This window comes from Hyalangium sp., from assembly GCF_045802625.1.
Classification (GTDB): domain Bacteria; phylum Myxococcota; class Myxococcia; order Myxococcales; family Myxococcaceae; genus Hyalangium.
Genome location: NZ_JBJMQP010000095.1, coordinates 57,672 through 105,658 on the forward strand (window position 1 = coordinate 57,672; position 47,987 = coordinate 105,658).

At 68.5% G+C, this 47,987-nt stretch carries 45 protein-coding genes (1 of these 45 only partly in view); 14 read left to right on the forward strand and 31 right to left on the reverse strand.

Going from position 1 to position 47,987, the window contains the following annotated elements:
* The 4 genes from ACJ8AT_RS17420 to ACJ8AT_RS17435 form a co-directional block, all read right to left on the reverse strand.
* Positions 1-29 carry the 5' portion of an ABC transporter permease gene (locus ACJ8AT_RS17420; RefSeq protein WP_407738871.1) on the reverse strand. 1,144 nt of this gene lie to the left of the window's left edge, so the window shows 29 of its 1,173 coding nt (coding positions 1-29); the start codon lies at positions 27-29; its stop codon lies off the left edge, out of view.
* Positions 26-760 carry an ATP-binding cassette domain-containing protein gene (locus ACJ8AT_RS17425; protein WP_407738872.1) on the reverse strand — a complete coding sequence of 245 codons (735 nt, stop codon included), beginning with the start codon at positions 758-760 and terminating at the stop codon, positions 26-28. The genes ACJ8AT_RS17420 and ACJ8AT_RS17425 overlap by 4 nt, the downstream gene beginning before the upstream one ends.
* On the reverse strand, positions 757-1,236 hold the full coding sequence (locus ACJ8AT_RS17430; protein ID WP_407738873.1) for an SMI1/KNR4 family protein: 480 nt from the start codon (positions 1,234-1,236) through the stop codon (positions 757-759). Before ACJ8AT_RS17430 ends, ACJ8AT_RS17425 begins: the two co-directional genes overlap by 4 nt.
* Positions 1,237-1,379: 143 nt before the next feature.
* On the reverse strand, positions 1,380-2,894 hold the full coding sequence (locus ACJ8AT_RS17435; RefSeq protein ID WP_407738874.1) for an alpha/beta hydrolase: 1,515 nt from the start codon (positions 2,892-2,894) through the stop codon (positions 1,380-1,382).
* A gap of 74 nt (positions 2,895-2,968) precedes the next feature.
* Here ACJ8AT_RS17435 and ACJ8AT_RS17440 point away from each other — a divergent pair, with 74 nt between their 5' ends.
* From ACJ8AT_RS17440 to ACJ8AT_RS17450, 3 genes are all read left to right on the forward strand, one after another.
* Positions 2,969-3,802 (forward strand): LEA type 2 family protein, encoded by an 834-nt coding sequence (locus tag ACJ8AT_RS17440; RefSeq protein ID WP_407738875.1) that lies wholly within the window; start codon positions 2,969-2,971, stop codon positions 3,800-3,802.
* A gap of 106 nt (positions 3,803-3,908) precedes the next feature.
* Entirely contained in the window at positions 3,909-4,349 is a 441-nt protein-coding gene (locus ACJ8AT_RS17445; RefSeq protein ID WP_407738877.1) for a hypothetical protein, read from the forward strand.
* A 6-nt stretch (positions 4,350-4,355) separates the two neighbouring features.
* The gene (locus ACJ8AT_RS17450) at positions 4,356-4,985 is read left to right on the forward strand and encodes an EcsC family protein (RefSeq protein WP_407738879.1); all 630 of its coding nucleotides are present in this window, start codon (positions 4,356-4,358) and stop codon (positions 4,983-4,985) included.
* Between the two features lie 43 nt (positions 4,986-5,028).
* Here ACJ8AT_RS17450 and epsF read toward each other — a convergent pair whose 3' ends face one another.
* The 7 genes from epsF to ACJ8AT_RS17485 form a co-directional block, all read right to left on the reverse strand.
* On the reverse strand, positions 5,029-6,639 hold the full coding sequence (gene epsF / locus ACJ8AT_RS17455) for a response regulator EpsF (RefSeq protein WP_407738880.1): 1,611 nt from the start codon (positions 6,637-6,639) through the stop codon (positions 5,029-5,031).
* A gap of 163 nt (positions 6,640-6,802) precedes the next feature.
* Complete coding sequence (locus ACJ8AT_RS17460; RefSeq protein WP_407738882.1) at positions 6,803-7,420, reverse strand: HAD family hydrolase; 618 nt, start codon at positions 7,418-7,420, stop codon at positions 6,803-6,805.
* Between the two features lie 7 nt (positions 7,421-7,427).
* Entirely contained in the window at positions 7,428-7,808 is a 381-nt protein-coding gene (gene trxA, locus ACJ8AT_RS17465) for a thioredoxin (RefSeq protein ID WP_407738884.1), read from the reverse strand.
* 47 nt (positions 7,809-7,855) lie between these two features.
* A complete protein-coding gene (locus ACJ8AT_RS17470; protein ID WP_407738885.1) occupies positions 7,856-8,179 on the reverse strand; it encodes an FKBP-type peptidyl-prolyl cis-trans isomerase in 324 nt (107 codons plus the stop codon).
* 141 nt (positions 8,180-8,320) lie between these two features.
* Positions 8,321-9,475 carry a hypothetical protein gene (locus tag ACJ8AT_RS17475; protein ID WP_407738886.1) on the reverse strand — a complete coding sequence of 385 codons (1,155 nt, stop codon included), beginning with the start codon at positions 9,473-9,475 and terminating at the stop codon, positions 8,321-8,323.
* 167 nt (positions 9,476-9,642) lie between these two features.
* Positions 9,643-11,541 carry an NAD(+) synthase gene (gene nadE / locus ACJ8AT_RS17480; protein WP_407738887.1) on the reverse strand — a complete coding sequence of 633 codons (1,899 nt, stop codon included), beginning with the start codon at positions 11,539-11,541 and terminating at the stop codon, positions 9,643-9,645.
* Between the two features lie 118 nt (positions 11,542-11,659).
* Positions 11,660-12,316 carry an LON peptidase substrate-binding domain-containing protein gene (locus ACJ8AT_RS17485; RefSeq protein ID WP_407738888.1) on the reverse strand — a complete coding sequence of 219 codons (657 nt, stop codon included), beginning with the start codon at positions 12,314-12,316 and terminating at the stop codon, positions 11,660-11,662.
* A 128-nt stretch (positions 12,317-12,444) separates the two neighbouring features.
* Between ACJ8AT_RS17485 and ACJ8AT_RS17490 the strand changes: the two genes are divergently transcribed.
* A complete protein-coding gene (locus ACJ8AT_RS17490) occupies positions 12,445-13,023 on the forward strand; it encodes a YqaA family protein (protein WP_407738889.1) in 579 nt (192 codons plus the stop codon).
* 21 nt (positions 13,024-13,044) lie between these two features.
* Here ACJ8AT_RS17490 and ACJ8AT_RS17495 read toward each other — a convergent pair whose 3' ends face one another.
* Entirely contained in the window at positions 13,045-15,474 is a 2,430-nt protein-coding gene (locus tag ACJ8AT_RS17495) for an MASE1 domain-containing protein (protein WP_407738890.1), read from the reverse strand.
* A 182-nt stretch (positions 15,475-15,656) separates the two neighbouring features.
* Here ACJ8AT_RS17495 and ACJ8AT_RS17500 point away from each other — a divergent pair, with 182 nt between their 5' ends.
* Positions 15,657-15,878 (forward strand): hypothetical protein, encoded by a 222-nt coding sequence (locus ACJ8AT_RS17500; RefSeq protein WP_407738891.1) that lies wholly within the window; start codon positions 15,657-15,659, stop codon positions 15,876-15,878.
* 1 nt (position 15,879) lies between these two features.
* On the opposite strand, the gene ACJ8AT_RS17505 is transcribed toward ACJ8AT_RS17500, so the two are convergent.
* The 4 genes from ACJ8AT_RS17505 to ACJ8AT_RS17520 all read right to left on the reverse strand — a co-directional run bounded on the left by ACJ8AT_RS17505 (position 15,880) and on the right by ACJ8AT_RS17520 (position 18,571).
* A complete protein-coding gene (locus tag ACJ8AT_RS17505) occupies positions 15,880-16,533 on the reverse strand; it encodes an HAD family hydrolase (RefSeq protein WP_407738892.1) in 654 nt (217 codons plus the stop codon).
* Between the two features lie 73 nt (positions 16,534-16,606).
* Positions 16,607-17,194, reverse strand: a complete 588-nt coding sequence (locus tag ACJ8AT_RS17510) for an ExbD/TolR family protein (protein WP_407738893.1) — start codon at positions 17,192-17,194, stop codon at positions 16,607-16,609.
* A gap of 33 nt (positions 17,195-17,227) precedes the next feature.
* Positions 17,228-17,710 carry an ExbD/TolR family protein gene (locus ACJ8AT_RS17515; protein WP_407738894.1) on the reverse strand — a complete coding sequence of 161 codons (483 nt, stop codon included), beginning with the start codon at positions 17,708-17,710 and terminating at the stop codon, positions 17,228-17,230.
* Between the two features lie 117 nt (positions 17,711-17,827).
* Positions 17,828-18,571, reverse strand: coding sequence for a MotA/TolQ/ExbB proton channel family protein (locus tag ACJ8AT_RS17520; protein ID WP_407738895.1), 744 nt, complete (start codon positions 18,569-18,571; stop codon positions 17,828-17,830).
* A 297-nt stretch (positions 18,572-18,868) separates the two neighbouring features.
* Between ACJ8AT_RS17520 and ACJ8AT_RS17525 the strand changes: the two genes are divergently transcribed.
* The 3 genes from ACJ8AT_RS17525 to ACJ8AT_RS17535 all read left to right on the forward strand — a co-directional run bounded on the left by ACJ8AT_RS17525 (position 18,869) and on the right by ACJ8AT_RS17535 (position 22,074).
* A complete protein-coding gene (locus ACJ8AT_RS17525; RefSeq protein WP_407738896.1) occupies positions 18,869-19,750 on the forward strand; it encodes a hypothetical protein in 882 nt (293 codons plus the stop codon).
* A gap of 9 nt (positions 19,751-19,759) precedes the next feature.
* The gene (locus ACJ8AT_RS17530; protein ID WP_407738897.1) at positions 19,760-20,473 is read left to right on the forward strand and encodes a hypothetical protein; all 714 of its coding nucleotides are present in this window, start codon (positions 19,760-19,762) and stop codon (positions 20,471-20,473) included.
* A gap of 149 nt (positions 20,474-20,622) precedes the next feature.
* A complete protein-coding gene (locus ACJ8AT_RS17535; RefSeq protein WP_407738898.1) occupies positions 20,623-22,074 on the forward strand; it encodes a serine/threonine-protein kinase in 1,452 nt (483 codons plus the stop codon).
* 69 nt (positions 22,075-22,143) lie between these two features.
* Here the strand turns inward: ACJ8AT_RS17535 and ACJ8AT_RS17540 are convergent, their stop codons facing one another.
* The 10 genes from ACJ8AT_RS17540 to ACJ8AT_RS17585 form a co-directional block, all read right to left on the reverse strand.
* Positions 22,144-22,878, reverse strand: coding sequence for a hypothetical protein (locus ACJ8AT_RS17540; RefSeq protein WP_407738899.1), 735 nt, complete (start codon positions 22,876-22,878; stop codon positions 22,144-22,146).
* A gap of 322 nt (positions 22,879-23,200) precedes the next feature.
* Positions 23,201-25,123, reverse strand: coding sequence for an ATP-binding protein (locus ACJ8AT_RS17545; protein WP_407738900.1), 1,923 nt, complete (start codon positions 25,121-25,123; stop codon positions 23,201-23,203).
* Complete coding sequence (locus ACJ8AT_RS17550) at positions 25,113-27,047, reverse strand: PAS domain S-box protein (RefSeq protein ID WP_407738920.1); 1,935 nt, start codon at positions 27,045-27,047, stop codon at positions 25,113-25,115. Before ACJ8AT_RS17550 ends, ACJ8AT_RS17545 begins: the two co-directional genes overlap by 11 nt.
* 89 nt (positions 27,048-27,136) lie before the next feature.
* The gene (locus ACJ8AT_RS17555; RefSeq protein WP_407738901.1) at positions 27,137-28,573 is read right to left on the reverse strand and encodes a right-handed parallel beta-helix repeat-containing protein; all 1,437 of its coding nucleotides are present in this window, start codon (positions 28,571-28,573) and stop codon (positions 27,137-27,139) included.
* A 601-nt stretch (positions 28,574-29,174) separates the two neighbouring features.
* Positions 29,175-29,954 (reverse strand): SDR family NAD(P)-dependent oxidoreductase, encoded by a 780-nt coding sequence (locus tag ACJ8AT_RS17560; protein ID WP_407738902.1) that lies wholly within the window; start codon positions 29,952-29,954, stop codon positions 29,175-29,177.
* Complete coding sequence (locus ACJ8AT_RS17565) at positions 29,951-30,781, reverse strand: dihydroneopterin aldolase (RefSeq protein WP_407738903.1); 831 nt, start codon at positions 30,779-30,781, stop codon at positions 29,951-29,953. The genes ACJ8AT_RS17560 and ACJ8AT_RS17565 overlap by 4 nt, the downstream gene beginning before the upstream one ends.
* A complete protein-coding gene (locus tag ACJ8AT_RS17570) occupies positions 30,778-31,503 on the reverse strand; it encodes an SDR family NAD(P)-dependent oxidoreductase (RefSeq protein WP_407738904.1) in 726 nt (241 codons plus the stop codon). The genes ACJ8AT_RS17565 and ACJ8AT_RS17570 overlap by 4 nt, the downstream gene beginning before the upstream one ends.
* 156 nt (positions 31,504-31,659) lie before the next feature.
* A complete protein-coding gene (locus ACJ8AT_RS17575) occupies positions 31,660-32,103 on the reverse strand; it encodes a hypothetical protein (RefSeq protein WP_407738905.1) in 444 nt (147 codons plus the stop codon).
* Positions 32,104-32,273: 170 nt separating this feature from the next.
* Positions 32,274-33,239: an MBL fold metallo-hydrolase gene (locus ACJ8AT_RS17580; protein ID WP_407738906.1), complete on the reverse strand. Its 966-nt coding sequence runs from the start codon at positions 33,237-33,239 to the stop codon at positions 32,274-32,276.
* A 160-nt stretch (positions 33,240-33,399) separates the two neighbouring features.
* Positions 33,400-34,035 carry an immunoglobulin-like domain-containing protein gene (locus tag ACJ8AT_RS17585; protein WP_407738907.1) on the reverse strand — a complete coding sequence of 212 codons (636 nt, stop codon included), beginning with the start codon at positions 34,033-34,035 and terminating at the stop codon, positions 33,400-33,402.
* Between the two features lie 332 nt (positions 34,036-34,367).
* On the opposite strand from ACJ8AT_RS17585, the gene ACJ8AT_RS17590 reads away from it, so the two are divergent.
* A complete protein-coding gene (locus tag ACJ8AT_RS17590; RefSeq protein ID WP_407738908.1) occupies positions 34,368-34,610 on the forward strand; it encodes a hypothetical protein in 243 nt (80 codons plus the stop codon).
* Between the two features lie 185 nt (positions 34,611-34,795).
* Positions 34,796-40,087, forward strand: a complete 5,292-nt coding sequence (locus ACJ8AT_RS17595; protein WP_407738909.1) for a hypothetical protein — start codon at positions 34,796-34,798, stop codon at positions 40,085-40,087.
* A gap of 339 nt (positions 40,088-40,426) precedes the next feature.
* Here ACJ8AT_RS17595 and ACJ8AT_RS17600 read toward each other — a convergent pair whose 3' ends face one another.
* From ACJ8AT_RS17600 to ACJ8AT_RS17610, 3 genes are all read right to left on the reverse strand, one after another.
* Positions 40,427-40,936: a hypothetical protein gene (locus ACJ8AT_RS17600; protein ID WP_407738910.1), complete on the reverse strand. Its 510-nt coding sequence runs from the start codon at positions 40,934-40,936 to the stop codon at positions 40,427-40,429.
* A gap of 83 nt (positions 40,937-41,019) precedes the next feature.
* Positions 41,020-42,459 carry an adenylate/guanylate cyclase domain-containing protein gene (locus ACJ8AT_RS17605; protein ID WP_407738911.1) on the reverse strand — a complete coding sequence of 480 codons (1,440 nt, stop codon included), beginning with the start codon at positions 42,457-42,459 and terminating at the stop codon, positions 41,020-41,022.
* A 66-nt stretch (positions 42,460-42,525) separates the two neighbouring features.
* Positions 42,526-43,038: a GreA/GreB family elongation factor gene (locus ACJ8AT_RS17610; RefSeq protein WP_407738912.1), complete on the reverse strand. Its 513-nt coding sequence runs from the start codon at positions 43,036-43,038 to the stop codon at positions 42,526-42,528.
* Between the two features lie 115 nt (positions 43,039-43,153).
* On the opposite strand from ACJ8AT_RS17610, the gene ACJ8AT_RS17615 reads away from it, so the two are divergent.
* Positions 43,154-43,828, forward strand: a complete 675-nt coding sequence (locus tag ACJ8AT_RS17615) for a dienelactone hydrolase family protein (protein ID WP_407738913.1) — start codon at positions 43,154-43,156, stop codon at positions 43,826-43,828.
* A gap of 58 nt (positions 43,829-43,886) precedes the next feature.
* Here ACJ8AT_RS17615 and ACJ8AT_RS17620 read toward each other — a convergent pair whose 3' ends face one another.
* A complete protein-coding gene (locus tag ACJ8AT_RS17620) occupies positions 43,887-44,393 on the reverse strand; it encodes a hypothetical protein (protein ID WP_407738914.1) in 507 nt (168 codons plus the stop codon).
* A gap of 225 nt (positions 44,394-44,618) precedes the next feature.
* On the opposite strand from ACJ8AT_RS17620, the gene ACJ8AT_RS17625 reads away from it, so the two are divergent.
* From ACJ8AT_RS17625 to ACJ8AT_RS17635, 3 genes are all read left to right on the forward strand, one after another.
* On the forward strand, positions 44,619-45,092 hold the full coding sequence (locus ACJ8AT_RS17625; protein WP_407738915.1) for a hypothetical protein: 474 nt from the start codon (positions 44,619-44,621) through the stop codon (positions 45,090-45,092).
* Positions 45,093-45,177: 85 nt separating this feature from the next.
* Positions 45,178-45,588: a hemerythrin domain-containing protein gene (locus tag ACJ8AT_RS17630; RefSeq protein WP_407738916.1), complete on the forward strand. Its 411-nt coding sequence runs from the start codon at positions 45,178-45,180 to the stop codon at positions 45,586-45,588.
* Complete coding sequence (locus tag ACJ8AT_RS17635) at positions 45,585-46,274, forward strand: GAF domain-containing protein (RefSeq protein WP_407738917.1); 690 nt, start codon at positions 45,585-45,587, stop codon at positions 46,272-46,274. The genes ACJ8AT_RS17630 and ACJ8AT_RS17635 overlap by 4 nt, the downstream gene beginning before the upstream one ends.
* Positions 46,275-46,286: 12 nt before the next feature.
* Here ACJ8AT_RS17635 and ACJ8AT_RS17640 read toward each other — a convergent pair whose 3' ends face one another.
* Positions 46,287-47,843 (reverse strand): hypothetical protein, encoded by a 1,557-nt coding sequence (locus ACJ8AT_RS17640; RefSeq protein ID WP_407738918.1) that lies wholly within the window; start codon positions 47,841-47,843, stop codon positions 46,287-46,289.
* Positions 47,844-47,987 lie beyond the last annotated feature (144 nt).

Below are 47,987 nucleotides of genomic sequence, written 5' to 3' on the forward strand. Positions count from 1 at the left end.
CGGAAGACGGTGGCGATGAGCTTCCTCATTGCATCAACCCCTGATCACTGCCGATGATGGACACGAAGGCTTCCTCCAGGCTCTCCTTGCCGGTGCGGGTGCGCAGCTCGTCCGGAGAGCCCTCGGCCACCACGCGGCCCCGGGCGATGACGACGATGCGGTCGCACAGCGCGGCCACCTCCTGCATGACGTGGCTGGAGAAGAGCACGCAGTGGCCCTGCTCCCGGAGGCGGCGGATGAGGGTGCGCACGGCGCGGGTGCTCATGACGTCCAAGCCGTTGGTGGGCTCGTCGAGCAGCACGTTGCGAGGGCCGTGCACGAGGGCCCGCGCCAGGGCTACCTTCATGCGCTCGCCCTGGCTGAAGCCCTCGGCGCGGCGGTTGGCGATGTCCTTCATGTCCAACAGTTGGATCAATTCGTCCACGCGCTTGTCGAGCGCCGCGCCGGACAGGCCGTGGAGCTCTCCGGCGTAGCGGGCGTGCTCGCGGGCGGTGAGGCGCGGGTAGAGGCCGCGGGCATCCGGCAGCACGCCGATGGCGCGGCGCACGTCCATGGGGCGCTCGGCCACGTCGAGGCCATCCACGCGGGCCGTGCCCTGGTCGGGGCGGATGAGGGTGTAGAGCATCCGGAGCGTGGTCGTCTTGCCGGCGCCGTTGGGGCCCAGCAGGCCCGTGACGACGCCATCGGCGGCGGAGAAGGACACATCCTCCACCGCCGTCACCGCGCCGAAGCGCTTGTGCAGGTTGCGCACTTCAATCATCGCGGGCTCTCTCCCTCATCCTTCAACCAGTAGAGCGAACCACCTCTGTGGAGCGCTTGCTCGAGGAACTCCGAGAAGGAGCCCGCGAGCTGCTTGCAGTGCTGGGGCTTCGGAAAGCCCTCATGCCACCCATCCAGCAACGGGTAGCGTCCGTTGTTCTGCGTGCTCACATCCACCATGACGTAGTTGCCATCCTGCACGTTGCAGACGACGTACCAGGAAGATGGCCCGCTCGCGTCGGTGTCTTCTCCGAGAATTGCCACCCGGGCACGGATGACCTTCGACAGCGGCAGGATCCAGTAGCTCGTCTCGGGCCGCCGTTCGAACAGGTCGGCGCCATTGCAGTGCTGGTAGAAGGCTCGAAGTTCCGGGTCCAAGCGCCACCCGACCCTCTGCTCGAACGAGGAGATCTCCTCCTGCGCCGCGGGGGGATTCGGGAAGTGATGGTGGGAGATCTCGGCGAGCATGCGTTGCATGGGCATCTTTCAGTCCGTGTAGGGCAGATCTGGCCCGACAACTCCACCAGTCGTCACCGACGTCATCCCGCACGCCACCGTGAAGCCCAGCGCCAGCATCGGGAGGGAACCTCCGCACGCGCTCAGACACTCCCGTACGTTCATCACGGGACCGGGCCAGCAAACGAAGTGAAGAAGGGTGGGCGCGTCAGGTCCGAGCCGCACGCTGACTTCAGCCCTTCCACAGTGCCCCTCGTCACGAAGTCCGCCATCAACGCCTGCACGCAGCCCAGCACCATCGTGTTGTGGCCTACCCCCGGCACCACCACGTGCATGCTGTGGGACAGCGTCTTCTTCGCCTCCTCGCCCCACGAGGGCGGCGTCACCGGATCCAGCTCGCCCGACAGAATCAGCGTCGGTGCCGCGGACACCACCGGATCCCGGTAGCCCTCCGGCACCGTGCCCCGCGGCCATACCTTGCACGGCTCGAGCATGTTGCGCACCATTCGTGGGCCGAACCACGTGCCCTTCGCTTCTCGCTCGATCGCCTCGTCGGTGATGAAGGGTGCGTCCTCCGCGCAGACGATCGAGAAGAACATGCCCCGGCTGATCGTGCTGCTCATCCCTCCCGAGACGCCCTCGCTCAGCGCGACGAACGGGGACCAGTCGCCCTTCGTCGCCCGATCCAGCATCAGCGGCGTCAACATCGCGATCTCGGGCATGTAGAGCTGACCGAACAGCATCTGCAGGAAGACGTCCCTTGAGAGTAAAATCTCCTCGGGCGCCCCCGTGAGCGGGTGCTGCACCATCACCTTCACCGGCGTCTGCTCCATCCGCTCGATCATCGCCTGCACCCGGGACTTCAGGTCCGGGAACGCCTTGGCGCAGTTCGGATCCTTCTCACAGTGCTCGAAGAGCAGATCCAGCGCCCGCTGCCCGTCCCGAGGCATGTACAGCGGCAGGTACAGCCCCATGGGCGCCACGCCATCGAGCACCACCGTGCGCACGTGCTCCGGGTGCTGCCGCATGTACACCAGCGCCGCACGCGTGCCATACGAGATGCCCCACAGGTCCAGCTTCTCGTAGCCCAACGCCTCGCGCACCTCGTCCAGATCGTCCATGGCGATGGGCGTGGTGTACAGCCGAGGATCCGCGTCGTAGCCCGCCAGGCACTTCTTGTAGTCCTGCTCCCGGTAGGCATCGTCGAACTTCGCCGCCAGCCCCGCGCCCGGCGGATCCGGATCGCACTTCAGGGGCCGAGACTCGCCCGTGCCCCGCTGATCCACCAGCACCACATCCCGGTTGCGGTGCAGCCGCTCCACCATCTTCAGGACCTTGGCCTGCGTGGCCGCCTGCCCAGGCCCACCCGCCAGCATCACCAGCGGATCTGGCTCCGCGGTGGCCGCCAGCGCTGGCACCACCACCACGTGCAGCGGCACCTTCCGCCCCTGCTTCGCCACCCGGTCCTCGAACACCTCGTAGGTGCCGCACAGAGTCTGGTACTCGATGCCCTCGACCCGGCAGGAGCTCAGGCTCACCCGGCGCCCCGAGGGCTGCCCCCCGCCCCGGCTGCACGCCCCCGTGAGCACCACCGCCGCCACCACGAGCACGGCAAAGGGCCAGCGCCTCGGTCCCCCAGGCAGCAGTCCAGGATCAACGTTGGAAGTAGCTCCCGCCACGCGCATCCTCCATCATTCTCGAGCCGCCCTGGACTTACCACCCCGAGCCCGTGGACGCACCTCGTGCTAAGCCCTTGCCCACCATGAAACGATCGACCCTCGTCCTCCTGGCCCTGTCGCTCGCCACCCTCACCGGCTGCGCCACGCTCAAGAACCTCTTCAAGAAGCCGCGCGTCACCTTCAAGACCGCGCGCCTGCAGAACGCCTCGCTCTCCGATGCCACCGTGGATGTCATCTACGAGGTGGACAACCCCAACCCCTTCGGCCTCTCGCTCGCCAAGGTGGACTACGCCTTCTTCGTCGAGGGCAAGCAGGTGGTCGCCGGCGCCCCCAAGCAGGGCCTCGCGCTCAAGGCCAACGGCACCAATGATCTCGTCTTCCCCGCCAACGTGAAGTTCGCGGACATTGTCCCCGTCGTGGAGACGTTCCTCACCAAGGACGCGGCCAACTACAAGGTGCAGGGCAGCCTGGGCATCGACACGCACACCCCGATCGGCATCATCACCTTCCCCCTGCAGCAGGAAGGCACCTTCGAGATCCCCAAGCTGCCCAACGTCCAGTTCGAGGCCCCGCGCATCACCAACATCTCCCTCAGCGGCGCCACGGTGGAGTTCCCCCTCAACATCACCAACCGCAACAGCTTCCCCCTGCCCATCGCCGGCCTCGCGGGCGATCTCAAGGTGGCCGGCGCCAGCGTGGGCACCCTCTCCACGGGCAACCTGGGCATGCTCGATGGCAAAGGCGCCAAGCAGGTGACGCTCCCGTTGCAGATCAACTTCCTGAAGGCCGCCTCGGCCGCCTCGGCGCTGCGCTCGGGCAACGCCCAGGTGAGCTGGAACGCGCACCTCACCTCCGGCACCCAGAGCCTCCCGCTCAACATCGGCCAGCTTCTCCAGTTCAAGCACTGACGCGGCCCGCCGCACGACAGGTGCGCTTTACCCTCCGGCTGGCGCTCTGCCATGCTCGGGGCCTGCCCGAGGCATGCGGGGCTCAAGCCCCCGGAGGAACGACACGATGACGCGGATGTGGGTGGTGAGCGGCCTGATGCTGGCGTGGGTGGGCTGCTCTCGCATCGAGACCCGGCCCGATCCTCAGGAAGAGGACACGCTGTTCGGCTCCAACGTCCCGTTGATCCAGGCGCCCAAGGCCGACCGCTGCGCCTCTCACAAGAAGTCCTCGGTGGGTGCCTCGTGCGAGGACGCGCGCTACCTGGGCACCGAGTACACCCGGCGCCTGTCGGTGGGCGACGAGGTGTGCCTCGAGGGAGGCTACGGCGACGAGCCCGGGCCCGCCTGCAAGGCGCGCGCGGCCGTCATCGACACGGGCCCCAACGGCGTGAAGCTGGAGATCCGCAGCACCAAGCCGGACTCGCGCTGGTTCAAGTCGGAAATGCGTCACGCCTGGTACGAGGAGGGCGCGCTGGTGGACCTCTATCTGGCCGAGCGGGGTTATTAAGGAACCATGGCCTTCTACGATCCCGTCGTCGAGCGCCTCCAGGCGTTCAAGATGCTGACCCCCGCCGAGCTGAAGAAGCTGGCTGGCGCCAAGCTGTCGGACCTCGTGCTGCAGGAGATCGGCCGCTCGCGCACGCGCGTGGCGGAGCTCGAGAAGCGCTTCCCCTCGGCCGGCCCCAAGGAGCTGGCCCAGCACCTCATTGAAGGGAAGAAGGCCCTGGCCAGCATGGCCGGTGGCGTGAGCGGCGTGTTTGGCCTCATCTCCGTGCCCGCCGACATGGCCTTCATGACGTGGCTGCAGATCATCCTCTTGGTGGATGTGGCCACGCTCTACAAGGTGAACCTCAAGAGCGAGCGCGCGCGCGGCGAGCTGTTGGATCTGCTCGGCTACGCCAATGGCCTGGGGCCGCTGCGGCGCTCCAGCCCGAAGGTGCTCGGCAGCCTGACCGCGAAGCTGCTGGCCAAGGGCGGGCTGCCCACCCTGGGCCGGGCCATGCCGCTGGTGGCCGCCCCCATCACCGCCTACCTCAACAACCAGCACATCCAGGCGGTGGGCGATCAGGCCGTGCGCTTCTACGAGGGCTTCGACAAGGCCCATGCCAAGGCCCGGGGCTCGCGAGAGAAGAAGACGGGCTGAGACCAACAGTTGGGCATGGGCCCGCGAACCCGGGCCCCTGTGCCTAGCCGTTCAGCGACTCGCTCGAGCTCTCGGACGGAGGGCGGAGGGCGCTGCGCTGGACCTGCCTGGGAAGCACGACGTGGAAGGTGCTGCCGTCCCCGGCTCGGCCGGTGGACTCGGCCCAGATGCGCCCGCCATGGCGCTCGACGATGCCCCGGGCGATGGTCAGCCCCAGCCCCAGGCCGCCATACGAGACGCCATGCGCCCGGCCAAACCGCTCGAAGATGAAGCGCAGCTTCTCGGGAGGGATGCCCAGGCCGTGATCCCTGACGCTGATATGGAAGTACTCGCCCTCGTCGCGCGCCTCCACGAGGATGGCGCCACCGTTCGGCGAGTAGCGCAAGGCGTTGGAGAGCAGGTTGGTGAAGACCTGATCCAGCCGCTCGCGGTCCGCCGCCAGCACCAGCCCCTCGGGGACCCTCAGCTCGATGCGCCGCTCCTCCTGGAAGGGCTGGAGGTGATCGGCCACGTCCAAGAGCAGCTCGTGCAGATGCACGACGCCCGGCTCCAGGTACAGCTCTCCCCGCTGGAGCTTGCTCACGTCCAGCAGGTTCTCCACCAGCTTCGCCATCCGATCCACGCTGCGAGCCAGCCCCTGTAGCGCCCGCTCCACGCCCCCGTTCATCCCATCTCCGCCGCGCTTCCTGGCCAGATAGACGAAGCTGCGCGCCGCCTGCAGGGGGGTGCGCAGCTCGTGCGCGGCCATGGTGAGGAAGACGTCCTTGGCCTCGCCGGCGGCTCGGAGCGCTTCAATGGCTCTCCGGCTGTCATCGATGTCCGTGGCGGTGACGATCCACCCGGTGAGCACTCCGGGCTCCTCCAGCTCCGGGAGCATGCGCCCCTGGAACCAGCGGTAGGCCCCATCCCAGCTCCGCCGGAGCCGGTACTCCACCTCCACGGGCTGCCCCGTCTGCCGAGCCTGGCCCCAGACGTCGCGAGCCCGCTCCAAGTCCTCCGGGTGGAAGACGCCGTCGATCGCCTCCCACCTCCGGCCCTGCTCGGGGGTGAGCCCCGCGTACTCCAGCCAGCACCGGTTGGTATAGGTGATGGCCCCGTCCGGGAGCATCGCCCAGATGAACAGCGGCAGCGCGTCCACCAGGGTGCGGAAGCGCAGCTCGCTCTGCCGGGCCAGCATCCGGCGCTCCAGCTCCCAGAGCGCGGCCTCCTGGCGCTGCAGGCGCTGCTGCTGGAGGTAGAGCGCCACGAACACCTCCACCTTCCAGCGCAGCACGTCCGGGTTGAAGGGCTTCACCACGTAGTCCACCGCGCCGTGCTCGTAGCCATGGACGAGATCCGTCTCCTCGCGGCTGTGGGCGGTGAGGAAGATGATGGGGGTGTAGCGCGAGCGCTGCCGCTGGCGGATCAACCGCGCCGTCTCGAAGCCATCCAGGCCGGGCATCTGCACATCCAGCAGGATGACGGCGAAGTCCTCGCGCAGCAGATGACGCAGCGCCTCCTCCCCCGAGGTGGCCTTGACGAGCCGCTGGCCCAGCGGCTCCAGGATCGCATCCAGGGCGAGTAAGTTGGACGCATGATCATCCACCAGCAGGACGCTGGTCGTCAGCGGTTCGGCCTGTGGGGAGAACTGGGTCGTGCTGGTGGAGCCGTCCACGGCCGTCCGCCTCCTTATGCCCTGCAACGGTTTGTCCTGCGATCCAACTGGGTAACGCTGGACACGGTAAGGATTTCCTCCGCTCCCCTGCTTGCCTCACAGCCGGGCGCTGATGATACCGCTCCGTTGGCAGTTGGGCTCCCCACCCGCTGTGCACCTGACCTCAGAGCGCTCGCGCAGGCAGGGTGAGCTGAGCCATCAGTTCGCTCAGCCGCTCGATGCGCGCGTCTCCCTCCAAGCCCAGCCCCACGAAGCGCACGCCCGCGGCGTGGGCCGCGCCCTGATCGTAACGCGAGTCCCCCACCATCAGCGCCTCGCCGGCCGCCACGGCCAGCCGCTCGAGCGCGTAGAGCACCAGGTCCGGCGCCGGCTTCGAGCGAGGCACCAGATCCGCGCACGCCGTGCACTCGAAGCAGTCCGCCAGGTGCGCCGCCTCCAGCAGCGTGGCGGCCAGCGGCGACACCGTGTTCGTCACCACCGCGCGCCCCAGCCCCAGCGCGCCCAGCGCCTCCAGCAGCTCGCGCGCCTCCGGGTTCACCCAGACGTGCTCCGCGTAGCGCGGGAAGTGCTCGATGTAGAAGGCATCCAGCTCGGCCGGCGTGCACCCCAGCCCGAAGACGCGCACGTCCGCCTCCGTGCCCTGGCCAAAGGTGGGCTGGAACTCCTCGCGCGTCACCGGGCGCCCGCGGAAGTGCGCTCCCGCGGCCGCCACCACGTACGCCCAGGCCTCCTCGCTCTTGAGGAGGACACCGTCCATGTCGAAGAGAACCGCTCGCAGCACGCCCGGCTCAGGCCTTGGGCGTCTGCGCGGCGCGCTGGGCCTCCACCTGCCGGCGCACATCCTCCATGTCCAGCTCGCGCACCTTGGAGATCAGCTCCTCCAGGGCCGCCGCGGGCAGCGCGCCCGCCTGCTCGAACAGGAGGATGCCATCCCGGAACACCATCAGCGTGGGGATGGAGCGGATCTCAAACGCCCCGGACAGCTCCGGCTGCGCGTCCGTGTCGATCTTCCCGAAGGTGATGTCCCCGTGCTTGGTGGACACCTGCTCGAAGATGGGAGCAAACGCCCGGCACGGCCCGCACCACGCAGCCCACCAGTCCAGCAGGACAATGCCCTGCTTGCCCACGGTATCCTTGAAATTGTCCTTGCTGATCTCAACCGTCGCCATGTTGGCCTCGCTCTTGGGGACGGCCCCAACTCCGGGCCGTCACTGCCCTACTTAACATCCAGCAGCTCTACCTCGAAGATCAGGGTGGAGTTGGGAGGAATCACCGGCGGATAGCCGCGCGCTCCATACCCCATGTCCGGGGGGATGGTGAGCTTGCGCAGCCCGCCCACCTTCATGCCCGCCACACCCTTGTCCCAGCCCTGGATGACCTGCCCGGCCCCAAGCCGGAAGGTGAAGCCTTGCCCGCGGTCCCGGCTGCTGTCGAACTTGGAGCCGTTGGTGAGCGTGCCCACGTAGTGCACCGTCACCGTCTTGCCAGCCGTTGCCTCGGCGCCGGTGCCCACCTTCATGTCATCCACCTGCAAGCTCATCCACGGGCCTCCTGGGAAAAGGGAAGAGAGCCCACCTTAACGCGCCAGCGGGGCGCGCGCTGCTCTAGAAGCACGACGGCGCGGCACCCTGTTGACTCCGGGGTGCCGCGCCGCGTGTTCATGTCCTGTGCCGCACTCGGGCTAGAACGTGCCGCCGATGTTCAGCGTGCCCGTGTAGCGCCCGTTCTCGTTGACGCCCTCGGCGACGCCCACCGCGAAGTCCTGGCTGAACAGGAAGTTGTAGTCGGCGCGCAGGTCGGCGGTGAAGTCACCCACCTGGGTGCGCAGACCCGCGCCCACCGGCACGTTGCCCACCGTGTCATCGCGGAAGCCCACCGCGGCGCCACGGAAGTGGTAGTCGCTCAGGCCGACGCCGCCCATCAAGTACGGCTGCACCTGGGACGCCGCCAGACCGAGCGTCAGCGCCGCCTGGCCACCGTTGCGCACCAGGTCCGGGCCGCTGCTGGAGCCACCGAGCACGCGGGTATCCAGGCTGTTCACCGCGCCGGAGTACGCCAGCTCGATGCCGAGCACCTTGCTGGGCCGGATGGCGGCCTGGAGGCCGTAGGCGGGACCCGGGTTGATCTCAGGAGCCAGCGCGCCGGAGTAGCCCTCCACACCGCCGCCCAGCGTCACGGACAGGCCGCGCAGGCCCGGCCCTTCTTCCTTCTTCGGGTTCTCGTTGGTGATGGGCGCGGTCGGCGTGAACGCGCTGCTAGGCTCCGGGGTCGCCGCCGCGGCCGGCGGAGTCACCTCGGTCGGCGGAACCGCCTCGGGCTGACGCAGGGGCTCGCTCTGGTAGCCGCTGCCACCGGCGCCCAGATCAGAGCTGGGAGGCTGGTTGATATCGCCGCTACCGCCCGTACCCGTGCCCTTGGGCACCGGCTGGCAGCGCAGGATCATCTCGTTGTTGCCCTGGTTGCTCACTCCCGAGTTGCTCACTCCCGAGCTGCTCGCTCCCGAGTTGCTCACTCCCGAGCTGCTCGCTCCCGAGTTGCTCACTCCCGAGGTGCCACTGCCCCCGAGGCCCTGTTCCTGGCTGGACTGGCCGCTGACGCCCTGGCTCTGGCTCTGGTCCTGCCCACTCAGGCTCTGGTCCGTTCCGACCTGCCCGCTCCCCCCGATGCCCTGATCCACAGGCTGCGTTTCGATGACGGCCTGCCGATCATCCTGCATCGACTGAGAGTTCATGCTCTGCGTGTCTTTGGTACCGGGCGGGCAGTCCGTGTCATTCGCAAGAGCCGCGCCGCTGAAAAGGAACGCCGCGACGGCGCCCACCAGAATCTTCGTTTTCATCCAACCCTCCGTTGTCGGTTGACCGACATGAAGGTTGTTGCCGTCCAGACATCCGGCAAGGAGCGCGTCATGCGGACAGGCTGCGCCAGGGCTCCCGCATGGAGGGCAGCCAGCCTGGCGTGTGAGTTCAGCACAGCCGCTTGGGAAGGCGCTGCGGCGCAGGAGCACTACCCCTTGGGGCCCTTGCTCCACTCGGAGCCGGTGACGACAGGCAGCTGCAGGGCGCGCTCGCGGTCCAGGTCCAGGTTGCCGATGTGCAGCGACAGCGGCGACTGCACCCACTTGTAGATGGACTGGAGGAAGAGCCGGACGAACTTCTCCACGTAGGCCTGGAGCCGCGAAGGCTCCACCTCGGGGAACATGGCGGTGAGGGCCTGGAGCATCTCGGCGGGCACCAGCTTCTCGCCCGCGAAGAGATAGAAGCACGCGTCCAGGATGGGGAAGGGCATCAGCTCCTCCTCGCCCACCTGATTGTGCGCCAGCTCGGGGCCCGCGGGCTTGGCCAGCACCTTCTTGATGCCCTCGGAGCCCGTCTTCTCCTGCAGGTAGTCCAGCAGGTACATGACCACCGTCTTCGGCACGTTGGCGATGACGGCCAGCGCCCCCATCAAATCGCCGCCGATGGTGGTGTAGCCCACCGACTTCTCGCTCATGTTCCCCGTCTGGAGGAACAGGCCGCCGCACGAGTTGGACCAGTTCCACATGCGCTGGGCGCGCAGGCGGGCCTGGATGTTCTGCTCGGTGATGGGAGTGACGGCCTGATCTCCCAGCATCTGCTTCACCACCTGGAGCTCGCGCTCAAACGCCTCCTCGATGGGGACCACCTGGAACGGGATGCCCAGCTCGCGGGAGATGGCCTCCGCGGCCTCGCGGGTGGCGTCGCTGGAGTAGCGGCTGGGCATGTAGAAGGTCCGCAGCAGCGAGCCCGGGTTCTCCGGCCGCGCCCGCTTCGCGTAGCGGTGGGCGATCAGCAGCGTGAGCAGCGAGTCCCGTCCGCCGGACAGGGCAATGCCAATCACCTTGAAGGCGCGCGTCTTCTCGAAGTAGTCGCCCACGCCCAGCGCCAGCGCGTCCAGCAGATCCTCGCACAGCGCCTCGCGGGCGGGGCGGCGCTGATCCGGCCCGGGCAGGAAGAAGCTGCGGTGCGCGGGCACCGGGTAGGTGAGCTTCTCGCGGCGGCTCTGGAAGGCGCCCGTGCAGTCCAGCGTGGGCACCAGCTGGCCGCCTCGGGACTGCCACCCCGCGCGGTCATCCCTCCAGGTGGTGTTCTCCGCGCGCAGGCGCATGGTTCTGTCCAGGTCCACCACCGCCGCGCTGAAGCCCTCCTGGAAGCGCGGCGTCTCGTGGAGGTGGCGGCCGTTCTGGTTCAGGAAGCCGCCGCCGTCGAAGATGATGCCGTCGTTGCTGCCCAGCGCGTTGGCGTAGGCGATGGTGCACTGGTGGTCCGCGGCGCGCGTGGCGATCAGCTCTCGGCGCGTGTCCACGAAGCCCAGGCGGAAGGGCGAGGCGGACAGGTTCACCACCAGCTCGCCGCCCGAGTACGTGCGCCGGCGCTGCGGCCCATCCGCGCTCCAGATGTCCTCGCACACCTCGGGGGCCAGGGTGCCGAAGTCGAAGCGGAACAGGTAGTCACCCAGGGGCACGCCGCGGTGCACCTCGGCCATGCCCGGGTAGCCGCGCGCCCAGGTGCGGCCCTCGTAGAAGATGTTGTAGGTGGGCAGCTTCTCCTTGGGCACCAGCCCCAGCACCTTGCCGCCCGCCACCACGGCCGCGCAGTTCAGGCGCAGGGCCTGGTGAGCCACCGCCACGCCCAGGACGAACACGGTGGGCAGCCCCGCCGTCTCCCGCGCGAAGCGCTCCAGCTCGGGCCACTGGTGTTCGATGAAGCCCTGCCACTGGATGAGATCCTCGGCCGGGTAGCCTCCAATGGCCTGCTCCTGGAAGAGGCCCACGGTGACGTCCTCGGCGGCCATCTTCCTCGCCAGCGCGAGCGCCCGGTCCACGTTGCGCGAGAACGCGCCCACGGTGGTGTTGATGCTGGCGATGCCAACCTTGACGAGCCGCATGGCTGCGAGTCCCCTTCGAGCCCGCGGCGCACCCGTGCACCGCCAGGCCGGTGTCGTATCCACCCTCAGCAGATGCCTGGGAGGGGGATGGACGCAAGCTCTTCAGTGCCGGGGACGTTCAGTTCAGCAGGCCCGAGGGCCGCATGGGCTGGAGCCGAGCAATGAGCTCCCCTACTTCTTCAATCACGGCCAACAGCCGCCGGCGCACGTCCAGTTGGAGCAAGAGCTGCTGGCGGCGCTCGGGCTCGGGGATGATGGCCGAGGCCACCACGTCCGCCAGCGTGCCCCCGGTGGCCCTGGCCACTGCGGGCAGCAGCCCCTCCGAGAACGAGGGAGGCACCCGCCCCGCCAGCTCGAGCACGGCCTGCCGGAGCTGCTCCTCCTCCGGCCCCTGGTACGACGGGTCCGGCAACAGCTCGGCCCGCACCTCTCGGTACAGGTGCTCTGCGGGCAGCTCGGACAGCAGACGTGCGCGGCACACCCCCTGGAGGAGGATGTTGTAGCGCCCGTCCTCCAACTCCTCGTGCCAGGCGATGAGGCCCACGCACATTATCGGCTCCAGGGTGGGCCGGCCCTGGTAGTCCGGCTCCCAGCCCGGCTCCAGCTGCGCCAGCGCCATGACGCGGTCGGTCTCCAGCGCGTCCCGAATGAGCTCGCGGTAGCGCGGCTCGAAGATGTGCAGCGGCATGACGGAGTGTGGCAAGAGGACGGCCGAAGGCAGGGGGAAGACCTTCAGCGCCTCTGCGGACTGCGTAATGCGTTCCTGGACCGTCATGGGCTCACCCTCACCTTTGCATCTGTTCATAAGTATGGGGTGCCTGGGTCGCATCCCAATCAAGCGGGCGCTCACCGGGCCGCAGGGCGGTGGAAACCGGCCGTGGTTCCGCTAGGGTGCGCCACCCCATGTCGGATATGTCCCCCACCCCTGTCGCCACCCCCGCCGCGCCCGAGAAGCTCTCCTGGTACCGCAGGCTCTACCTGCGGGTGGAGGCGCTGTCCGCCACGCGGCACGCCCTGGCGGCCATGCTGCTGGTGTCGGTGATTGACGGCTCGGTCTTCCCCATCCCGCCCTTCGCGGTGCTGGTGCCCATGGTGCTGGCCCAGCCGAAGAAGTGGGTGAGGTACGCGCTGCTGGGCACCGTGGCCAGCCTGTTCGGTGGGCTCATCGGCTACTGGCTGGGCACCCTGCTCAACTCCGGCGCCGTCAGCTTCCTGCACATCGACATGAACGCGCGGGTGCAGCGCTTTGGCTTCGACGACACCGTGGGCGGGCTGCTGGGGAAGAACTTCTGGGTCCTGTCGCTGCTGTGCTCGGTGCTCCCCACCCCGTTCAAGGTGGTGGCCATTGGCAGCGGCATGGTGTCCGTGCCGCTGGATCGCTTCTTCCTGGCGGCCGTGATTGGACGCACGGTGCGCTTCTTCGCCGTCGCCGGGCTGATGCGCTTCGTGGGCCCCACCGCGCGCAAGTGGCTGCGCATCTGAGTGGCGGCGCCACCGGCTGGCTCAGGAGAGCGTCCGCGGCAGCGCGGGCGCCAGCGCCGCGTCGATGGTGGCCAGCAGCAGCTCCGGACGCACCGGCTTCTCCAGCACCTGGTTGGGCACGCTGCGCAGGAAGTGGCTGGCCGCCGGGGTGTAGGCCCCGCCGGACATGAACACCAACCGCCGGGCCAGCTCGGGCGACTGCTCGTGGAGCCGGGCATAGATGTCCATGCCCGTCGTCCCGGGCATCTGCAGATCGCACACGACGACGTCGAAGCGCTGCCCCGAGGACACGAGCGCCAGCGCCTCCTGGCCGCTCGTGGCGGTGACGACATCATGGGCCGGCTCCAGCAACATCCGCAGGGACTGGGCCAGCCGCGGCTCGTCATCGACAATGAGGATGCGTCCCCGCCGCTTCACGTCCTGGCAACATGCGGCCCGCGGCTGCTCTCGAGCCTGGGGAGCTGGGCGGGTGGCTTGCCCGGGCGCCGCGGGGAGCAGCACGGTGAAGACGGAGCCCTTACCCGGCTCGCTGCGCACGAGCAGCTCTCCCCCATGGACCCGGACGATCTGCTGGCAGATGGAGAGCCCCAGCCCCGTGCCCTCCTCCGTGGACTTGGTGGTGAAGAACGGCTCGAAGATATGCGGGAGCACCTCGGGGAGGATGCCTCGGCCCGTGTCGGAGACCTCCACCTCGGCCCGGCCATCCGGCGCCGTGCGGGTGTGGATCCGCACCACGTGCCGCTCCGGCTCGCCCTCGGGGATGGCCTGCGCCGCGTTGATCAGCAGGTTGAGGAGCACCTGTCCCAGCCGGGACTCGCTGGCCAGCACCCGCGGCACCGGCTCGTAGTCCTCCACCAGCTGCGCCCGGGTGTGGAGCATGTGCCGCATCATCCGGATCGCCGGCGTCGTCACCTCGTGCAGCTCCACGGGCTTGCGCTCCTCACCGCCCTCGCGGCTGAACATCCGCAGATCCTGGACGATGCGCCGGATGCGCTCGGCGCCCTCCTGCGCCTCGCGCAGGTTGGAGAGCGCCTCCACCGCTCCCGTGCGGCCCTTGCCCAGGTGGCGCACCGCTCCATCCAGGTTCAGCTCGAGGTAGGCCAGCGGGTTCTGGATCTCATGGCCCACCCCGGCGGCGAGCGTGCCCACCGCGGCCACGCGCTCGGCGGCCAGCAGGCGAGCGCGCAGCTCCCGGGTGGCCGTGACATCCCGGTGGATGGACACAAAGTGTGTCACCCGGCCCTCCCCGCCTCGCATGGGGGACATCTGCATCTCGCTGTGCACCCGCCCGCCATGGCTGTGCTTCAACACCACCTGGCCGCGGAAGGGGAGCGCCTCGCGCAGGGCCGTGTCCAACTGTTGGCGCGTTGCTGGATCCATCTCGGCGCGAAGCTCCGTGGGAGAGCGCCCCACCAACTCCACCGCTCCCAGGCCCACCAACCCGCAGAAGGCCTCGTTGGCGAAGACCACCTTCGGGCCGGAGGGCGTCAGCGCGCTGATGAGCACCCCCTCGCCCACGCCGCGCACGGCGGTGGCCAAAAGCTCCAGCTGCTTCGTCGCATCCCTTCGCCCGGCGCTGACCGCGGCGAGCAACAGGCAGGTGGTGGCATCAACCCCGATGAGGAGCTGCCAGAACACCAGCATGCGAGCGTTGTCCTGCGACTGCGACTCTGAGCTCGAGGGCCCCAGCTGGTTCATGGCTCCCCAGAGGGAGAACACGGTGAGGAAGAGCGTCACCAGCGCCACGCCTCGGGGACCGAAGCGCAGCGCGGCCCACACCGCCAGGGGGAAGAAGAAGAAGGTCCCAACGAACCAGGAGAAAGGCTCTACCGGCGCCGCGATGAAGAGCGCCAGACAGACGAGCAGGGTGCACCCACCCAGCGCCACCGCCTCCAGCCCCCGCTCCACCGGCCGCCACCGCCGGAGCAGCAGCAGCACGGGCGTCACCACGACGATCCCTGTCGCGTCCCCGCCCCACCACACCCACACCATCTTCACGAAGCCGCTCCAGGGCAGGGCCTCGACGAGCACGACGGTGGTGCTCCCAATCAGCGCGCTCACCAGCGAGCAACCCATGGCCGCTCCGACAATGAGTGCGACGACGTCCTGGACGCGCTCCAGCGCCGCCGAGAAGCCCAGCCGCCGCAGCAGCCACGCCCCCAGCACCGCCTGCAGGGTGGCCCCCGCGCTCGTGCCCAGGCTGCCGAGCAGGGGGGCATGCCAGAGCAGGGCCGCCAGGAAGGCCCCCAGGAACACGGCCGGCCAGCGCGACAGGCCAAACAACCAGAGCCCGGCGAGCGCCACACCGGAGGCCGGCCACACGGGGCTGATGCTGTTGTAGAGCAGGGAGAACTCCAGCCCCGCCTTCGCCATCGCCAGGTACACGGCCGCCATCGCCAGCATCGTCAGGATGCCACGCGCGTCGTACGCCCGAGCGATGCGTTCACGCATCCGAATGGTGCACTCCCCCCAATCACCCTCGTTCTGACGGGTGACTTGATAGATGCCCATCGTACCGGCGCAGTGGGTCAAAGCAACCCCCAGGGCAGCCCGGGGCGCCGTTCACCGGGCGTGCGGGCCTGTGCAATCACCCGGCGGCGCTTGCGTAGGAAAGGGCAAGGAGGAAGCGAACGATGTCGAGACCTGGTTCCGCCGCCCTGTTGTCGTTCCTCATCCCCGGTGTGGGGCAGATCTACAACGGGGACATTCTGCGCGGAGTCTTCTGGCTCATCGTCACCCCGGGCTTCTGGATTGGCACCGGCGGACTGCTGGGCTGGGTGTGCCACCTCATCGCCGCGGCCACCGCGCACAGCCGCGCCGAGGACAAGGAGCGGGCGCGCCTGCCCGCCTGGTAGCTCAAGCGGAGCGTAGAATTGAGAGCAGCTCGTCCGAGGTGGTGGCGAGAGCTCTGGCTCCATGGATGCGCAGCTCGTCGGCGCTGCGGAAGCCCCAGGTGACGCCAACGCCGTACATGCCGGCACTGCGCGCGGTGTTCATGTCCACCGCGGTGTCTCCCACGAAGGCGCAGTTCGCGGGCGCCACGCCCAGCTCCGAGGCCACGCCAAGCGCGGCGGTGGGATCCGGCTTGCGCGGCACTCCGGACCGCTCGCCATAGACGGCCGCGAAGGGAACGCCGGGCAGCAGGCCCTGCACCAGCCGCCGGGTGAAGGCATCCGCCTTGTTGCTCAGCACGGCCAGCCTCACCCCGTCGGCGGCGATCTGCTCGAGCACGTCGGGCAGGCCAGGAAACACCTGGGTGTGATCGAAGAGGTGCTCCTCGTAGTAGGCGCGGTAGGCGGCCAGCACCGAGGCCTGTAGCTCCGCCCGCTTCGCGGGGATGGCCTTGCGCACGAGCACCACCACCCCCTCGCCCACATAGTGGCGGTAGGCGGCCACGGGGTGGGTGGGTAGACCGTGCTCGGCGAGCGAGTGGTTCATCGCCGCGGCGATGTCCGCCAGCGAGTCCACCAGGGTCCCATCGAGATCAAAGAGGGCGGCGCGAAGGGGCATGCCCCTCCTCAAACACGAACGCCCCGGCCAGACAAGGCCGAGGCGCTCGGGAAACTTCGAAGAATGGCTGCTGCTACGGCTTGGGAGCCGCTGCGGTGGGCGCGGACGAGTCGCTGCCACCCTTGGTGAGCACCGCGAAGTTGATGTTGTTGTAGCCCGCCGTGGCGCAGCTGAACATCACCCGCTTGATGATCTTGAACTCCACTTCCTTGTGGGCCTGGATGTTCACATCGCCCTTGAAGGCGTTGGCCTCGCCACCGCCGGCCATGGCGTGAAGGTCCTCGAACTGCTTCTTCATGTCCCGCAGCTTCTCCTCCAGCGCGGGGATGTTGAGGTACTCGTCCTTCACGATGTCCTCGACCCGGCCAACAATCGTGCCCGAGATGGACACCTGATCATTGGACACCATCACCACCGGGTTCATCTCCACTTCCTTGACGTTGACGGCCTCGGGCAGCTGGATGTCCTTGGTCATCATCAGCACCTCGCCCGTCGCGGAGAAGTTCGCGATGAGGAACAGCACGATGATGACGAACATGTCCACCAGCGGAGTAATCAGCAGGTCCGCGTAGGTGCCCTTCTTGCCGTGATGGCCGTGGCCGAACACCTTCGAGTGCTCGAGCCGCTTGCCGTACCGCTTACCAGGAGCCTTGATGGCCATGACTTGTCTCGAATCCTTCGCGTGAGCGGGAGCTCAGCCCGCGGCCATCACCGATACCTGGGGGAGCTGATTGCCCAGACACTCGTCGATGATGCGCACCAGCACGTCGTAGCGGACCTTGTCGTCCGTCTGCAGCGTGATGGCGGACTGGTCCGGGAACTGCTCCTTGATCTGCTTCAGGCGCTCGGTGAGCTTGGCCAGGTCCAACCGGCCCTTCTCATCCCGGGACAGCGGGATGGGCTCGAACGAGCTCTGATCCGCGGTGAGCACCAGCTGCTCCGGGGTGATGGCCAGGGTGAGCTGCACCGTCTTGGTCTGCTCGGGCGGCGTGTCCTCCGCGGAGGGGCCTCCCGCCTGAGACACCTGGAGCCGGCCGATCTGCGTCCACACGGCCGTCATGATCAGGAAGCTGATGGTCACTGCCATCAGGTCGATGAAGGGGACCAGGTTGATCGCGGTATCGAGCGGCTTCTTGCCGCCCTTCCCACCGGTCCCCAGGTCCATTCCGCCGGCCATGCCAACCTCCGCTCTGCGCTACGACACTGAAGAAGAAACGACGAAGAAAGAAAGACGACGGGCGCGACCAACCGTCCAGGGTTCCAGACAACGGGCGCGCGCCCAGGTTCCCGCGGACTACTCCTCGCCGCCGTGGCCAGCCGAGGCGGGGATGTTCATGTTCTTGAACTTGTCGCGGTTGGTGACGATGAGGTTGAGCACCGACACGCTCGTCTCGTTGATGTCGTTGATGAGGCTCTGGGTGCGGCCCATCAGGATGGAGAAGGCGATCAGCGCCGGGATGGCCGTCACCAGACCGAAGGCGGTGCAGTTCATGGCTTCCGAGATACCGTTGGCCAGAATCGTCGCCTTGTCAGCCGGGTTCACGTTGGCCACCGCCTCGAAGCAGGCGATGAGGCCGGACACCGTACCGAGCAGCCCCGCGAGCATCGCCGCGTTGCCGAGCATGGCAAGGTAACCGGTGCGCGCCTCCATCTTCGGCGTCTCGCGCAGGCTGGCCTCGTCCAACGCGGCCTGGACCTCTTCCTGGCCCTTGGGCACGTTCATCAGGCCCGCCTTGATGACGGCCGTCAGCGGGGTGTTCTTCTGGCCGGCCACGTAGTTGATGGCCTTGTCCAGATCACCCGCGTAGATGTGCTTCTTCAGGCCGCGCAGGAAGCCCTCCTTGTTGATGGAGGACTTGACGAACAGGACGATGGTGCGCTCGACGATGATGGCCAGAGCGATGACAGCGCAGACCGCGATGGGGTACATACCCTGCTGGCCTGCTTCCCAGCGACGAGCGACCTCCTCGAAGAAAGTGCGCTGCGTTCCGCCTTCTGCCGCCAGCACGGACAGATTCGTCAAAAACCCCAGATTCATCGCGTGTTGCCTCCGATAGGCGGCCCTACACTGACGGGCCTTCCAGCGCTGACACCTTCCCCGAGCGATTGTTCCCGGGGAAGAAAGCCAGTCTTGGATGTTGAAAACGTGGGCCGGACTTTAGGAATGCCCCCCCGGAAGTGTCAAGGTAGCCACCTTGCGTTAGCTATTGGAATCTCACGGGAAATTTGCGTGCGCCCCAGGGCTTGACGCCCCGCAATGGGGGCATGGAGGCACCAGATGTGGTGCCTGGTCGGGTGCTTGGGTCCCTGGAGGCGTCGTGGTAAGCGCACCCACATGTCGAGGAAGCGGATAGGAGAGATCCTCCTGGAGCGCGGGGCGATCACGCCGGAGCAGCTCGAAGCAGGGCTCAAGGCCCAGCGGCAGACCCAGCAGCGGCTGGGGACGACGCTGGTGAGCCAGGGTGCAATCACCGAGCCCATGATGGTGCAGGCGCTGAGCGAGGCGCTGGAGATACCAGTGGTGAACCTGGCCACCGTCACGCCGGACTGGGCGGCGGTGCACCTGGTCCGGGCGCGCTTCTGCGAGAAGCACGAGGTGTTCCCCCTGGCGCTGGAGAACGTGGACGGGCGCCGGCGGCTGGTGCTGGCCATGGCGGACCCGCTCAACCAGTCGGCGGTGGAGGAAATCGAGTTCACCACCGGACTCAAGGCGAGCCCTCGCGTGGCGGCGCTGTCGGCGATCCGCGCGGCCATCCTTCGCTACTACCACAAGGTGACTCCGGAGGCGGAGGCACGCGCCAGCCGTGCGGCTCCCTCCGCGCGGCCTCTGACGGCCCGGAGCGCCTCGCCGCGGCCCTCCGCCACCTCCCAGGCCCGTCCCCCCGCGCAGGCGGATGACGAGGAGGTCATCGTCGGCGAGGAGCTGGGGCCGGGAGAGACCACGGAGCGCACCTCCCTGGCGGAGCTCATCCGCCAGCGCGAGGAGCAGCAGCGAAAGAAGCGCGGCCAGGGCGAGGCGAAGAGCCGCTCCTCTGCGGGCTCGGGGGTGTTGGACGATTTGGAGTACCTGATCGGCGATCTGCGCGAGGAGCCGGACCGGGTGGAGGAGTTGGAGCGCAAGTTCTGGGCGCTCATGCGCATCATGGCGCGCAAGGGGCTGCTCTCGAAGGAAGAGTTCACCCGCGAGCTGGACGACGACACGGACGAGAAGAGCTGAGGAGGCACCATGCGGACGACCTGGATGCTGGGCGCGGCGCTGGCCCTGCTGGTGGTGGGAGGCTGCAAGGGCGGCAGCGGCGTGAACCTGGAGCTGGACATGAAGCCCCAGGCTGTCACCGTCGAGGACTCCGTGCGCTTGAGCGGACAGGCGCGCGGGGTGGAGCCCTCACTCTCGCTCAACGGGAAGCCGGTGCCTGTGCACGAGGGCTTCTTTGAAGTGAACCAGCCGCTTCAGCCCGGAGACAATGTCCTCACCTTGGATCTGTCGGCCCGGCCCAAGGAAGGGGCCGCGCCCGAGCAGAAGACGGAGCGCTTCGAGGTGAAGCGGGTGGATCAGGCCACGTTCGACGCGCAGTACTTCTATTCAGGCATCAGCAGCATGGGCAGCTTCAAGCGCGTCAGCTCGGGGGGCCTGCTGGCGGACAAGGCCGAGGTGAAGCTGACGGCGAAGGAGCTGACCGGAGTGCGCTTCGAGGAGTTCGGCCACGAGAACCGGCCCGTGAAGGGCGGTATGCCCATGGAGATCACCCTCAAGGTGGGCCAGGGGCGCGCCAAAGTCTCCGTCAAGCCCGAGCAGGGTCCGTCAGCCAGCGCGGTGGCCACGCCGGACAAGCCCGCCACGCTGAACGCGAAGGCGGAGTTGCGCATCAAGACGTACTCCGTCCGCATCGAGGCGCTGGACGGGCCCGCGAGAGATGTGGAGCTGGTGGTCCGCTACTGACAATTGTTGGCTCCAATCCGGCCCATGCCCAACTGTTGGCTCGATGGTGATGAATCCTCGACCCGCCCTACGCTGACGCGAACCTACTCGTGACGTAGGATGTGCTCAAGGGAGGAGAGAGGTCCCCATCACCTGCCGCGAGGCCCATCATGCAGAGCGCGTCCGCTCCCACGCTGCACCCCGCGTCGCTGTCTCCCGGCACGGTGGTGGGCCCCTGGCGCGTGGTGGCCTGGGTGGGCCGAGGCGTCTACGGCGCCGTCTTTCGCGCCGTGCCGGTGGACACGGGGCCCGCTGCTCCCGTGGCGCTCAAGCTGGCCCTGCGCCCGGGAGATCCGCGCTTCGCGCGAGAGGTGGAGCTGCTCTCCCGCACGCGCCACCCGAGTGTCCCGCGCCTGGTGGGCTCTGGTGCCTGGCAGCACCCGGACGGCACGCGCTATCCGTACATCGCCATGGAGTGGGTGGAGGGCGTGCCCCTGTACGACTGGGCTCGGCAGGGCGCGCGTTCTCCGGAGCAGGTGCTCGAGGTGCTGGCCCAGCTCGCGGGAGCGCTCGCGGACCTGCACGCACAGGGAGGCGTTCACCGCGACGTTAAAGGCGACAACGTGCTGGTGCGGCATTCGGACGGCCGAGCCATGCTCCTCGATTTCGGCATGGGGCACCACGCAGGCGCTGCCACGCTCACGCCGCCGGGCGTGTACCCGGGGACTCCGGTGTACCGGTCCCCGGAGGCGGGCCAGTTCGAGCTGCGCTTCTTCCGCGACCCAGCGGCTCGCTACTGCGCCGGCCCAGCCGATGACGTGTACGCGCTGGGAGTGACGGCCTGCCAGCTCGTCACCGGCGAGTACCCGGAGTTCGCGGACCCCTGGAAGAATGAGCACGGCACCTGGAACCTGGGCGCCGTGCTTCCTCCTGCCGCGCTGCTGCGCATCGAGCCCCGGCTGCGCGAGTGGATTCTGCGCATGCTCTCGGTGAGCCCCGAGGAGCGCGGCACTGCGGCGCAGCTCGCCGAAGCGCTGGAGCAGGCCGCTAGGCCCGCTGCTCCGAAAAGCCCCGCGCCGCCTCCAGCCGAGGCGCCATCTGCGACTCGAACTCCCTCGCGGTCCGTCGCCTCCCGAGAACGTCCCACCGCACGAGAGCGTGCGAGGCCCTGGCTCGCGGTGGTGGCGATGGTGCTGGCGCTGACAGGGTGGGTGGGGTGGCTCGTCTCCGCTGAGCCTGTGAAGCAGCCCATCGCCTCACGAGCAGTGGCCATGAAATCCGGCCAGAGGGACGCAGGGACAGCAGGACTGGGTGACGCTGCGGCAACCACTTCCATGAACGAGCCCCCCGGCGCTCTCTCGCAGGAGGTGGTGGCCGAGGACTCGCTACCCGAGCCCCTGCCGGGGCAGGCGGTGCCTGATGCGAAGGGGCGATGCCCTCACAAGCAGCAGGTATCCCTCAATGGAGGCTGTTGGGGGCTGATCTCGAAGGAGCCCGAGGCATGCGAAACACTCGGCGGACAGATGTACCAGGGCACTTGCTATATCCCCATTATCGAGCACCCGCACGGGCGCCCGCGCCCACGCACCTCCGGTCCGACGAGAAAGTCCCCCTCTCGGTAGATTCAAAAGAACAACGGCCCCGCGCACTGGCTCACCAGGGACGCGGGGCCGTCGTTCAGGCCTCAGCGCTTACGACAACTGCGGCCTCAGCTCCGCCACCACCATGCTCCCTACCATCACCTCCGGCAGCACGAGGTTGGGGTAGAGCTGAGCCACCAGCGCCTGGGCCAGCTTGATCACCTCCAGGATGGGCACGCCCTTGAAGTCGATCAGCGTGTTGCCTTCCAGGGTGCGCAGCATCACTCGAACCGGCGAGCCCTTCGGGAAGTGGCTCATGACGGCCTGGAGGTAGCCGTCGTAGAGCGCCCGATGCTCTTCCGGAATGGGCTGGCTGGGAGTGGGCGAGCGCAGGTGAGCCACTGCCTTGCGCAAGTCCTCCACGGTGCAGTCCGCGAAGGGCTTGGCCTCCACCTCGCCATTCGCGTCCGGCACGAGGATGGAGGTGCTGCCCGGCTCGTTGTAATTCAGCTCGAGCTTGGCCGCCTTCTTGTAGCTGAGCAGCAGATTCAGGCGAGTCATGCCGAACTGCTTGCACAGTTCCTCGGTGAAGGCTCGCGCCACTCCGCCATACATGACCAGGGCCGACCGCGACACCTCCTGGAAGTTGTCGCAGAGGAAGTCCTGGGCCGCCTTGTACTTCGTGCCCTCCAGCAGATTGCTGTCCACCACGTAGATGTAGAGCAACCCCATACGGAAGGAGTTGAGCGACTCCTCCGCCAGGAGCGTGCCCATGGTGGTGAGCACCTGCGCGAGGTTCAGGCCGTTGTAGGGATTCTGGGTTGTATCGTTCTTCGACGTAGACATAAGAGGGTCCCCCCCCGTGAAAGAGCCGCTCCCGTCCAGAGCGACCCAGCTCGTCGAGTGGCGACGAACCGGCCGCCTGCACTGCAGAAGACAGACCAACGCCTGAATGAAGGAAAAGCAGGCACTTACACAGCGGCATTCACACCGCCCGAAGCGGTCGGAGTCCAGCAACCGAGACTCCTCCCCCTGCCACGGAGACGGCGACAGAAAACAACAGCCTCACTGGAACTCACTGTTGTGCCCAACTGTTGGCTCCATGGGGGCACTCTCCGTGCTCCGGGCCCCTGCTCCGCCGGGCCCAAACCGCGCTTGTCCGTCCTGCTCACTGTGAGGGCAGCGGCAGGCGCAGGGTGAAGGCTGTGCCCTGCCCCAGCGTGCTCTTCACGGTGATGCGGCCGCCGTGGCTCTCGACGATTCCCTGGACGATGGAGAGCCCCAGCCCCGTGCCCTTCCCCTCCTCCTTGGTGGTGAAGAAGGGATCGAAGATGCGGCTGAGGTTCTTCGGCTCGATGCCCGTGCCCGTGTCGCGCACCTCCGCCACCACCTCCTGGCCCTCTTGCCGCGTGGTGAGCGTCACCTGCCCACCGGGCCTCATGGCGTGGCACGCGTTGGTGATGAGGTTGACGAACACCTGCACCAGGTTGGCGCGCACCGCGGAGATGGGCGGCAGCTCGGCGTACTCGCGGCGCACGCTCACCTTGGCCTGCACCACCACGTGCTCGCAGTAGCCCACCGCCCGGTCCAACAGCGCGTTGAGCTGCACCAGCTCCGGCTTGTCCTTCGCGGGCCGCGCGTAGGACACCAGATCCTTGGTGAAGCGGAGGATGCGCTGGCTGCTCTCCTGGATCTTCCGCAGCTTGTCCACGTCCGCGGGGCTCGCATCCGGGCGCAGCCGCGCGTTCATCAGCAGGGACTCGCTGTAGGCGGCCACCGCCGTCATCGGGTTGTTGATCTCGTGCACCACGCTGGCGGCGAGCTGCCCGATGGAGGCCAGCTTCTCCGCGTGGATGATGCGCTTCTCCAGCTCCTTGATGACGGTGATGTCCTGCCCGATGGCGATGACGCCCTCCACCTCGCCCTGGGGCGTGAGCACCGTGGAGGTGGCCACCGCCACGCGCACCTCGCCGTCGCGCGAGCGCACCCGCATCTCGAAGTTGTTCACCGACTCGCCGCGCATGGCCGCCCCGATGATGGAGCCCACGCGCAGCTGCTCGCTCTCGGGGATGAGCTCGAACACGTCCTTGCCCAGCACCTCCTCCTTCTTGAAGCCGGTGAGCGCGCTGAAGGCCTGGTTGAAGACCACCACCTGCTGGTCCCGGTTGGCCACGAGGATCAGCGCGTTGGCCTTCTCCAGCAGATCCTCCAGGTACTTACGCACGAACGTCAGCTCGTCGATGAGCTTGGCGTTGCGCACCGCCACCGCCACCTGGTTGGCCAGCTGCAGCAGCACCCGCTCGTCATGGGCGATATCGGCGTCGAGCCCCTCCGGGTACTCCATGTTGACGGCGCCAAAGAGCTGGCTGCTGGCCACCAGCGGAGCGCTCACGCCCTGCGTGGTGCCGGTGAAGAGCAGCGGCACCTCGCGGGTCACCACCACACGCCCCTCGGGCAGCGCGGCCACGCTCAGGTGCGTCTTGGTCACCGCGCTCTGCTTGAGGACGAGCGGCTCGTGCGCGCCCTCCTTCAGCCGTCCCTCGGCGTAGAGCGAGGTGAGGCCTCCTGTGCGCGCGTCGACGATGCGGATGCAGAAGGCGCGGCCAGGGAACAGCTCCTTCACCCCGAGCGCCACCGCCGCCACCAGCTCCTCCTCGCCGGTGGCCTCCGCCACGCTGCGGCTCAAATCCAGCAGCACGCCCTCCGTGCGGGCCTGCTCCAGCAAGGCGCGCTCGGCCACCATCAACCGGCCCGGCTCGTGCCGGCCGCGCAGCGCCACCGTGTCTCCTTGCCGCGCCACCGTCACCAGCACGGCGCGGCGGCCCGGCAGCTCCACCTCCACGTCCGTATTCTCACCCTCTGCCGGAGCCAGCGCCGGGGCCTGGTCCAGCGACTGCGCGACGCCCGCCACCAGCGCCTCCGCCGTGGTGCCGTGGGCGCCGCAGAAGCGCACGAAGGCGGGGTTGGCCGCCAGCAGCCTCAGCGCCGCGTCGCACACGGCGAGCGGCTCATCCAACACCTCGAAGAGGGCCTGGAAGGCCTCCGGCGCCGGGCCGCCGGACCTGCGCAGCACGCGGGAGTCACTCTTCATGGGACGTTGCCTTGTCGAGATCGAGGATGCGCTGCGTCCCCATGTAGGCCTTGGTCTCGTAGCGGGTGATCTTCCCGATCTTCCGGACGATCTCCGCCATGCGCTCGGCCTCGCGGTAGATGATGTCCACGGGACGGTAGGCGAAGTCCTCGGGCTTGAGCTTGCGCTTGAGCAGCTCCGCGTAGCCCATCACCGAGGTGAGCGGCTGGTTGAGCTCGTGGGCGGCGGTACCCGCCAGCGCGACGATGACGGCGCTCTTCTCGCTCTCCTCCAGGCGCGTCTCCACGTCGGACAGCTTGCGCTCCAGCTGCATCCTGTCGCGCAGGTCCGTGAAGATGCCCACGGTGGCCACCTCGCGGCCCGCCTCGTAGAGGATGGAGGCCGTCATGTTCACCGGGACGAGCTCGCCCTTCTTGTCGATCAGATCCTGCCGGCACATGGACAGCCGGCCCCGGCCGCCGAAGTCCGGGCTGCGAAGCTGGGCCATGATGCGCTCGGGGATGCCCACCGGGTAGAACTGGCGGATGGTCATCCCCGCCAGGGCATCCTGCGCGGAGTAGCCCAGGACGGACTCGGCGCCCTTGTTGAAGAGGATGACACGGCCCTGCATGTCCGACGCGATGATGGCGTCCACGGACGAGTCGATCAGCCGCTCCAGGAAGTCCTTCGTGTGGCGCAACTCGTCCGCCAGCTTGCGAGGCAGCGTCACGTCCCGGAAGGAGAGGATGGTGGCCGCGCTGCCATCCTTCAGCGGCGCGGCGGACAGCGAGAGCGTCAGGTGCCGGCCGCCCAGGGTCTGCACGTGCACGTCCACGTTGGAGCGGGCCTCGCCGCGCCCGGCGGCGGCCACCATCTCCATCAGCACGCTGTCATCCACCGTCTGGGCGAGCTGCAGCAGGTGGCGCCCTCGGGCCTGGTCGGACGGGGTGTCCAGCGTGGCCTCGCCCGCGGGGTTGAGGCTGAGCACGTGCGCCTGGCTGTCGAGGATGGCCACGCCCTCGCCCACGTTGGCGAAGAAGAGGCGGTAGGTGCGCAGGGCGGCGGCCTGCTCCTCGGCGGCGATGCGCGCGGACTTCTCACGCTCGGTCTGCCCGCGGATGGACTCGAGCACCGAGGCGTTGCGCAGCGCGATGGCCGTGGCGTGCGCCACCGTGGTGAGGAAGTCGATCTCCCGCGCGGCGAACGTCTGCCGCCGGCCCGAGGCGCGCAGCAGCAGCACGCCTCGCACCTGCCCCCGGATGGGCAGCGGCAGCGCGGCGATGGCGTGGATGCCCTGGGCGGCCACCGCGCTCTGCACCCCCTCGAGCAGCGGATGGTTGGGGGCGTTCTCCACCACCACCGGGCGGGCGGTGCGCGCCACCTCGCGGATCTCCGGGTAGCGGGCCAGCTCGATGCGCCGGTCCTTGAGCCCCGGATCATCGCTGGAGGCGACGATGACGCCCTCCTGCGCGTCCGGATCCAGCATCACCAGCGAGGCGCGGGAGATGTCCATCTGGAGCGCCAGGCGCCGCGTCACGTCGTGCAGCAGCGCCTCCACATCCAGGCTCTCGGCGTAGTCGGCCGTCAGCTCCAGCAGCAGCGAGAGATCCTTCTGGAGCTGGGCCTGCTCCTCGCGCTCGCGGTAGCGCTCGGCCAGGCGCTGGAGACGGTAGGCCAGCTCGTGCGGCACGGCGCTGGTGATGACATCCGCTGGCTTGAGCGGCTCCAGCGAGGCGAAGGCATCCTCGCCGGGATCCACCAGGGCCAACAGCAAGGCCCGAGCGGACTCGCCGGTGTCGAGCAGCTTGGCGAGCGCGGGGCCGCTGCCCGCGGCGGTGAGGTCCACCAGGATGATGGCGGCCTTGCTGGGCTCTTGCACCACCCGCAGCCCCACCCGCGTCGCCGCTCGGTCGAGCGGCTCACGGGCGGAGGAGTCCGCGGGCACCAGGGTGACGGCGACGATGGCGGTTTCGGACACGGAGAGGCGGGCTCCCGACAACAGACGCGGAGCCCGAGTCTACACGCGCCCGCGCCTCAGGGGCAGCCCGACTCGCGAGCCCCCAGATCCGGGGCGTCGCCACAGAAGGGCAGCCCCAGCGCGGCCCCTCTGTCCCGCGCTGGGGAGGCAGGCAAGAGGGTGAAGTCCTCGGAGTCTGGATCGGCGAAGGCAGGGGAGCGCTCCAGCGAGTGCCCATCCAGTCCCGTCTTCTGGCGCCACTGGGTGAAGTCCTGATCCACCCCGTCCAGCCGGAAGCGCGCCGCGCCGCCCTCACGGAAGTAGAGGTTGCTGTCCACCACGGCGCCCGAGCGGCCTGCTCCCGCGCGCAGCGCCAGGGTGCAGTTGGCCAGCACGTTGTTGCGCACCTCCAGCCCCTGCGAGGGGCCGGTGTCCCCGTAGCCGAACATGACGGCGCTGCCGGGCATGTTCCACACGGTGTTGTTCTGCAGCTTCACGTCCGAGGAGGTGTCCACGCGGATGCCGACCCCGTCGTTGCCGTCCTTGGCGTAGCCATCCAGGATGAGGTTGCGGCGCAGGATGACATGGGTGGGAGGCGCGCCGACGCGGACGCCGCCGATGTTGATGCCCCGCCCGTTGCCATGAAACACGTTGTCCTCGAGCGTCACATCGCGGGCGGACATGTGCACCACCACGCCCTCGCCCGCGGAGGTGGGCGTGCGGTGGTGGCCCCAGATGGAGTTGTGGCTCAAGGTCACGTGCGTGCACGTCTTGATGTCCGCGCCGTTCTCCTGGTTCTCGTGCAGCTCGTTGTCCTCGACGAGGAGGTTGTCGAAGGGCGTGCCCGGGTTGGTGGCTCCGCCCTCGGGCCCGAGGCACTGCACCCCGTCTCCCGAGTTGTGGTGGATGTCATTGCCGCGCACCACCACGTTGCGTGCCGTCGTCTCCACGCACACGCCGTGGCTGTCGCCCCCACCGGCCTTCTGGAAGTGGTGGATCTGATTGTCCTCGATGAGGACATCGCTGGCGGAGTTGAAGATGTCCACCCCCGCGCCCTCGGTGCCGTTCTTGAGGGTGCAGCCGCGGAGGATGCCGTGGTGCGCGCTCTGGCCGCGCCAGAGCACCGCGAAGGCCCGGTCTCCCGCCACATCCACCGTGAGCCCTTCAACGCGCCAGTACGCCCCCTGCACGTCGATCATCGGCGTGCGGCTACCCGTGCCTCCCTTGAAGACAGGCGTGGCGCCTGGGGCCGCCTTGAGCGTGAGCCGAGCACCCGCCGAGCCGCCGCGCTCCTCGAGCCGCAGCCGCTCCGAGTACGTGCCCGACTGGAGGAAGATTGCCTCGCGGGGCCGGAGTTGGGAGAGCGCCTTGGCCACCGTGCGGTAGGGCCGCTCCTTGGAGCCCTCGGCGGCGTCACTGCCGCCTGGAGAGACCCAGAGGATCCGAGAGAACTCAGGAGGAGGAGGCGGAGGCGGAGGAGGAGGCGGTGGGGCGGGCGGAGTGGGGGCCTCCACGACAGGCGGTGAGGACGGCGCGGCGGGGGATGTGGGCTGCGAAGGTGTCTCGGGCGGGGGAGTGGCCTGCGGTGCGGCATGATCCGCGCTGGTATCGGAGGCCGGAGGCGTGGGGGCCGGGCTGGCAGGGCCGATGGGGCCAGCAGGAGGCAGCGCTCCTCCACCTCGGGATTGTTCCGGGGGGGTGGAGGGATTCGAGACAGGAGCTTGCTCTTTCTGCGTCATCTCGGCCTGCCCACAGGCGAGCAGGGAGAGAGTGACAGCACCACCGAGAGCCACGAGGGCCGACCTGACGTGCATCTAGACTCCATGTGTGGGTCGCGGCGGGACAGGGGGCCGCGAGGACGGCCGCCGGACAAGGAGTGCGCGCGATTCATTCCACCCAGTCCAAGTCGCCGCTGCTCGCCGGGCCGCTGGGGGAGGCGGCAGTTGTTGCGATTCCGCGAGGTTGAGCCTCTGCCACAGAAAGCTTGCTGATGAACCAGTCGCGGCTCTGCAGGAAAACGAATGCGCCTGTCGTAGGCACGTGTGAGCGCGCGGAGCCGCACGCATCCTGCGTTTTTCACCCCGAGTCTTCGTGGAAGAGCGGCGCCTCTTGTCACTACTCGCGCAGGAGGATGCCACCGTCGACCACCATCTCGGCTCCCGTGGTCCACGGCGCTCCCAGCAGGTACAGCACCGCCTCGGCTACGTCCTCGGGCCTCCCCAGGCGGCCGAGCGGCTGGAGCGCTCGCAAGCGCTCAAGCTGGGCCCCCATGCGGGCGGTGCGCTCGGGCTCCGAGGGCATGGGCTCGCCGGGGGCCAGCCGAAGGGTGCGCACCATGTCCGTGTCCACCACCCCAGGCAGCACGGCGTTGGCACGCACACGCCGGGGGGCTCCCGCCAGCGCGAGCGAGCGCATGAGCTGGAGCACTCCCGCCTTGGCCGCGCTGTAGACAGCGCTGGTCTCCAGGGCCCGCACCGCCAGGGTGGACGAGACGAAGACCATGCCCCCGCCGGGCTCCAGCACCTGCAGCGCCTGCTCCCCCAGCCGCAGCGGAGCCACCAGATTCACCTCGAGCTGGGCGCGCAGGGACGCCTCGTCGATGTGGCCTGGAGGCTGGTGCTCGACGATGCCCGCGCAGTGGACGAAGCCCTCGAGTCCCCCCAGCAGAGCGCTCGCCCGCGAGAGCAGCCCCTCTCGCTCGGAGACCGAGGCGATATCACACGGCAGCGCATGGACCCGTCCAGGGAAGGCGGCGACCACGGCCTCGAGCGGCTCGGGCCGGCGGCCCGTGACGACGACACTCCCGCCAGCGCGCAGCACGGCCTCCGCCACGGCTCGGCCAATGCCGGTGCCTCCTCCGGTGATGAGCACCTTGCGCGTGCCAATCGGGCTCACGCATGGCCCTCGGTGCCCAACTGTTGGGCATGCTCGTCCGGCGGATAGTAGGACTGGCCCTGCACGGGAGACAGCCCCTCCGCCGGAGCCTCCGTCTCCACTTCATCCGAGGGCACGAAGCGCGGACGGTCCACACAGAGCACCGTCTGCTCTCCCGCGGTGGGGTTGTCGTACCGGTGCAGGAAGCCGCGCGGCCAGCGGAAGGCCAGGCCTCGCGCCACGGGCTGCCCCTGCAACAACAGCCCCGAGCCCAGCACCAGCTCGCTCTCCTCCATCCGCTGGTGCACGTGCGTGGGGATGGTGCCGCCTGGCTTGATGCGCAGGCGGTAGATGCCGTAGCCCTCACTCTCGTGGATGATGTCCACGCGCCCAAAGGGTTTGTCTTCCACCGCGTAGTGCATCTCGTCCGCCGTGCGGTGCACCTGCAGCGACGGGATGGCACGGCCCCCGAGCGCCTCGGGCTTGGTGATGCGCACGGTGGCCGCTCGCACCTGGGCGCGCGGTGAGTCCTCGGTGGGCGGCGCCAGCACGTAGCGGCAGACCGCCTCCGCCGCGGACTCCAGCAGCTCGAAGCGGCAAGCCTCCATCAGGAAGCGCAGCTCGCCCGTAAGCCGGCCATAGTGGACCGTGTTCGCCAGCCGCCCGCCCACTGCCGCCTCGCGCGTGTTCAGGAAGAGGGCCACGTCCAGTTGCAGCGGCTGGGCCGCCACCCGCTCGCGGCGATAGACGCCCACGATGCAGTCCACCGTGAGCCCTCGCACCTCGATGACATCCAGCGGCCGGCCCTGGGCATCCGTCACCACCGGCAGGTGCAGAGGCTCGGTCATAGCTGCGCGCTCCTTCCCCCATCCACCGCCAGCACCTGGCCCGTCACGTAGGGAGCCTCACGCGCGAGGAACACTACCACCCGGGCGATGTCCTCCACGCTGCCCTCGCGGCCCATGGGGATGCGCTGGAGGATGGCCTCGCGCGCCGCCGTGTCGAAGGACTCGGGGAAGGCCACCGTGCCAGGAGACACCGCGTTGACGCGCACGTGCGGCGCCAGCTCTACCGCCAGCGCCCGAGTGAGCATGAGCAGCGCCGCCTTGCTCGCCGAGTAGTGCGCGTAGTGGCTCACCGCGCGCTCCCCGCCAATGTCCCCCAGGTGCACTACCAGCGGCTGCGCGCCAGCGCGCAGGCTCGGCAGCAACGCCTGGGTGAGGAAGAAGGGCGCGTCCAGGTTCACCGCGAGCATCCTCCGGTACTGCTCGCGAGTAATACTCTCGAATGGCACGCGCTCGTACAGGCCCGCGTTGTGGACGAGCACCTCCAGCGCGGGGTGGTCGGCGCGCACTCGGGCGCCCAGCGCGTCCACCTCTTGGGCATTCGAGAGATCCGCCGAGTAGAGGGAGACCTGACGGCCGAGGCCTCGGAGCTCCTCTGCCAGGGCCTCCAGCGACTGCACCGAGCGGTTCGCGTGGAGTGCCAGGTCATAGCCGGCCCGCCCCAGGGCTCGCGCCACCGCGCTGCCGATGCGGATACCAGCCCCGGTGATGAAAGCGGTTGCCATGCTCTCGAATCACTAGCAGGGCGCCACGCAAAAGGCACTCGGGAGTACCAGAACGACGAACGCCGGGAGCGAGGAGGCTCCCGGCGTCGTCACTTCTTCAACGTGTCAGCCGGTTCCACCCTTCACCGGCCCGCCTCACCTCGAGCCGGGGTGTCCTCAGGCGCGGACCCACACCCACTGCTCCACCGACTCGTAGTGGCCATCCACCCACTGCTGATCGTAGTAGCCCTGCGTGCACTGCGAGGTGCGCCAGCGCGGGCGGTAGCTGCAGGACTCCGGCACCCACACCTGCTGGTAGCCGCCGGGGACCCACTGCTGCACGTACTTGAGCTCGTAGCGGCCCTGCTGGTGGTACGGAGCCGAGGGCTGCGGCGTGCGGCGGTACCAGCGATCGTGGTCGCGGTCGTAGTAACGGCTCTGGGTCTGCCAGTCGCCACCGTGGCCATAGGAGTACGTGGGCCCGTAGACGATGTGGGAACCCTGAGGCTGGACCTGCGCGGTGTTGGTCGGAGAGGCCCAGTGAGCGCCATCCGCGCGAGCCGCAGAGCCGAGGAGCAGCGTGCCGAGAGCCAGGGAGAAGATTCCGGTCTTGAGGTCCATGTTCGAGTTCCTCCGTCGTGTTGCCGTGTTGTCCCTTCTGACGGGGGACCCGGCCGGACATTCAATTCCCAGCAATATCGGGGGTTTTGAGCTCAGCGTGGCACCACTTCGGCACAGGTGAGGCCCTCCGCCGGGGCGCAGTTCTGAGCGATTGACGCGCGACTACCCCTTCACCGGGCCTTGGAGGGCGTGGCAGGCGTCGCGGGCGTCGCGGGCGTCGCGGGCGTGGCAGGCGTGGCAGACGTCGTGGGAGTCTTCGCCGTCGCCGCCAGCCCCTTGTAGATCATCTCGATGTACTGCGGCTCCTTGATGAAGGCGTTGCCCCAGCTCTTGTACTTCTCCGGGAGCCCCTCGGCCTTGATCTGATCGAGCGTCTTGCCCGCATCGCGCTTAGAGCGAATCAGGGCCGTCGTCTCCTTCATCATGGTGTGGGCGCGCTCCATGTCTTCGCGGGTGGCCAGCACCCCGTGGCCCGGGATGATCTTCGCGCCCGCCGGCAGCGTCTGGAGGATCTTCTCCTGGTCCTGGATGTAGCCCTCCACCGTGCCCCCGTTCTCCATGTCGATGAAGGGGAACGAGTCGACCACGAGCAGATCGCCGGTGTGCAGCACGTTGGACTGGGTGAAGTACACCGTGGTGTCTCCGTCCGTGTGGCCGGCCGGATAGTGCGTCAGGCGGATCTCCTCGCCGTTGAAGAAGATGGACATGCTGTTGTCATAGGTGATGACGGGCAGGCCCTCCTTCGGCAGCGGCGCCACGGTGTTGCCGAAGATCTTCTGCTCGGTGGACAGGCGCGTGCGCACGTTGTCGTGCGCCACAATCCGGCCCTCCTTGCCGAAGATGGGGTTGCCGCCCGTATGGTCGAAGTGCCAGTGCGTGTTGAGCACGTACTGGATCTTCCCCTTGTTCAGCTTGCCGATAGCGGCGTGGATCTTCTGGGCCAGCGGAGCGAACTGGTCGTCCACCAGGAGCACTCCCTCCGGGCCCACCGACACGGCGATGTTGCCGCCCTCGCCCATGAGCATGTGGACGTTGCCGGCGACCGCCGTGTCCTTGATCTGCGTCTTCGAGAAGTCCGGCTGCTGGGCGAGCACCAGGCCGGGAACCAGGGACAGCGCTGCGACGAGAGCTTTCATGGGGGCGAGACTCCGGGGTGAAACACCGTGGGGAAGCCGCTGAGCGCGCACAGATAGGAGCCTTGCCCCCCTCCCGCAAGAGAAAAGGCCAGCGCCCTTGCCAGGCACCGGCCTTCCCAGGAGCCACATTCGAGGGCTCCGGCTCGCGCGAGCGCTCCTGTTACCAGGGGCAGTCGACGACGTTCACCGTGAGCGTCGCCGAGGGCGCCGCGTTGCCCGAGCCATCGCTCAACGAGTACTCCACCGTGTACGTGCCCTCGGCCCAGCCATTCACATCGCCCACCCACGTCACCGCCGCCACCTGGTCGCCGTAGCACTCGTCCGTCGCGGAGATGTGCTGGGTGTAGTCAAAGTTGCTGCCGCACTGGTGATTGATGACTTCGCCATCCTTGAGCGTCAGCGTGGGCGCGCGCGTGTCCACGACATTCACCGTGCGGACGGCGCTCGCCGTGTTCCAGCTGGCGTCATACGCCGCATACTGGACGGAGTAGATGCCCACCGCGCTCGCCTGCGGGCCGGGGCCGTACGCGTCATGACCCGAGTTGTACGTCACCACCTCGAGCGGGTTGCCGTCCCCGTCCGTGGCCGTGGCGCCCGGGTCGCTCCACGTATTCACGTTGCACTCCAGCGTCATCTCCGCGTCGCCGTTGAGCGTCACCGTCACCGCGCCATCCAACCGCTGCGCGTTGCGCGCCAGCGAGCCCTGGCCCTCCAACCCCTCACCGCCACAACCCACCAGCGAGAGTCCGAGCGTCGTGATCAGCACCTTCCAGCCATCATTGATGTGCAGGGCCATGTCTCTGCTCCTCGTTGTCGAATGCCAGGGGGGTAGCACCACGTGGACCGGTGGGCCCGAGCGCCGCGCCAAAGCTCACCGGAACAAGCCGCATTGAACGCTTTACGCGCGGAAACTTGGAGGCCCTACCAGGTTACAAAAACTCTGTGTTCTCCAATGGTTGGACCGTCACGTCCGGGACGGAAAACGAGGTAGTGACCCACCCCCGGTGGGTTTTGACTGACACCTGGAGCGTGGGTTGGCGGGTACAGCCCTATCGTGTTTTTCCCGGAATGCCACTACGCTCCGGCCCGCCGATTTTCGCTTTCCCCCTCCATCCCCCGGGAGTCCGTATGCGCCGTACTGCTCTCGCCGTCGCTGCTGCCTTCGTGCTGGGTGCGCTCAGCCATGCCGCCTACGCGGCCAACCCCCCCAAGCTGGATGATGCGCTCGTCCACCTCCGCTATGCGCTCAATGCGCTCAAGCGCGCCGAGGTCGCGGACAAGGCCACCGCCAACCGAGACCAAGCCGTCCAGCTCACCGAGAAGGCCATCGACGAAGTGAACAAGGGCATCCAGGCCAACGCCACGAAGTGATCCGGTGATGCGTGCACGAGGCCCCGCTTCCGAGGGGCCCCGGACGCACTCCGCTCTCGCCCTCTGGGAAAAACCTATTCAAGCAACTGGATCTGTCCGGGGGTCGATAACCCCAACAAGGGGGAGGACTTCCCACCTCCCGCCCCGGCCCCCCCGGGAGCTCCAGTCTTCATGAGGTAACGACCATGTCCGTCAACAGCGTCGGTGGTGGTGGCTCTTCCAACAACCGGGTCGACCGGGAGCGCGACGAGCCCAAGGTTCAGCCCAAGCCGAAGGATCCTCCCAAGGTCGAGAAAGAGGAGGGAGTCCAGGCGCAGCAGTCGACCGCCAAGGCGAAGAACAAGGCGGTGCCCAACGCGGTGAAGCCGGAGTCGGACGGCTTCGAGGCCAAGGGCGACACCTCCACCAAGCGCAACCAGCAGCAGGCGATGCTGGGCTCCACCACGGCGCCCGAGAAGGCCGAGGCCCCCGAGCAGGCCGAGGCGGGTGCGCTGGAGAAGGTGGGGCTGACGGCGGAAGACGTGGTCATGGCCGGCTCGAACGCCGCGCCGCACCTGGAACAGGCCGCGGAGGCGGCGCTGCAGGGCAAGTACGACGAGGCGCTCGGGCACCTGAAGGAGGCGGCGCTCTCCTCGCCGGAGATCGCGGAGAAGGCCGTCCGCGGACTGGCGGAGAACCTGCCGGCGGGCGTGGCGAAGTCGCTGCTCACGGACAAGGCGCTCGTGCACGAGCTGCTGAGCAACGGCGATCTGCACGCCTCCGTCGGCAAGCTGATCCAGAACCCGAAGGACCTGGGCGCCGTGCGCGAGCTGATCGGCAACGACAAGTTCCGTGACGCCACGCTCTCCGCGCTGGGCAAGGACCCGGGGATCCAGGCGCAGCTCGAGAAGATTGGCCTGAGCTCGCAGGATCTCGTCCAGGCGGGCAAGGCGGCTCCGAGCCTGATCGACTCGTTCCAGAAGCTGCAGTCCGGGGACGTGAAGGGCGCGCTGACCGACTTCCAGAAGGCGGTGGAGTCCTCGCCGGATCTGTCCGCGAAGCTGGGCCAGAAGCTGCTGGACAAGGTCCCGGCGCAGATCAAGGACCAGTTCGCCAAGCTGGGCATTACTCCCGAGGCGCTCCAGAAGTCGGGTGCCGCCCTGCCCAAGCTGTACGACGCGGCCGATGCCGCCGTGAAGGGCAACTGGCAGGGGGCCTTCGACAGCCTCAAGCAGGCTGCCGGTGCCGCGCCCGAGGTCGTCCAGCAGGCCATCAAGGGTCTTGCCGGCCAGCTCCCGGAGAAGCTCGGCGCGGTCAAGTCGCTGCTCACCAACGATGCGTTCGTGAAGGAGCTCGTCTCCAACAAGGACCTGCATGATCAGGTCGGCAAGCTCTTCAATGACTCCACGCGCCTGGAGGGCCTGCGCGGCCTGCTGAGCAACGACAAGGCTCGGGACGCGGCGCTCACGGCGCTGGGCAGCGATCCGGGCGTGAAGGCGGCGCTCGACAAGATTGGCCTGGCGCCGCAGGACCTTGTCCAGGCGGGCAAGGCGGCCCCGAAGCTCTGGGACTCGTTCGAGAAGCTGCAGTCGGGCGACGTGAAGGGCGCCCTGACTGACTTCCAGAAGGCGGTGGAGGCTTCGCCGGACCTGTCCGCGAAGCTGGGCCAGAAGTTGCTCGACAAGGTCCCAGCCCAGATCAAGGACCAGTTCGCCAAGCTGGGCATCACTCCCGAGGCCCTGCAGAAGGCTGGCCCCGCGCTGCCCAAGCTCTACGACGCGGCCGATGCCGCCGTGAAGGGCGATTGGAAGGGGGCCTACAGCGCCATCAAGGACGCGGCTGCCTCTGCTCCGGACCTGGCGACGCAGGCCCTCAAGGGTCTGGCCAAGCAGCTGCCCGACAGCCTCGGCGCTGCCAAGTGCCTGCTCACCAACGATGGGTTCCTCAAGGAGCTTGTCTCCAACAAGGAGCTGCAGGGCTCGCTGGAGAAGCTCGTCGGTGGCGACACCTCCGCCATCAAGGAGTTGCTCACCAACGACAAGGCGCGCGATGCGGCCCTCACCGCCATCGGCAATGACCCGGGCATCAAGGCCAACCTCGCCAAGGTCGGCCTGACTCCCGATGACCTCGTGGCGGCGGGTAAGGCCTCCCCGCAGATCATGAGCGCCTTCGAGAAACTGCAGTCGGGCGATGTGAAGGGTGCCCTGACTGACTTCCAGAAGGCGGTGGAGACCTCGCCCGAGCTGGCCTCCAAGCTGGGCCAGAAGTTGCTCGACAAGGTCCCGGCACAGATCAAGGACCAGTTCGCCAAGCTGGGCATCACTCCCGAGGCGCTGCAGAAGGCTGGCCCTGCGCTGCCCAAGCTGTACGACGCGGCTGATGCCGCGGTGAAGGGCGACTGGAAGGGGGCCTACAGCGCCATCAAGGATGCCGCTGCTGCCGCTCCGGAGGTCGCCACCCAGGCCCTCAAGGGTCTGGCCAAGCAGCTGCCGGACCAGCTTGGTGCCGCCAAGTCCCTGCTCACCAACGATGGGTTCCTCAAGGAGCTCGTCTCCAACAAGGAGCTGCAGGGCTCGCTGGAGAAGCTCGTCGGTGGCGACACCTCCGCCATCAAGGAGTTGCTCACCAACGACAAGGCGCGCGATGCGGCTCTTACCGCCATCGGCAACGACCCGGGCATCAAGGCCAACCTCGCCAAGGTCGGCCTGACTCCCGATGACCTCGTGGCGGCGGGCAAGGCCGCTCCGCAGATCATGAGCGCCTTCGAGAAGCTGCAGTCGGGCGATGTGAAGGGTGCCCTGACTGACTTCCAGAAGGCGGTGGAGACCTCGCCCGAGCTGGCCTCCAAGCTGGGCCAGAAGTTGTTGGACAAGGTCCCAGCCCAGATCAAGGACCAGTTCGCCAAGCTGGGCATCACTCCCGAGGCGCTGCAGAAGGCTGGCCCCGCGCTGCCCAAGCTGTACGAGGCCGCCGATGCCGCGGTGAAGGGCGATTGGAAGGGGGCCTACAGCGCCATCAAGGACGCGGCTGCCGCTGCTCCGGAGGTCGCCACTCAGGCCCTCAAGGGTCTGGCCAAGCAGCTCCCGGACAACCTCGGCGCCGTCAAGTCGCTGCTCACCAACGATGGGTTCCTCAAGGAGCTCGTCACCAACAAGGAGCTGCAGGGCTCGATCGAGAAGCTCGTCGGCGGCGACACCAGCGGCATCCGCGAGCTGCTCAACAACGACAAGGCTCGCGACGCGGCCCTCACCGCCATCGGCCAGGACAAGGGCATCCAGGAGAAGCTGGCGAAGATCGGCCTCACGCCCGAGGATCTCGTCGAGGCCGGCAAGGCCGCTCCGAAGCTGATCGAGGCCTTCGAGCAGCTCGCCGCCGGCAACATCAAGGAGGGCTTGCTCAAGGCGCAGGAGGCCGTCGAGGCCGCTCCGGAGCTGGCCGCCACGCTCGGCCAGAAGCTCGTCGACAAGCTGCCCGCCGAGGTCAAGCAGCAGTTCGCCAAGCTCGGCATCTCCGAGGACGCCCTGCGCACCGCCGGCCCGGCGCTGCCGCACCTCTACGACGCCGTGGAGTCCGTCTCCATCGGCGACTGGAAGGGCGCGCTCGACGCCGTGCGCGAGGCCGCCATCGCCGCGCCGGATCTCGCCACCCAGGCGCTCAAGGGGCTGGCCAACCAGCTCCCGGAGAACCTCGGCGCCGTCAAGACGCTGCTCACCAATGACGCGTTCCTCAAGGAGCTCGTCACCGACAAGGATCTCCACGACCAGGTCGGCAAGCTCTTCAACGACTCCACGCGCATGGAGGGCATCCGCGGGCTGCTCGGCAACGACAAGGCCCGGGACGCCGCCATCCACGCCATCGCCAGCGATCCGAGCGTCAAGGCCGGGCTCGATAAGATGGGCCTCACGCCGGACGATCTCATCGAGGCGGGCAAGGCCGCCCCCAACCTCTTCGACGCGATGAAGGCGTTCGGCGAGGGCAACATCGAGGCGGGCGTGGACGCGCTGGGCAAGGCCGCCGACGCCGCGCCCAACTTGTTGGACAAGATCGGCCAGAAGGTCCTCTCCAAGCTGCCCGAGGGCGTGCGCAACTCCATCAACAGCCTGGGGCTGACGCCCTCCGAGCTGGCCCAGTCGGCCAAGGCCCTGCCGGACCTCATCCGCGCGGGCCAGGCCATCGCCGCCAACGATCCGCAGGCGGCGCTGCTCAACCTCAAGAACGCGGCCGGGAAGATCCCGTCCTCGATCGTCGAGAAGGCCATCACCGGCATGGCCTCGAAGCTGCCCAGCACGGGCTTCGCGGGCATGGCGCGCTCGCTCCTCACGGATCCGGCCTTCGTCAAGGAGCTGGTCAACAACAAGGACCTGCACGCCTCCTTCGACAAGATGATGAAGGGCGACTTCGTCACCGGCCTGAAGGAGATGCTCACCAACCCGGCGGTGCGCAATTCGGCCGCCAACGCCCTGGCCTCCAACCCGGAGATCATGATCAAGCTCCAGCCGTTCGGCATCAAGTCGGGTGCGGACATCGCGGCGCTGGGCGCCTCCGTGTTCGACGTGCTGGACGCCGCCAAGAGCCTGGCGAGCGATCCGCCGGACGTGAAGGGCGGGCTGCAGTCGCTGGCCAAGGCGGTGGGCGAGCTCTCGCCGGACCTGCGGGCTCGCATGGTGGGCGCGTTCGCCGACAAGGTCCACCTGCCGGCCTGGGCCAAGGACACCCTGGTCGCCGCCGCGGGCCTGATTGGCAACCAGGAGGTGGGCAAGTCGCTGGGTGAGGCCTTCGACGCGCTCGGGCGCGGAGACGTGGCGGGCTTCGCCGCGGGCATTGCTCACACGGGCCGGACGATTGCCCAGACGGCGCCCGAGGTGGCCAAGGCGTTCCTGGACAGCCTGTCGAAGATCCCGGGCAGCATCGGCAAGCTGTTCGCGGACCGGCAGCTCAACGCGGCGATGGTGGACTCGGGCGCGGCGGGCGCCATGTTCAACGCGTTCGAGAAGATCGCTCACGGGGACATCGGCGGGGCGCTCAAGGAGATCGCCGGGGCGGCGGGGGACTTGCTCACCTCGGGCAAGCACTTCAGCGTGGCGGGGCATGACTTGCCGTTCGGCCAGGAGGGCATCGAGAACTTCACCCGGCTGTTCGGGCGCTTCGTGGATGCGCTCCCGGACAAGCTCAAGGCGAAGATCACCGAGAAGGCCGCGGAGTTCGCCGCCAAGGCGGGCCTGCAGTCCATCCCCATCATCGGCAACGTGGCCAGCGGCATCAGCGCGCTGGGCAGCGCGAAGGACTTGTACGACGCGCTCAAGAAGGACCCGAAGGATCCGTTGGACATCGCCCTGGCGGCCGGTCAGCTCGGCCTGGACGTGGCGGGCGTGGTTCCGGGCCTCAACGAGATCACCGGCCCCCTGAAGATCGTCCTGGGCACCGCCACGGTCATCAAGGGCGCGGCGGATCTCATCGGCGATCTGGGCGAGTTCCAGAAGAGCCTGATGGGCTCGTAGCAGCCGGGTGAAGCGGACCGGGTGGCCTTGCACGGGGCCACCCGGCCCGGCCTGGACGGGTGGACTGGTGCGAGACGAACCTGCTCCACGCTCAACGAGTTGCTGCCCGCGCAGGGAATCCCCAACCCGCAGTTCCACGCGTGGTGGCACGTGCTGGTGTCGTGCGGGTTCTATGCGCTCTTGATTGTCATCGCCCACCACCGGTTGAGGACACTCCAGCAGGTGCCGCACCTGCGCTTCGCCGCCGGAGTGATTCCCGTCGTCCGGATTTCCTCATCCCACGCCCAGGGCCTAACGAAAGGTGTGGAATCACCTCGGAGCTAACCTCCCTCCCCTTCTTCAGCCCAGCTTGCGGATGAAGGCGGCGGCCAGCTCGGCCTTCTTCGCGTCGGACTCGCCCGTGGGCAGCACCAGGATGCGCTCCGCGGGCAGGTACTTGCGCGCCCGGTCCTGCAGCTGCTTGCTGTACTTGGCGAAGTACTCGTCCACGTCCTTCTGGCTCATGCCCCCGGCCAGGCCCTGCTTCTTCTGGGCCTCGAGGCTGGCGAAGTCCAGCACGCAGCCCTCGGCCTGGCCCAGGTAGAGCAGCCAGCTCTCGCTGAACAGGCCGATGCGCGTCTCCTTGCTGGCCACCTTCTCCAGCGCCGCCTTGTAGAAGGGCGCCAGCGCCGCGTTCTCTCCCGGAGGAATGTTGGAGAGCAGCAGCTTCTGCGCCTCCGGGTTCTTGGCGATCTCCTTCGTGATGGGATCGTTGTCCACGTACGTCAGCTTCGCGGACGCACAGGCTTGGGCCACCCACGGGGCGGGCGCTCCCGGCTCGTTGGAGAACACAATGACGAAGCGCTTCATCTCAGAGGCTCCCGGCGAAGGATTGCTCCATCATATCCCTCCGCCCGGGCTCCGCGAGCCCCGTTGCACCGCATTCCAGCGCTTCAGGCGGCTCGCACCGACCGGGCCTCACCCTCCACGGTGAGCAGGCGCATCTCACCTGCCACGCCCTTGAGCGCCACCGTGTCCACCTCCTTCACCGTGAAGGCATCCCCGAGCCTGCGCGCCACCTCCTCGCTGAAGAGCAGCGGCGGCCGAGGCTCGCGGGCCTGGCCCTCGATGCGAGAGGCCACGTTGACGGTGTGGCCGATGACGGTGAACTCCAAGCGGTCCGTACTCCCCAGGTAGCCCGCGACGGCCTCTCCCGCGTGGATGCCGATGCCGGAGTTCAGGTGAAGGCCCCGCTCGGCGAGCCTCGCGTTGTAGGCCTCCAGGCGCCGCCGCATCTCCAGGCTCGCGGAGACGGCCGCGATGGCCGGATCACCCTGGCCCTCGGTGAGCCCGAACACCGCGAGCACCGCGTCTCCGATGAACTTGTCCACCAGGCCCCCGTGGCGCTGGATGGCGCCCACCATCTCCTGGAAGTAGCCGTTGAGCACCTCGATGAGGACCTCGGGCTCCAGGGACTCGGACAGGCGCGTGAAGTCCCGCAAGTCACTGAACAGGACCACCACGTTGCGCCGGCTGCCTCCGAGCACCGCCGTCTTCCCGTGGCGCGCGTACTTCTCGATGAACTCGGTGGCCACCTGGGGCGAGACGAAGCGGCCGAACGCCTCGCGGATCCGCTCGCGGAGCTGGAGCCCGCCCGCCATCTCGTTGATGCCAGCGGCGACCAGGGACAGCTCATCCGGGCGGCTCGTCACGGCGCCAGGTTGGAAGTCCCCGCCGCCCACGCGGCGCACGGCCTCGAGCAGCTGCTCCGAGTCCCTGCGCAGGCTGCGGCCGTAGGCAATGGCCACCGCGAGCGCTCCGCCCGTGAAGCCAGCGGCGAGCACCACCGCCTCGAGCAAGTACCGCAGGTCCCCATGCAGCTCATAAATGAAGCGCTGGAGGGTGAGCATCAGGACCAGCACGGGCACGGAGGTGAAGATGACGTAGCCCTCGATGAGCCTGCGCCCGAGCCGCTCCCGCAGCTGGGCCTCGGGCGAGAGCGTGGGAGTGGGTGGCAGGGCGCGCTCGAAGAGGAGGTACTCCACCTGAGCCAGCAGCCCACCGCCGAGCGCCCAGTAGCCCACGGCGAACTTGAGGTGGCTGGGGGCGGGGAACGCCGGGTAGCGCGTGACGTGGATGACGATGGCGAGCAATCCCGTCAGGGACCACGAGACGACGGACAGCAGCCAGGCGCGCCGAGCGGGAGTGGAGCGCTCCCCCTGCAGAGGGCTGAACCGCAGCAGCAGCTCCCGGAGGACGATGTGGAACAGCGTGAGCACGCCCACGGTGCGGGCCAGCACCGCCGGGGGGAGGCTGCAGATGAAGGTGCAGACGAGCCGCGCGTAGATGAAGGTGAAGACTCCCACCAGTACCGAGCCGCCAATCAGGAGCAAGCGGAGACGAGAAGGAAGGCGGAGGGCAGAGGGAGACGTCATAGGCAGCCTTGGGGCGCGACGGGCTCAATGGGTCGGAAGGGAGTAGGCGACCTGCGTCACAGTGTATTCCATCGCTCCACGAGGGCGCTCCACCTGCACGGACTCCCCCACCTCCTTGCCGAGCAGTGCCTTCGCCAGGGGTGACTCCACGCTCAGCCGGCCCGCCTTCACGTCCGCCTCATCCGGGCCGACGATGCGGTACGTCACCTCGGCGCCCTCCTCGTCCTCCAAGGTGACCCAGGCGCCGAAGAAGACGTGCCCCTCTTGGGAGGACTCGGGCGTGACTACCCGCACCTCCTCCAGCGTGTCCGCGAGCTGCTGGGCCCGCCGCTCGCGCTCCCGCTTGCGCACTCCGGCGTCCAACCCGGGCTGGCCCTCGGCGCTCGCGTCCGGGCCGAGCAGCGAGGCCAGCTCCTCCTGGATCGCCCGGTAGCCTTCCGGAGTGATGTAGCGCTGCTCTCCCTGCCAGCTCCGCGGCCGTGCGGGAGTGAGCCCCTCGTCGCCGCCGCTGTCCTCCTTGGTGAACGCCTTCGACATACCGCCTCCCGGAGCCTGAGGATTCGCGTCTGTGTCCTTCTGGAATCTAAGGCCGCCGGCCGCACGAGAGCTCCAGTAAGGTGCCGCCTCCTGTCACTCCCGAGGGGGTACGCACATGACGCAGACCACGAAGCTGACTGGAACCGATGGCAAGGAACTCCCGGGCTCTCTGAGCGAGGCGCCGGGCGGCAGCGCGAAGGGCGCGGTGCTGCTCATCCACGAGTGGTGGGGCCTCAACGACCATATCCGCGACGTGGCCAACCGGTTGGCTCGCGAGGGCTTCACCGTCTTCTCGGTGGACCTGTACGGCGGCAAGGTGGCCAAGGACGAGGCCACCGCCCAGCAGTACCTGAACTCGATGGACTGGAAGCACGCGGGAGACGTGCTGCGGCGCGCGGCCCAGGCGCTGCGCCAGCGCAAGCCGGGCACGAAGGTGGGCGTGATGGGCTTCTGCATGGGCGGCGCGGTGTCGCTCGCGGCCGCGGCGAATGATCCAGAGCTCGCCGCGTGCGTGCCCTTCTACGGCATCCCCGGCGAGGACAAGGCGGACGTCACGAAGATCCGCGCGCCGGTGCTGGGCCACTACGCGAAGCAGGACGACTGGTGCTCGCCGGACCGGGTGGACGCGCTGGAGAAGAAGCTCAAGGGCGCCAACGTCCCCGTGGAGCTCCACCGCTACGATGCGCAGCACGCCTTCTTCAACGACACGCGGCCCACGGTGCACTCGAAGCCGAATGCCGAGCTGGCGTGGAAGCGCACGGTGGAGTTCCTCCACTCGAAGCTCGGCTGAGCGGCGCGGGCGCTCCGGGCGAGGCCACACCGCCTCGCCCACCGCGCCTCGCGGGGACTCAGGTCCCTGCGTCCCAGGAGCTGGTGCTCGGCGGAGGAACGGGCGGCGTCTCGGGAGAGGTCGTGCTGCTTGGCGCCGTCGAGCCCGTGGAGTTCGTCCCCTCGGACGGCCCGGCCACCGGGGGAGCGGGAGGCTGCGGAGCCGGAGCCTCCACCGGCCGGAGCACCTGGAACTGGTAGCCCTTCACGCCCTTGGGGAGCACCACCTCCACCAGCGGGTTCTCCGCGAGCAGCTCCTGGGACACGGGCACGGCGATGCGGCCCTGGTCATCGCTGGTGGCGGCCAGGCGCGCGCGGTTCGCGCCGGCGATCACCTTGGCGCCTGGGATGGGCTTGCCCGTGGCCGGCTCCACCACGCGCATCATCAAGGTCTGCCCCTCGACGACCGCCTGCTGGGGGGAGCCCTCCGGCTGCACCATGTCCTTGTAGCGCGGGCGCAGCGCACAGGCGGACAGCAGACCGAGGGCAATCAGGACAACGCTCAACGAGGCACGGCGGAGGCTCATGGGCTTTCCATCCAGAGAGTGAGGGGGCCGGTATGGCAGGGCGCGGCAGCATAGTCAGCTCTCCGCGTCACGTCCCTCCCCGCGGCTTATTCCCGGCGTTGGAAGTCGCACGCTCCTCGAACGGCCTCGCCTCCATGCCGCTCGCGAGCCCCTGCCACATCTTCAACAGCACTCACGGAACCACGAAGGGACCGGGCGCCTGGCGCCCTTCTCTCGGAGGCCTGCATGTCTGATACGAGCCTGATTCCTCCCGAAGAGGACAAGACCCCCCGCAGCTACGCCACGGAGCCCGCACGGAACGTGGAATACGCCACGCTACCCGCCGACATCACCCTCAAGCCGGACGTCATCACCCTCAGGCGTCCCTTCTTCATCGGCAGCGTGTTGATCATGGTCCTCACCGGCGTCCTCACCTTCTGGATGCCCTTCTTCAACGGACTGCTCGGAGGCGCCTTCGGCGGCTACCACGCGGGACGGATGAAGCGCGCGCTGGCCGCGGCCGTGGTGAGCTCGGTGATGGTGCCCGCCATCCTCGCCTTCCTCTCCTACTTCAGCGAGCAGCCGAGTCTGCTCTTCCTGATGGGGCTGACCTTCAAGGAGTGGATCATCGCGAACATCCTCGGCACGTTCCTGGGCGCCATTGGGGGAGCCGCCTCGCGCCCGCTCTTCACCGAGCGCGAGCTGTACCGCTACGTTTGACCACCCGCGTTGAATGCAGTGGCATCTCCTCGGCCTGGGGGCTACTTAAGCCCCGGCGGTTTCCCTCTCCTCTCACACCGGTCTGATGTCCTCCAGGGTCCAAGCACTTCAAGAAGAACACTCCCGGCTCCGGGCGCTGCTGAAGAACTGTGAGAGCGCCAGCCCTCGAGACTTCGCCGCCTCGCTTCGCCGCCTGGAGGAGGTCTTCGTCCCCCACCGCCAGGCCAAGCTGGCGCTCTATGAAGACTCCGTCCGCGTCTATAAGGAGGCGGGCGATAAGATGAACGTGTCGGTCCTGAGCATCTTCCGGACCAACATGAACGTGACGACCCAGGCCATCCTCGGCTTCTTGCGCTCGCCGGACCCCGAGCCCGAGCGCTTCCGGCAGCGCTTCCAGACCGTGGCGTCGACGCTGCGCTCGATGATGGACACCGAGGAGAAGGTCATCTTCCCGCTCTGCACACGCCAGGGCCTGTCCTTGGGGAGCCCCGCATGAGTGACACGCTTCCCACGAACCTGTCTTCCCTGGATGACCGCGCGCGGCTGAACACCTTCGATGGGAGGCTGTTGGACCGGACACCGGATCCAGAGCTCGAGCGGCTGGTGGGCCGAGCGGCGGAGGTGAGCGGCTTCCCCATCGCGCTGGTGAGCCTGGTGACGGAGCAGATCCAGTTCTTCCGGGCCCAGGTGGGGCTGCCGCCGGACCTGGAGGCCTCGCGCGCCACGGACCGCTGCACCTCGTTCTGCCAGTTCGTGGTGGCGGGAGATGAGGCGCTGCGCATCGAAGATGCCACCCGGGAGCCGGCCCTGCCCACGGATCTGGTGGAGCGCTACGGCATCCGCGCGTACGTGGGCTTCCCGCTGCGCGTGGCGGGCAAGACGGTGGGCTCCTTCTGTGTCATCGACGTGAAGCCGAGGCGGCTGGAGCCGGCGCAGCTCGAGGAGCTGTCTCAACTGGCCCAGGCCGCGAGCGCCCGTCTGGAGTCGCTCGCCGGCAGGTGGGCGCCGCCCCAGGAGGCGCAGGGGGAGAAGTCCCACCGCGCGTGGATGAAGGTGGCGGAGTCCCAGTCCCTCACGAGCCTGAGCGAGCAGTTCGCCTCGGGCCGGCTCAGCCTCGAGGAGTTCCAGCGAGGGCTGGGCGCGCTGGCCACGCTCGCCGGAGCCCTGGAGCCCCCGCGCTGAGTTGCGGCACGGCTACTCGAAGCGGAAGTACGCGTCGAAGTCCGGTGTCCCCTTGCGGCGCTTGCCGCCGAGCGCCACCTGCGGCGGGTAGTTGGCCAGCACGGTGGAGGTGTCCGGCTCCTCGCGGGAGCCCAGCGGCACGGGCAGGTGCTCGCGCACGCCCGGCAGCCCGGCGATCTCTCCCAGGAAGCGCGGCAGGGTGCGCGGGTCCTCGTGCTGGCCCGCGGTGAAGTCGAGCGCCTGCGCCTCGCCGAGCGCGTCGATCAGCTCGTCCCGCTCGGCGCCCTCCATCCGGTAGGCCTTGAAGATGCGCAGCAGCGACAGCCCCACCGCGAACGCGGTGAGCGTCAGGTGCACGGGGTTGGTGCCCAGCTGATCATCCCCGTACGCCCGCCAGACGAAGCCGCTGGCGCTCTGCACCCAGAGGCCCTGGACGTTCTCCTCGTCATGCATCTTGCGTGTGGGCAGCGCGCCGCTCAGGCCCACCAGCGCATCCCGGGGCACGCGCAGGTGGCCGGAGGCGAAGGCATCGGTGAGGAAGTGGTCGGCGAAGGCGTTGCGCACCAGGGCCGCGTCCAAATCCCGATCGAGCGCCAGCTTCAGCGCCTCCGCGTGGTGCTGGGAGTACCGTGCCCAACATTTGGGCGCGAAGTGGTCCTGGTTCTCGTTGGCGAGCATCGCGTAGTCAAACCAGCCGCGGTGCGTGTTGAGCAGGAAGGTGCCCTCGTCCTGGGGGGTGACGCCGCGAATGGCCTCGGCCACGGCGGGAGTCAGCTCCGCGGCCAGCTCCTCCGGCGTGGCGTAGTAGTCGCCCGCGAGCGCCACCACCTCGCCATAGGTGAGGGTGAGTCCCGGGCGGACCTCCAGCTCCGTGAGGGGGCGGTAGCGGGCCATCAGGTCCTCGAGCCGGCTCTGGAAGGGCTCGCGCCAGGAGGGATCCGCGCTGGCCACGGAGAGGGAGGCGCGCTCCAGCACGGCCTCGTGCACGGGGTTCGGGCTGGCCACACGCAGCAGCACATGGGTCTGCGCGGCGGTGGCGGCCTTGGGGAAGACGCTCTCGCCCGCGAGCATGCGCGCGAGCTGCTCGGCGCTGGCGCGGTGCTCGGAGGTGCCGAAGTAGTCCGGCCGCACCGTGGCCACCGGCCGCTTCGCCGTCTCCTTGCGCATGGCGGCCAGCCGCTGGCGCTCCTTGTCTCCGGACGGCGGCGGTCCCACGCTCAGGGTGGTCGACTGCGGGGCGTTCGGCGGCAGCCCCGGAGCGGTGGGCTCCGAGGCCATCACGGCGCGGAAGGCCTGGCGCGCCACCAGGGCGTTCATCGCGGAGGCCTCCGCCGAGCGCACCTGCGAGGGAGGAGACATCTCGGACGTGCGGTTGCCGAACGCCAGGGGCGCGCCCGAGGGAGAGGCGGCCAGGGGAGGAGGCGGCACCTCCCGCGGTGCTTCGGCGCGAGCCTTCGAAGCCTTCGGAGCCTTCTGTGCCGGCCGGGCCGTCTTCTTCTTCGCGGCGCCACGGGACTTGCTCGCGGAAGAAGGGCCCCGGCCCGTGCCTCGGGGTTTGCGTGCGCTCATAGGAGTCCTCCGTCGAGACCTTGCAGGCGCACCCCGAGCCGGATTCCTGCCAGCAGGTGCGCGGGGCGCCCTGGAACCACGTACGCCACCTGGAGCGTGCTGCCCACGCGAGGGGCCCCCCGGCGCGTGGGCGAGAGGTTCTCC

Excerpts from the sequence above, each read along its gene's own strand:
- trxA (WP_407738884.1), bottom strand. The coding sequence starts at position 7,808 with ATGGCGACGGTTGAGATCAGCAAGGACAATTTCAAGGATACCGTGGGC.
- ACJ8AT_RS17585 (WP_407738907.1), bottom strand. The coding sequence starts at position 34,035 with ATGGCCCTGCACATCAATGATGGCTGGAAGGTGCTGATCACGACGCTC.
- ACJ8AT_RS17495 (WP_407738890.1), bottom strand. The coding sequence starts at position 15,474 with ATGCGTGAACGCATCGCTCGGGCGTACGACGCGCGTGGCATCCTGACG.
- ACJ8AT_RS17575 (WP_407738905.1), bottom strand. The coding sequence starts at position 32,103 with ATGGACCTCAAGACCGGAATCTTCTCCCTGGCTCTCGGCACGCTGCTC.
- ACJ8AT_RS17625 (WP_407738915.1), top strand. The coding sequence starts at position 44,619 with ATGTCTGATACGAGCCTGATTCCTCCCGAAGAGGACAAGACCCCCCGC.
- ACJ8AT_RS17595 (WP_407738909.1), top strand. The coding sequence starts at position 34,796 with ATGTCCGTCAACAGCGTCGGTGGTGGTGGCTCTTCCAACAACCGGGTC.
- ACJ8AT_RS17600 (WP_407738910.1), bottom strand. The coding sequence starts at position 40,936 with ATGAAGCGCTTCGTCATTGTGTTCTCCAACGAGCCGGGAGCGCCCGCC.
- ACJ8AT_RS17505 (WP_407738892.1), bottom strand. The coding sequence starts at position 16,533 with ATGCCCCTTCGCGCCGCCCTCTTTGATCTCGATGGGACCCTGGTGGAC.
- nadE (WP_407738887.1), bottom strand. The coding sequence starts at position 11,541 with ATGCGGCTCGTCAAGGTTGGCATCGCCAGCATCAACACCACCGTGGGC.
- ACJ8AT_RS17485 (WP_407738888.1), bottom strand. The coding sequence starts at position 12,316 with ATGACGGTCCAGGAACGCATTACGCAGTCCGCAGAGGCGCTGAAGGTC.
- ACJ8AT_RS17545 (WP_407738900.1), bottom strand. The coding sequence starts at position 25,123 with ATGAAGAGTGACTCCCGCGTGCTGCGCAGGTCCGGCGGCCCGGCGCCG.
- ACJ8AT_RS17445 (WP_407738877.1), top strand. The coding sequence starts at position 3,909 with ATGACGCGGATGTGGGTGGTGAGCGGCCTGATGCTGGCGTGGGTGGGC.
- ACJ8AT_RS17540 (WP_407738899.1), bottom strand. The coding sequence starts at position 22,878 with ATGTCTACGTCGAAGAACGATACAACCCAGAATCCCTACAACGGCCTG.
- ACJ8AT_RS17425 (WP_407738872.1), bottom strand. The coding sequence starts at position 760 with ATGATTGAAGTGCGCAACCTGCACAAGCGCTTCGGCGCGGTGACGGCG.
- ACJ8AT_RS17610 (WP_407738912.1), bottom strand. The coding sequence starts at position 43,038 with ATGTCGAAGGCGTTCACCAAGGAGGACAGCGGCGGCGACGAGGGGCTC.
- ACJ8AT_RS17580 (WP_407738906.1), bottom strand. The coding sequence starts at position 33,239 with ATGAAAGCTCTCGTCGCAGCGCTGTCCCTGGTTCCCGGCCTGGTGCTC.
- ACJ8AT_RS17620 (WP_407738914.1), bottom strand. The coding sequence starts at position 44,393 with ATGAGCCTCCGCCGTGCCTCGTTGAGCGTTGTCCTGATTGCCCTCGGT.
- ACJ8AT_RS17510 (WP_407738893.1), bottom strand. The coding sequence starts at position 17,194 with ATGGCCATCAAGGCTCCTGGTAAGCGGTACGGCAAGCGGCTCGAGCAC.
- ACJ8AT_RS17640 (WP_407738918.1), bottom strand. The coding sequence starts at position 47,843 with ATGAGCGCACGCAAACCCCGAGGCACGGGCCGGGGCCCTTCTTCCGCG.
- ACJ8AT_RS17520 (WP_407738895.1), bottom strand. The coding sequence starts at position 18,571 with ATGAATCTGGGGTTTTTGACGAATCTGTCCGTGCTGGCGGCAGAAGGC.
- ACJ8AT_RS17635 (WP_407738917.1), top strand. The coding sequence starts at position 45,585 with ATGAGTGACACGCTTCCCACGAACCTGTCTTCCCTGGATGACCGCGCG.
- ACJ8AT_RS17615 (WP_407738913.1), top strand. The coding sequence starts at position 43,154 with ATGACGCAGACCACGAAGCTGACTGGAACCGATGGCAAGGAACTCCCG.
- ACJ8AT_RS17450 (WP_407738879.1), top strand. The coding sequence starts at position 4,356 with ATGGCCTTCTACGATCCCGTCGTCGAGCGCCTCCAGGCGTTCAAGATG.
- ACJ8AT_RS17470 (WP_407738885.1), bottom strand. The coding sequence starts at position 8,179 with ATGAGCTTGCAGGTGGATGACATGAAGGTGGGCACCGGCGCCGAGGCA.
- ACJ8AT_RS17515 (WP_407738894.1), bottom strand. The coding sequence starts at position 17,710 with ATGGCCGGCGGAATGGACCTGGGGACCGGTGGGAAGGGCGGCAAGAAG.
- ACJ8AT_RS17475 (WP_407738886.1), bottom strand. The coding sequence starts at position 9,475 with ATGAAAACGAAGATTCTGGTGGGCGCCGTCGCGGCGTTCCTTTTCAGC.
- ACJ8AT_RS17525 (WP_407738896.1), top strand. The coding sequence starts at position 18,869 with ATGTCGAGGAAGCGGATAGGAGAGATCCTCCTGGAGCGCGGGGCGATC.
- ACJ8AT_RS17530 (WP_407738897.1), top strand. The coding sequence starts at position 19,760 with ATGCGGACGACCTGGATGCTGGGCGCGGCGCTGGCCCTGCTGGTGGTG.
- ACJ8AT_RS17430 (WP_407738873.1), bottom strand. The coding sequence starts at position 1,236 with ATGCAACGCATGCTCGCCGAGATCTCCCACCATCACTTCCCGAATCCC.
- ACJ8AT_RS17500 (WP_407738891.1), top strand. The coding sequence starts at position 15,657 with ATGTCGAGACCTGGTTCCGCCGCCCTGTTGTCGTTCCTCATCCCCGGT.
- ACJ8AT_RS17565 (WP_407738903.1), bottom strand. The coding sequence starts at position 30,781 with ATGACCGAGCCTCTGCACCTGCCGGTGGTGACGGATGCCCAGGGCCGG.
- ACJ8AT_RS17570 (WP_407738904.1), bottom strand. The coding sequence starts at position 31,503 with ATGGCAACCGCTTTCATCACCGGGGCTGGTATCCGCATCGGCAGCGCG.
- ACJ8AT_RS17590 (WP_407738908.1), top strand. The coding sequence starts at position 34,368 with ATGCGCCGTACTGCTCTCGCCGTCGCTGCTGCCTTCGTGCTGGGTGCG.
- ACJ8AT_RS17630 (WP_407738916.1), top strand. The coding sequence starts at position 45,178 with ATGTCCTCCAGGGTCCAAGCACTTCAAGAAGAACACTCCCGGCTCCGG.
- ACJ8AT_RS17490 (WP_407738889.1), top strand. The coding sequence starts at position 12,445 with ATGTCGGATATGTCCCCCACCCCTGTCGCCACCCCCGCCGCGCCCGAG.
- ACJ8AT_RS17535 (WP_407738898.1), top strand. The coding sequence starts at position 20,623 with ATGCAGAGCGCGTCCGCTCCCACGCTGCACCCCGCGTCGCTGTCTCCC.